This window comes from Sellimonas intestinalis, assembly GCF_001280875.1.
Lineage (GTDB): Bacteria > Bacillota > Clostridia > Lachnospirales > Lachnospiraceae > Sellimonas > Sellimonas intestinalis.
In genome coordinates this window covers 1-57671 of the sequence record NZ_LGAJ01000001.1, presented here as the reverse complement: position 1 = coordinate 57671, position 57671 = coordinate 1, and the positions used below count along the sequence as shown (strand labels likewise).

54 protein-coding genes and 7 tRNA genes (1 of these 61 running past the window's edge) are annotated in these 57671 nt (G+C 46.7%); 4 read left to right on the top strand and 57 right to left on the bottom strand.

What is annotated here, in order from left to right; all coding sequences use genetic code 11:
• The 17 genes from AOA56_RS00300 to AOA56_RS00220 form a co-directional block, all read right to left on the bottom strand.
• Window positions 1-554 carry the 5' portion of a DUF969 domain-containing protein gene (locus AOA56_RS00300; RefSeq protein ID WP_024734019.1) on the bottom strand. It extends 151 nt beyond the left edge of the window, so only the first 554 of its 705 coding nucleotides appear in the window; it begins with the start codon at window positions 552-554; the stop codon falls past the left edge of the window.
• Window positions 555-684: 130 nt separating this feature from the next.
• The gene (locus AOA56_RS00295; protein WP_242843426.1) at window positions 685-3936 is read right to left on the bottom strand and encodes a M14 family metallopeptidase; all 3252 of its coding nucleotides are present in this window, start codon (window positions 3934-3936) and stop codon (window positions 685-687) included.
• Window positions 3937-4101: 165 nt separating this feature from the next.
• Window positions 4102-5451: an MATE family efflux transporter gene (locus tag AOA56_RS00290; protein WP_152334164.1), complete on the bottom strand. Its 1350-nt coding sequence runs from the start codon at window positions 5449-5451 to the stop codon at window positions 4102-4104.
• A 144-nt stretch (window positions 5452-5595) separates the two neighbouring features.
• Window positions 5596-6015 carry an ATP synthase F1 subunit epsilon gene (gene atpC, locus AOA56_RS00285; protein ID WP_024734016.1) on the bottom strand — a complete coding sequence of 140 codons (420 nt, stop codon included), beginning with the start codon at window positions 6013-6015 and terminating at the stop codon, window positions 5596-5598.
• 12 nt (window positions 6016-6027) lie between these two features.
• The gene (atpD, locus tag AOA56_RS00280) at window positions 6028-7428 is read right to left on the bottom strand and encodes a F0F1 ATP synthase subunit beta (protein ID WP_024734015.1); all 1401 of its coding nucleotides are present in this window, start codon (window positions 7426-7428) and stop codon (window positions 6028-6030) included.
• 5 nt (window positions 7429-7433) lie between these two features.
• Window positions 7434-8318: an ATP synthase F1 subunit gamma gene (gene atpG / locus AOA56_RS00275; RefSeq protein ID WP_024734014.1), complete on the bottom strand. Its 885-nt coding sequence runs from the start codon at window positions 8316-8318 to the stop codon at window positions 7434-7436.
• A gap of 1 nt (window position 8319) precedes the next feature.
• Window positions 8320-9831, bottom strand: a complete 1512-nt coding sequence (gene atpA, locus AOA56_RS00270; RefSeq protein ID WP_024734013.1) for a F0F1 ATP synthase subunit alpha — start codon at window positions 9829-9831, stop codon at window positions 8320-8322.
• A 17-nt stretch (window positions 9832-9848) separates the two neighbouring features.
• On the bottom strand, window positions 9849-10349 hold the full coding sequence (gene atpH, locus AOA56_RS00265; protein WP_024734012.1) for an ATP synthase F1 subunit delta: 501 nt from the start codon (window positions 10347-10349) through the stop codon (window positions 9849-9851).
• Entirely contained in the window at window positions 10333-10833 is a 501-nt protein-coding gene (atpF, locus tag AOA56_RS00260) for a F0F1 ATP synthase subunit B (protein WP_024734011.1), read from the bottom strand. The genes atpH and atpF overlap by 17 nt, the downstream gene beginning before the upstream one ends.
• Window positions 10834-10854: 21 nt before the next feature.
• Window positions 10855-11079 carry an ATP synthase F0 subunit C gene (gene atpE / locus AOA56_RS00255; protein WP_024734010.1) on the bottom strand — a complete coding sequence of 75 codons (225 nt, stop codon included), beginning with the start codon at window positions 11077-11079 and terminating at the stop codon, window positions 10855-10857.
• Between the two features lie 41 nt (window positions 11080-11120).
• Window positions 11121-11783: a F0F1 ATP synthase subunit A gene (locus AOA56_RS00250; RefSeq protein WP_024734009.1), complete on the bottom strand. Its 663-nt coding sequence runs from the start codon at window positions 11781-11783 to the stop codon at window positions 11121-11123.
• 180 nt (window positions 11784-11963) lie between these two features.
• Window positions 11964-12749 carry an ABC transporter permease subunit gene (locus tag AOA56_RS00245; protein ID WP_024734008.1) on the bottom strand — a complete coding sequence of 262 codons (786 nt, stop codon included), beginning with the start codon at window positions 12747-12749 and terminating at the stop codon, window positions 11964-11966.
• A complete protein-coding gene (locus tag AOA56_RS00240) occupies window positions 12749-13624 on the bottom strand; it encodes an ABC transporter ATP-binding protein (protein ID WP_053768732.1) in 876 nt (291 codons plus the stop codon). The genes AOA56_RS00245 and AOA56_RS00240 overlap by 1 nt, the downstream gene beginning before the upstream one ends.
• 2 nt (window positions 13625-13626) lie before the next feature.
• A complete protein-coding gene (locus tag AOA56_RS00235; protein WP_024734007.1) occupies window positions 13627-14238 on the bottom strand; it encodes a TetR/AcrR family transcriptional regulator in 612 nt (203 codons plus the stop codon).
• A gap of 168 nt (window positions 14239-14406) precedes the next feature.
• Complete coding sequence (locus AOA56_RS00230; RefSeq protein WP_173700525.1) at window positions 14407-15756, bottom strand: glucose-6-phosphate isomerase; 1350 nt, start codon at window positions 15754-15756, stop codon at window positions 14407-14409.
• A 71-nt stretch (window positions 15757-15827) separates the two neighbouring features.
• On the bottom strand, window positions 15828-16712 hold the full coding sequence (locus AOA56_RS00225) for a hypothetical protein (protein WP_053768731.1): 885 nt from the start codon (window positions 16710-16712) through the stop codon (window positions 15828-15830).
• Between the two features lie 140 nt (window positions 16713-16852).
• Window positions 16853-17545 (bottom strand): 5'-methylthioadenosine/adenosylhomocysteine nucleosidase, encoded by a 693-nt coding sequence (locus AOA56_RS00220; protein WP_024734004.1) that lies wholly within the window; start codon window positions 17543-17545, stop codon window positions 16853-16855.
• 268 nt (window positions 17546-17813) lie between these two features.
• Between AOA56_RS00220 and AOA56_RS00215 the strand changes: the two genes are divergently transcribed.
• Window positions 17814-18059 (top strand): TIGR03905 family TSCPD domain-containing protein, encoded by a 246-nt coding sequence (locus AOA56_RS00215; RefSeq protein ID WP_024734003.1) that lies wholly within the window; start codon window positions 17814-17816, stop codon window positions 18057-18059.
• A gap of 110 nt (window positions 18060-18169) precedes the next feature.
• On the opposite strand, the gene AOA56_RS00210 is transcribed toward AOA56_RS00215, so the two are convergent.
• The 5 genes from AOA56_RS00210 to AOA56_RS00190 form a co-directional block, all read right to left on the bottom strand.
• Window positions 18170-19093, bottom strand: coding sequence for an alpha/beta fold hydrolase (locus AOA56_RS00210; RefSeq protein WP_053768730.1), 924 nt, complete (start codon window positions 19091-19093; stop codon window positions 18170-18172).
• Between the two features lie 8 nt (window positions 19094-19101).
• Window positions 19102-20472, bottom strand: coding sequence for a citrate/2-methylcitrate synthase (locus tag AOA56_RS00205; RefSeq protein ID WP_024734001.1), 1371 nt, complete (start codon window positions 20470-20472; stop codon window positions 19102-19104).
• Window positions 20473-20534: 62 nt separating this feature from the next.
• A complete protein-coding gene (locus tag AOA56_RS00200) occupies window positions 20535-21215 on the bottom strand; it encodes a TIGR00266 family protein (RefSeq protein WP_082349793.1) in 681 nt (226 codons plus the stop codon).
• Window positions 21216-21241: 26 nt separating this feature from the next.
• A complete protein-coding gene (rsmA, locus tag AOA56_RS00195) occupies window positions 21242-22120 on the bottom strand; it encodes a 16S rRNA (adenine(1518)-N(6)/adenine(1519)-N(6))-dimethyltransferase RsmA (RefSeq protein WP_024733999.1) in 879 nt (292 codons plus the stop codon).
• Between the two features lie 65 nt (window positions 22121-22185).
• Entirely contained in the window at window positions 22186-22947 is a 762-nt protein-coding gene (locus AOA56_RS00190) for a TatD family hydrolase (RefSeq protein WP_024733998.1), read from the bottom strand.
• A 252-nt stretch (window positions 22948-23199) separates the two neighbouring features.
• Here AOA56_RS00190 and AOA56_RS00185 point away from each other — a divergent pair, with 252 nt between their 5' ends.
• Window positions 23200-23493: a hypothetical protein gene (locus tag AOA56_RS00185; RefSeq protein ID WP_024733997.1), complete on the top strand. Its 294-nt coding sequence runs from the start codon at window positions 23200-23202 to the stop codon at window positions 23491-23493.
• Window positions 23494-23637: 144 nt separating this feature from the next.
• Here AOA56_RS00185 and AOA56_RS00180 read toward each other — a convergent pair whose 3' ends face one another.
• The 13 genes from AOA56_RS00180 to AOA56_RS00125 all read right to left on the bottom strand — a co-directional run bounded on the left by AOA56_RS00180 (window position 23638) and on the right by AOA56_RS00125 (window position 36719).
• Window positions 23638-24879: an aminopeptidase P N-terminal domain-containing protein gene (locus AOA56_RS00180; RefSeq protein WP_053768728.1), complete on the bottom strand. Its 1242-nt coding sequence runs from the start codon at window positions 24877-24879 to the stop codon at window positions 23638-23640.
• A gap of 79 nt (window positions 24880-24958) precedes the next feature.
• Entirely contained in the window at window positions 24959-26878 is a 1920-nt protein-coding gene (gene metG, locus AOA56_RS00175) for a methionine--tRNA ligase (RefSeq protein ID WP_053768727.1), read from the bottom strand.
• A 185-nt stretch (window positions 26879-27063) separates the two neighbouring features.
• On the bottom strand, window positions 27064-27195 hold the full coding sequence (locus tag AOA56_RS16450; RefSeq protein ID WP_270522919.1) for a hypothetical protein: 132 nt from the start codon (window positions 27193-27195) through the stop codon (window positions 27064-27066).
• A gap of 110 nt (window positions 27196-27305) precedes the next feature.
• Window positions 27306-28175, bottom strand: a complete 870-nt coding sequence (locus AOA56_RS00170; protein ID WP_024733994.1) for a DegV family protein — start codon at window positions 28173-28175, stop codon at window positions 27306-27308.
• 35 nt (window positions 28176-28210) lie between these two features.
• Window positions 28211-28828, bottom strand: a complete 618-nt coding sequence (locus AOA56_RS00165; protein WP_024733993.1) for a V-type ATP synthase subunit D — start codon at window positions 28826-28828, stop codon at window positions 28211-28213.
• Between the two features lie 14 nt (window positions 28829-28842).
• Entirely contained in the window at window positions 28843-30279 is a 1437-nt protein-coding gene (locus AOA56_RS00160) for a V-type ATP synthase subunit B (protein ID WP_024733992.1), read from the bottom strand.
• A gap of 21 nt (window positions 30280-30300) precedes the next feature.
• Window positions 30301-32067, bottom strand: a complete 1767-nt coding sequence (locus AOA56_RS00155) for a V-type ATP synthase subunit A (RefSeq protein ID WP_024733991.1) — start codon at window positions 32065-32067, stop codon at window positions 30301-30303.
• Window positions 32060-32647 (bottom strand): V-type ATP synthase subunit E, encoded by a 588-nt coding sequence (locus tag AOA56_RS00150; RefSeq protein WP_024733990.1) that lies wholly within the window; start codon window positions 32645-32647, stop codon window positions 32060-32062. The genes AOA56_RS00155 and AOA56_RS00150 overlap by 8 nt, the downstream gene beginning before the upstream one ends.
• Before the next feature lie 15 nt (window positions 32648-32662).
• The gene (locus tag AOA56_RS00145; RefSeq protein ID WP_024733989.1) at window positions 32663-32971 is read right to left on the bottom strand and encodes a V-type ATP synthase subunit F; all 309 of its coding nucleotides are present in this window, start codon (window positions 32969-32971) and stop codon (window positions 32663-32665) included.
• Window positions 32972-32974: 3 nt separating this feature from the next.
• On the bottom strand, window positions 32975-33406 hold the full coding sequence (locus tag AOA56_RS00140; protein WP_024733988.1) for an ATP synthase subunit C: 432 nt from the start codon (window positions 33404-33406) through the stop codon (window positions 32975-32977).
• A gap of 14 nt (window positions 33407-33420) precedes the next feature.
• A complete protein-coding gene (locus AOA56_RS00135) occupies window positions 33421-35361 on the bottom strand; it encodes a V-type ATP synthase subunit I (protein ID WP_053768726.1) in 1941 nt (646 codons plus the stop codon).
• A complete protein-coding gene (locus AOA56_RS00130) occupies window positions 35358-36404 on the bottom strand; it encodes a V0D/AC39 family V-type ATPase subunit (protein ID WP_024733987.1) in 1047 nt (348 codons plus the stop codon). Before AOA56_RS00130 ends, AOA56_RS00135 begins: the two co-directional genes overlap by 4 nt.
• A 3-nt stretch (window positions 36405-36407) precedes the next feature.
• Complete coding sequence (locus AOA56_RS00125; protein WP_024733986.1) at window positions 36408-36719, bottom strand: hypothetical protein; 312 nt, start codon at window positions 36717-36719, stop codon at window positions 36408-36410.
• Between the two features lie 229 nt (window positions 36720-36948).
• On the opposite strand from AOA56_RS00125, the gene AOA56_RS00120 reads away from it, so the two are divergent.
• Window positions 36949-38739 (top strand): DUF885 domain-containing protein, encoded by a 1791-nt coding sequence (locus AOA56_RS00120; RefSeq protein WP_024733985.1) that lies wholly within the window; start codon window positions 36949-36951, stop codon window positions 38737-38739.
• Window positions 38740-38885: 146 nt separating this feature from the next.
• Here AOA56_RS00120 and rd read toward each other — a convergent pair whose 3' ends face one another.
• The 3 genes from rd to AOA56_RS00105 all read right to left on the bottom strand — a co-directional run bounded on the left by rd (window position 38886) and on the right by AOA56_RS00105 (window position 41089).
• Window positions 38886-39044: a rubredoxin gene (gene rd, locus AOA56_RS00115; RefSeq protein ID WP_024733984.1), complete on the bottom strand. Its 159-nt coding sequence runs from the start codon at window positions 39042-39044 to the stop codon at window positions 38886-38888.
• Window positions 39045-39159: 115 nt separating this feature from the next.
• The gene (locus AOA56_RS00110; RefSeq protein ID WP_024733983.1) at window positions 39160-39684 is read right to left on the bottom strand and encodes a spore maturation protein; all 525 of its coding nucleotides are present in this window, start codon (window positions 39682-39684) and stop codon (window positions 39160-39162) included.
• A 61-nt stretch (window positions 39685-39745) separates the two neighbouring features.
• Window positions 39746-41089: an MATE family efflux transporter gene (locus tag AOA56_RS00105; RefSeq protein ID WP_053768725.1), complete on the bottom strand. Its 1344-nt coding sequence runs from the start codon at window positions 41087-41089 to the stop codon at window positions 39746-39748.
• Between the two features lie 138 nt (window positions 41090-41227).
• Here AOA56_RS00105 and AOA56_RS00100 point away from each other — a divergent pair, with 138 nt between their 5' ends.
• The gene (locus tag AOA56_RS00100) at window positions 41228-42097 is read left to right on the top strand and encodes an AraC family transcriptional regulator (RefSeq protein ID WP_242843425.1); all 870 of its coding nucleotides are present in this window, start codon (window positions 41228-41230) and stop codon (window positions 42095-42097) included.
• On the opposite strand, the gene AOA56_RS00095 is transcribed toward AOA56_RS00100, so the two are convergent.
• The 19 genes from AOA56_RS00095 to AOA56_RS00005 form a co-directional block, all read right to left on the bottom strand.
• Window positions 42061-44289 carry an alpha-galactosidase gene (locus AOA56_RS00095; protein ID WP_053768735.1) on the bottom strand — a complete coding sequence of 743 codons (2229 nt, stop codon included), beginning with the start codon at window positions 44287-44289 and terminating at the stop codon, window positions 42061-42063. The genes AOA56_RS00100 and AOA56_RS00095 overlap by 37 nt on opposite strands.
• A gap of 161 nt (window positions 44290-44450) precedes the next feature.
• Window positions 44451-45038: a nucleoside recognition domain-containing protein gene (locus AOA56_RS00090; protein ID WP_053768723.1), complete on the bottom strand. Its 588-nt coding sequence runs from the start codon at window positions 45036-45038 to the stop codon at window positions 44451-44453.
• A 52-nt stretch (window positions 45039-45090) separates the two neighbouring features.
• Entirely contained in the window at window positions 45091-46263 is a 1173-nt protein-coding gene (locus AOA56_RS00085) for an AI-2E family transporter (RefSeq protein ID WP_053768722.1), read from the bottom strand.
• Between the two features lie 12 nt (window positions 46264-46275).
• A complete protein-coding gene (locus AOA56_RS00080; RefSeq protein WP_048621198.1) occupies window positions 46276-48882 on the bottom strand; it encodes a calcium-translocating P-type ATPase, PMCA-type in 2607 nt (868 codons plus the stop codon).
• A 350-nt stretch (window positions 48883-49232) separates the two neighbouring features.
• Window positions 49233-50345, bottom strand: coding sequence for an ABC transporter ATP-binding protein (locus tag AOA56_RS00075; RefSeq protein WP_024733965.1), 1113 nt, complete (start codon window positions 50343-50345; stop codon window positions 49233-49235).
• A gap of 131 nt (window positions 50346-50476) precedes the next feature.
• The gene (gene rsmI, locus AOA56_RS00070; RefSeq protein ID WP_053768721.1) at window positions 50477-51334 is read right to left on the bottom strand and encodes a 16S rRNA (cytidine(1402)-2'-O)-methyltransferase; all 858 of its coding nucleotides are present in this window, start codon (window positions 51332-51334) and stop codon (window positions 50477-50479) included.
• Window positions 51335-51344: 10 nt separating this feature from the next.
• Window positions 51345-52097 carry a tRNA1(Val) (adenine(37)-N6)-methyltransferase gene (locus AOA56_RS00065; protein WP_053768720.1) on the bottom strand — a complete coding sequence of 251 codons (753 nt, stop codon included), beginning with the start codon at window positions 52095-52097 and terminating at the stop codon, window positions 51345-51347.
• Window positions 52090-53001, bottom strand: a complete 912-nt coding sequence (locus AOA56_RS00060) for a PSP1 domain-containing protein (RefSeq protein ID WP_053768719.1) — start codon at window positions 52999-53001, stop codon at window positions 52090-52092. Before AOA56_RS00060 ends, AOA56_RS00065 begins: the two co-directional genes overlap by 8 nt.
• A gap of 3 nt (window positions 53002-53004) precedes the next feature.
• A complete protein-coding gene (gene holB, locus AOA56_RS00055) occupies window positions 53005-53994 on the bottom strand; it encodes a DNA polymerase III subunit delta' (RefSeq protein ID WP_053768718.1) in 990 nt (329 codons plus the stop codon).
• Between the two features lie 65 nt (window positions 53995-54059).
• Window positions 54060-54644, bottom strand: coding sequence for a nucleoside/nucleotide kinase family protein (locus AOA56_RS00050; protein ID WP_048621195.1), 585 nt, complete (start codon window positions 54642-54644; stop codon window positions 54060-54062).
• The gene (locus tag AOA56_RS00045; RefSeq protein WP_053768717.1) at window positions 54637-56049 is read right to left on the bottom strand and encodes an aminotransferase class I/II-fold pyridoxal phosphate-dependent enzyme; all 1413 of its coding nucleotides are present in this window, start codon (window positions 56047-56049) and stop codon (window positions 54637-54639) included. Before AOA56_RS00045 ends, AOA56_RS00050 begins: the two co-directional genes overlap by 8 nt.
• 184 nt (window positions 56050-56233) lie before the next feature.
• Entirely contained in the window at window positions 56234-56773 is a 540-nt protein-coding gene (locus tag AOA56_RS00040; RefSeq protein ID WP_024733959.1) for a hypothetical protein, read from the bottom strand.
• Between the two features lie 177 nt (window positions 56774-56950).
• Window positions 56951-57023, bottom strand: a tRNA-Lys gene (locus AOA56_RS00035).
• A gap of 14 nt (window positions 57024-57037) precedes the next feature.
• Window positions 57038-57110, bottom strand: a tRNA-Phe gene (locus AOA56_RS00030).
• 32 nt (window positions 57111-57142) lie between these two features.
• Window positions 57143-57216: transfer RNA gene (locus AOA56_RS00025), tRNA-Met, on the bottom strand.
• A gap of 51 nt (window positions 57217-57267) precedes the next feature.
• Window positions 57268-57349 (bottom strand) — tRNA-Tyr (locus tag AOA56_RS00020).
• Between the two features lie 22 nt (window positions 57350-57371).
• Window positions 57372-57444: transfer RNA gene (locus tag AOA56_RS00015), tRNA-Thr, on the bottom strand.
• Window positions 57445-57485: 41 nt separating this feature from the next.
• A tRNA-Val gene (locus AOA56_RS00010) sits at window positions 57486-57558 on the bottom strand.
• Window positions 57559-57562: 4 nt separating this feature from the next.
• Window positions 57563-57636: transfer RNA gene (locus AOA56_RS00005), tRNA-Asp, on the bottom strand.
• Window positions 57637-57671 lie beyond the last annotated feature (35 nt).

Below are 57671 nucleotides of genomic sequence, written 5' to 3'. Positions count from 1 at the left end.
TCATATCCGAGAGATTTCAGAGTTGTCTGTACAAGGATGCCTCCGGCTCCGCCGACGAAAAGTACCTGGAAGAAGAACCAGGTAATATTTTCCATGCTGGAGGCCATACCTTTAATATCCTCCATATGTTTTTCGTCCGGCTCGTGCCCATGACTTTCGATGGCGCCTTCCGCCATTGGAAGAAGTACTGGACGGACAAAACCTGCCACTCCACCAAAACCTACGTTAAACGCACCAAAAAACCCTCTGAGGATACCATATGCACACACAAGTCGGCCGGCCGTAGCGCTCTTTACCTTTTTCATCAGATCCGCCGCCGCTTCACGCAGACCATTGGCCTCGAGAACGCCTGTTACAAGCAGGATCATTATGAAAATCGCCATGCTTCGATTTGCTACAAAGTTGGTTCCAAGTGCCTCCAGAAGACCGTCGATTCCGAGACCTCCTGCAAGCGCGGTCGTAACTGCCGCCAAAAAGATAATCAGAATGGAGTCCAGCTTCAGCGCAAATCCGAGCACAACAATCAGGACACCGATCAATTTTATATATTCCATAGATTTTCCTCCTTCTGTGAGTATTCACTCATAGTTTATATATCTTCCGCTTCTCTGGCTTTCCGGATTTGTCCTTCTCTTTTTTCTCTTCCTCCTTCTCTTTTTCTTTTGTTGTCCAGAACCGCGGAGTCTATACGATCATCGGGCGAAGTCTCCGGTATGACGCGGATACCTCTCCTTCTTTGCAGCTTATGCCGCTTTCTTTTAGGTGGGTCGCCTGCATCAGCATCTGCAGGGTCGCCTCATCATGTGCTACATGCGCCCTCGCGCACAAATTCAGATAATCACCCTGAGCCGTTTCATCCGCCACCTCGCTTGTATAAGATACTGTCGTGATCCAAGGGAATCGGATCGACGGATACTTGTGGGCCGGATCTGCCGTATACGGAATCCAATAGTTGATCATATTTTTATAATAATTTGCCGGAAAAAGCTTTGGCATCCAGGCGTGGGCGTATTTCTCAAACTGTGCGCTCCACTCCTTATTAAGCGCCGTCATCTCCGAATCTTCGGCAATTTTGTCCGCAATGACATCTTCCATCTTCTTGTTGACCGGATAATTATCCTTATATTCCTCATCAGTCACATACCAGAAATATCCGTACAGAAGCGATCTTGGCAGCCAGAATCCCTTGTAGGATGGGGATGTATAACCGGAGAACTGCTGCTCCCACTCATGGCTTGGCACTCCGTGATTGTCAACGATCATATCCGGCGCATACCGCTCATAGAGTCTGCTCAGTCCCATGGCCTCACCGTGAATCGTATCCTGGCGGAAATGCTCATGGAAGAACTCTTTTCCAAGGGCATTGAATCTTGCTACATGGAATTTCCAGTACGGGTGCTCTTTCTGAAGCCCGTAATGAATCGCCGCGCCGTCTACATTCTCCATCGGAACAAGGATCAGATTCAGCTTCTCCGGAAGCTCTTTGTACGTCTCCTCCGTGAGCAGTTTCTTCAGAAGAATGAACGATGCATTCGTGCTGGACACCTCGTTTGCATGGTGTCTCGCATTGATAATCTCGGACGGGCAGTTCGTCAGACGCTTCGTCATGGAGAGATAGCCCTCCCACTTTGGCTTCAGCCAGATCGCGTAAAGCTCTCTTCCTGTGTAAGATCTCGCGGTTCGGAAAACTTCAATTCCCGGAACGTGCTTTAATTCCTCAATAATAGTCAGATATTCCTCGTAACCGATCAGTTCCTTCTCAGAAAGTTCAATATCCGTAATCGCTCTCAGACAGGTCTTAGTCTCTGTGGCCCGGATCATTGCCCCTGTTACACTTCCGCTCTCACTGACAAAACGGATTTCTCCAATCTGCTGCCATCCCTCCAGAATTTCCAACACTCCCTGCTCTAAAAGTCCTGCATATGCTTTTAAATATTCCTCTGTGACACCCTTAGCGGAAATCTCCACACCAAGCTTTCCATTCTTCTCCCAAAGTCTGGTCACTTTAAAGGAAACGTCCTCCCGTTTCCTCATACTTTCTATCACGGTTCCGTCTTTGGTGATGCATGGCTTTTCTTTTAATTTCTCAAATACTGTCACTTTCAGTGCCGGTCCGCCTTCCCTCTGGTGGATGGACGGCAGGATCAGTCCCGGTGCGTCCAGCATAACTCCGATATTCTGTACACCATAGTTTTTGAAATAATCACTGCCGGTAAAGTACATATCCTCATGCAGCGCATCCAGAGAAGAAATCAAATCTTCTCGGCAGCCCACCCGGAAATCCGGTTCGCTGACTGTCACATCCAGTAGGAGCTCCTGGAAAAACGGCTGCTGTTCCGGTGTAATGATTCCTCCATTCTTTTCCTCAATATACCGCTTACAGTCCGGCAATACTTCAGCCTGATAAGTATCCCAGACTGCTTCCAGATCCGTCCGGATATTCTTGTGAAGAACTTCCTCCCCATTAATCCAAGCACGTATATAACCCGTCGCCGGATGAACTTTTCCCATTTGCGGATACTCATCCAGATATGGCCGCTCCGAACAACGTGCTTCGTATGTATTCTCATAGCAGATCGCTTGTCCTTGATAAACTCTGCACAGATATGTCAGCCGCTCCTCACCCTCATATGGAAGAAATACGACTGCGTCCCTTGGAATTCCAAGTTCTCCTATAAGCACATCCTCAATCGGATAAAGTTCCTGTAAATAACGAATCGGCAGATCATACCATTTATCCGGATTATCCGCCTGAAGATTGTGGTAGGACGGTGTCGCACCATTCTCGTCCAGCCATCTCGTCTCACCCTCCGGGAGAAATGGCTTGAAATAAATCTCAACCTTGTCCGGCTTCTGCTCTTTCACTGCCGGGATCACAATCTCATTCATCCATGAGAACCCCTGCTTATACGCACAGATCAGCTCTGTCTCCACTGTAGAAACTCCAAGACCCTTTGCCCTCTCTTCGATCTTCTCTGCCATGCAGCGGCGGATCTCCTGGTTCTCGCTGACGGCGCCTTCCACACGGAGAGTATCCCCCACCTTCAAAGTCGGGAAAACATGTTCTTCCAGGAGCGCTTCAAACGTCTCCACTTCCCACGGCAACTCGTATACTTTTTCATATGCTTTCCTGCCTGCTTTGTAATTTTCAAAAATGACGTTCTCAAAAAGTGCTTTTTGTTTATCGGAAAGCTCCGGAGATCCATAGACCGTATATGCTCCCTCTTCTTTCTGCTTCCACGCTTTCAACGCCGCAATCTGACCATTCGCATTTCGCAGCACCGCATCATCGCACATCTCCATCATGACGTCCCGGAACTGCCGAAACCCACCCATCCCCGGGAATTTCTCGCAAATCAGAGCCGAAAGCGTCTCAAGATCTGCTCCTCTTCCTTTCAGATGGACACGGACTGCTTCATCCGTCTCCTCCAGTGTCATCTCCGCACGGTCTCCGTCCTCTAGTATGATTGCGTTTCCACAGTAATCCGCATCCGCCAAAATACCTCCCTCATATCCGGTCGTCTCCATACCAAGACGAAATGCGATATTGCACGCTGCAATCATGGTAGATACGTCCGCATTTTCCGGAAGAATGATCTTCACGTCCAGCTTATCCGGAAGCAGATCAAAATCTTTATCCTTTAAGAACGGGCCTTTACAAAAGACCGTCTCCAGCCCCTTCTCTTTCCGAAAATCCAGATCAAACATCGGCTCCGGATGCCCTTTTACCGGCTCGTATCCTTCCGGCAGTTCTGAGCTGGAAATATGGTATAGGGCTTTTAACTCCTCCTCATTTTCCGGAACCGAGATCTCCCCCTTTGGTCCTGCAACCGGAAATACTGACGCTTCCGCCTGAAATCCCAGAAGCAAAGCGGCTTCCAGAGCCATCCTCTTCTCTTTGGTCGTCATATGTTCTCTTATTTTCAGTTTCCCCAAGATGACACCTCCCATGAACCTATCTTTAAAGTTACTTATGATTTTTCACCCACGGCATAAAATATAATCGAATTTTATCACAGTGAAATGTGAAAGTCAATTTCTTTGCCTGCTTTTCCTCGTTCCATCTGTTTCCATGCGGTTCCGGCTCCTTTTGACGCTTTTTCAGATCACCTGGTGTTCCAGCCATTTCCGGTTTTTCACTCTCACGCTAAATACAATCGCCCGAACAGTCCAGTCTGTAAACATACCGATCCAGACAGCAATTGGCCCCATCTTAAAAACTCTTACAAGAACCATCACCAAGGACACCCGGAAGATCCACATAGAGAGGATCGACACAACCATAGAGAACCTCACATCCCCGGCCGCTCTGAATCCATACGCCGGAATAAATGCCAACGTCCAGACAATCGGCTTGACAATCGTGATGCAGGTGAGCATGAAAATGCACATAGACGCACTTCCCTGTTCCATCCCTCCAAAATATGTGATTGGACGCACCAGGGCAAAAATGAAAAGACAAGACGCTATCACCACAACCTCCCCGATGATGGAAAGCTTCTTCACATAGTAGATTGCTTCGTCCTGTCTCCCGGCTCCCATACATTCCCCAACGACCGTCATCAGCCCGATCCCAACACCGATGGCCATGATCCCATTCAGGTTTTCCAATGTGTTTGTCATACCCTGAGCTGCAATCGCCGCCGTCCCCATCATAGAGACCGTGGACTGGATTGCCAGCTTTCCAAACTGGAACATACTGTTTTCAATGCCTGAGGGAATTCCGATTTTTAAGATTCGCCGAATCTGATCCCAATCCGGGCGGATAGAAAAGTAGCTTTTCAGATGTACCGTCCACTTTGGTTTCCGCAGCTCGTAGAGAACCGCTGCCATGGCAAAGGCTCTCGCCAGCATAGTCGCACACGCTGAGCCGCCCACTCCAAGATGAAATCCCCATACAAACAGGAGATTCAAAACGACATTCAGAACATTCGCAATGATAGATATCTGCATCGGGAGCCTGCTGTTCTCCTGGGCACGCAAAATGGACGCCCCGTCATCATACAGGGCAATAAACGGAAACGCTACTGCAGAAAACAGAAAGTAAATTTTGGCGTTGTCCATCACCTCTTTTTCCACCTTGCCGAAAATGGCCCTCAAAATCGGTTCATGGAATGCAATACAGATCACTGCCATCAAAAGAGACAGAAAAAAAGTGACAAACACAAGCTGACCCGCAGCTTTATTTGCCTTCTCCACGTCTTTGTTTCCAAGATACTGAGAACAGACGACCGTACCTCCAGCCGCCAAGGCCAGAAACGCTTCCACAACCAGGATATTGATTGCGTCCACCAGGGATACCGCCGAAATAGCCGCCGACCCGATATTGCTGACGATCAGCGTGTCCACCGTCCCCATAAACGAATTCAAAAGCTGATCCAAAGCCAGTGGAATCAGCAGCGCAGCCAACTGCCTGTTGGTAAACAAATGCTTTTTCTTTTGTTCTTTCATTGCGGTAAACTCCCTCTGTTTTTTCTCTATCAGTTTATCACAGGAAAGCATTTCCGACAAGATTGCTCAGTTGTGCTGTCACTCCCATTTCCAGAAAAAAGCATATCCCATGATACTCCTCTGGGATATGCCTTTTATAAGCTTTTATATTCTTTTTCTGGATGTTACTCTAAGCCTTGACATGGCTCTTGCGAGCGCCATCTGATTTGCGTTGTATTCTTCCAGACTCTTTTTCTGCCTGAGCTGCTCTTCCGCCCGCTCTTTTGCCTCCTCGGCACGACGGATATCGATCTCCTCCGGGCGCTCCACAGTCAGGGCAAACACCTTGATCCGGTTGTTAAATACTTCGGTGAATCCTGCGCTCACCGCAACGGTAATCTTTTCTCCGTTCGCGTCTACAAAATCCATTTCTCCTGGTACAATCGCCGCAATCATATCTTCGTGGTGCGGCAATACCTGCATCTGACCGTCTTCCACCGGGAATGTAATGCTTTCGCCTCTCCCGACATAGAACTGTCGATTACTTGCATAAATCTCCAGTCCAAATGTATGCTGCTGGTTCATATGCACACTCCTTTACTCCTCTGAGTCTGCTTCCTTTTTTGACTTCTCTATGACATCGTCAATCGTTCCGACATTAAAGAACGCATTTTCCGGGTACTCGTCCATCTCGCCATTTACAATCATCTTAAATCCACGGATCGTCTCTTTGAGCGGAACGTATTTTCCCGGAATTCCGGTAAAGTTTTCCGCCACGTGGAACGGCTGGGAGAGGAATCTCTGTATCTTTCTCGCCCGGAAAACGGTCTTCTTATCCTCTTCTGATAGCTCTTCCATACCAAGGATCGCAATAATGTCCTGGAGCTCTTTATATTTCTGCAGGATTTCCTGCACTTTTCTGGCTACTTCATAATGCTCTTCTCCGACTACGTCCGCTTCCAGAATACGTGAGCTGGATTCCAGCGGATCCACCGCCGGATAAATCCCCTGCTCTACAATCTTTCTGGAAAGGACAGTCTGCGCGTCCAGATGAGCGAATGTCGTTGCCGGAGCCGGGTCTGTCAGGTCGTCCGCAGGAACGTAAACCGCCTGAACAGAAGTGACGGAACCGTTCTTCGTCGAGGCAATCCGCTCCTGAAGAGCCCCCATCTCATTGGCAAGAGTCGGCTGGTATCCTACCGCCGACGGCATACGCCCGAGCAGAGCGGACACCTCAGAACCTGCCTGCACGAAACGGAAAATATTATCAATAAAGAGAAGTACGTTCTGATGCTCCCTGTCACGGAAGTACTCAGCCATAGTAAGTCCAGTCTCCGCCACACGCATACGAGATCCCGGTGGTTCGTTCATCTGTCCAAACACCAGAGCCGTCTTATTTAATACCCCGGACTCTTTCATCTCGGTCCAAAGGTCATTTCCCTCACGGGAACGCTCACCAACGCCAGTAAAGATCGAATATCCACCGTGTTCAGTAGCGATATTCTGGATTAACTCCTGGATGAGCACGGTCTTTCCGACTCCGGCTCCTCCGAATAATCCGATCTTTCCACCCTTGGCATAAGGAGCAAGCAGGTCGATAACCTTAATTCCTGTCTCCAGGATCTCCACTACCGGGCTCTGCTCTTCAAAAGACGGCGGATCTCTGTGAATCTCCCAATGCTCCTCCCCTTCCAGCGATTCTCCGTTGTCAATCGTATCGCCCAGGACATTAAAGAGGCGTCCGAGTGTCTTATCTCCGACTGGAACCTTGATTCCGGCTCCTGTAGCGGTCACTTCCATGTCACGACTAAGTCCCTCACTTGCGGAAAGCATGATGCAACGAACCGTATCATTTCCAACGTGCTGGGATACCTCCATCACGCATTTTTTCCCGTCATTATCCACGACCAGCGCATCTTTGATACTTGGAAGCTCACCGTTTTCAAACACAACATCTACAACAGGCCCCATGACCTGTATAATCTTACCTTTATTCATCGTTATCACTTCCTTTTTTGTGCCTTCGCGCCGGCGATTACCTCAGTGATCTCCTGCGTAATCGCGGCCTGTCTTGCACGGTTATACTGTATGGACAAATCCCGGAGCATCTCCTTTGCATTGTCCGTCGAAGACTGCATCGCAGTCATTCTGGCATTGTTCTCACTGGCATAGGATTCTACCAGACATCCGTATATATTTCCTGTAATGTAGTTCGGTATGACCTGATCCAGAACCTCTTTCGTTGATGGAATCATATGAATGATCTCCTGCTGCACGTCCACCGGAACCTGCGGTATGAAAGCCGCCTTTTTTAACGGGAGAAGCTGCACCCGCTTTGTTTCCATGGTCACGGCATTCTCCATCTCTGTATAGATGATGTCCACCTCGTCCAGATCGCCCTCCAGAAACTTCTCCACAACTTCTCTGGCTATCACCCTCGCTCTGTGCATGGTAGGCTTCTGAACCGTATAATGGAACTGCTCATCCATGTCCACATCCTTCTTCCGGAAATACTGCTGCCCCACAATACCGAGCACATACAGCTTGTGATGGCCTTCCTCCTGAACCATCTCCTCTGTCATCTTGATGACATTGTGGTTGTAGGCTCCGGCCAGTCCCTTATCCGCTGTCACGACAATACAGCCGATCTTTCTGTCCTGTATCTCGATGTGTGGCCTCGTGTCAAAAAAGACATGATCCACATCCGGCATATGACGCAGGATTCGGGAAACCGCATTCTGCATATTGTAAAAGTACGGCTCCGTATCCGCAAGAACCTGCTTGGCACGTTTCATCTTAGAAGAAGAAATCATATACATGGCATTGGTGATCTTCATCGTATCCTGGATACTTTTCATCCGCGCCTGAATTTCTTTTGCATTTGCCATACTAACACCTGCTCTTGTCTCTGAATTCTTCCGCTGCCTTTACAATGTTATCTTCCAGCTCTTCTGTCAGAACCTTCTCTTCAGAAAGCTTGCGGATAATTTCCGGGTACAGATTGCCGATGTATTCCAGAAGCTCTTTCTGGTATTCTTTCAACCCTTTTAACGGAATTCCAATCATCTTCTTATGGGTCGCCGCACAAAGTGTGATCACCTGTTCCGGCATGGAAAGAGGACTGCAAAGTGGCTGTTTTAAAAGCTCCATCAGGCAGGCCCCATATTCGAGTTGGGCTTTGGTGGAATCATCCAGGTCTGAGGAGAACTGGGTGAACACCTGCATCTCACGGTACTGTGCGAGATCGATACGCACACTTCCTGCCGCTTTCTTCATCGCCTTTGTCTGTGCCGCACCACCGACACGGGATACGGAAAGACCGACGTTGACCGCCGGACGCATACCGGAGAAGAACAAATCGCTCTCCAGAAAAATCTGTCCGTCCGTGATGGAAATCACGTTCGTCGGAATGTATGCCGACACGTCTCCCGCCTGGGTCTCAATGATCGGAAGCGCTGTGATCGATCCGCCGCCAGCCTCGTCACTTAAGCGGCTGGAACGCTCCAGAAGTCTGGAGTGAAGATAGAATACATCTCCCGGATACGCCTCACGTCCTGGTGGTCTCTCCAAAAGGAGGGACAGTGCCCGGTACGCTACGGCGTGCTTGGACAGATCGTCATATACGATCAATACATCCTTTCCTTTGTACATGAAATACTCCGCAAGGGCCGTACCCGCATATGGCGCAATATACTGAAGCGGCGCGCAGTCGCTGGCTGTTGCGGCAAACACGGTTGTATAATCCATAGCTCCATATTTTTCAAAAGTGGAAACCAGCTTCGCAATCGTAGACGCCTTCTGTCCGATTGCAACATAAATGCAGATCACATCCTTACCCTTCTGGTTGAGGATCGTGTCTGTGGCGATAGACGTCTTTCCTGTCTGACGGTCTCCGATAATCAGCTCACGCTGTCCGCGCCCGATCGGGAACATGGAATCGATAGAAAGGATTCCCGTCTCAAGCGGTACGGTAACAGATTTTCTGTCTACGATAGACGGAGCCGGATACTCGATCGGCCGGTATTCCTTAGCCTCGATCTCACCCTTGCCGTCGATCGGCGCGCCAAGGGCATTGACAACACGTCCGATATATCCCTCGCCTGCCGGAACACCTGCGCTCTTTCCGGTACGGAACACCCGTGTACCTTCCCCGATCTCACGGTCATCCCCGAACAGAATACATCCGATGCTGTTCTGACGGATATCCTGCACCATACCTTTCAGTCCGTTCTCAAAGGTCACGATCTCACCGTAAGCTGCATGGTCGATGCCGTAGATCGTAGCAATTCCGTCTCCGACGCTGACGACAGTTCCGACTTCCTTGTCCTTGCTGATCTCGTCATAATTCGCGATTTCTTCTTTTAATATGGAGATTATTTCGTCTGAATTGATTGTGCTCAATTAGTTCACCTCCGCTGTTAATGCTGTAAAACACGGGATAATGCCTGGAATCGCCCTTTATGGCTCCAGTCAAACTCCCGACCGCCCGCCCGGAGAATAAATCCTCCGATCAGGCTTTCGTCTTTTGTTAAGGAAAGCACTGCTTCCTTTACATGAAACTTCTGACACAGGAACTGTCTGATCTTTTCCTGCTGCTCCTTCGTCGGAGCCGTCACATAAAGCAAAGTAGCTTCCAGTGTCTTGCTCTGCTTTCTCTCTATTTCCCGGTATGCCTGAAAGATCTCTTCCAGCATATCCGCTTTCTGATTCCTGCACACAACCTTGATAAAATTTCTCGTCCCGTCAGGGAAGATTCTCCCAATGATCTGTTCCTTCACCCGGAACGGGATCGTCGGATTTGTAAGGCTTCTCCCTACTTCCGGGACTGTCTTTAAAATCTCTTCTGTCGTTTTCACGGATTCCGCATCCACATGCAGTTCAAACAAAGCCTGTGCATAATTTTTAGCTGTCTGTGTCATCAGAATCACCTGCTTCTTCTAAAAACCGGTCATAAAGTGCCAAATCTCTTTCGCTGCTTGTTTTCTCACCCATAATTTTAGAAGCGGCCGTTAAAGCAATCTCCGCGATCTGGGATTTCATCTCCCGCATCGTCTGCTCTCTCTCCACTTCCATGGTCTTTCTTGCCTTATCCACAATCTGGCCGGCCTGCTCATTTGCATTCTTTACGATTGCCTCCGCCTGGAGTGACGCTTCTTTTCTGGCCCGCTCCACGATCTGCCCGGACTCCTCCTTTGCCGAAGCGAGCGCCGCCTCATACTGGTCTTTGAGCTTTCCGGCGGATTCCTTCTGATCCCGGGCATCCTTCAACTGTCCACGGATCAGTTCCTCTCTCTGATCCATGATCTTCTGGATCGGCTTAAACAAAAAATGCTGCAACAGGAAATACAGAACAAGCAGATTTATGATGGTACCGATGATCGTTACCGGACTTAACGTCAGCATCTGCCTCTACCTGCCTTTCTGCTATCCTAATAAGATGATGATTAACAGACCGATTACGAAACCGTAGATCGCTGTTGCCTCGGCAAGCGCACAACCTAACAGAAGGGTACTTCTGATCTTTCCTTCCGCCTCCGGCTGTCTTGCGATAGACTCAGCCGCCTTTCCTGTTGCAAGACCGATACCAATACCTGCACCGATACCTGTGAACACTGCTACTGCCGCTCCGATTGCAATTAAAGATGTCATCGTTTTGTTTCCTCCTTATACTCTTTGTGTCAGTGCCCCGCCTACTCGATGGCTTCACCGATAAACAGGGATGTTAAAAATACAAATACATATGCCTGAATGAATCCGTCAAAAAAGTCAAAGTACAGATTAAATGGGATCGGAAGCAAAATCGGACAAATAATTTCGATCAGCTTCATTACCACATAAGATCCCAGTACATTCCCGAACAACCGCATACACAAAGACAGCGGTCGGATTCCAAGCTCCAGTATATTGATGGGAAGCATAATGGGAATAGGCTCGGCAAAGCTTTTCAGCCACCCCTTTGTCCCTTTCTGGTGAATCCCGGAATACTCGATCAGGATAATGCTCATAATCGCCAGTCCGATCGTCACACCGATATCCTTTGTCGGCGGTACAAACCCGAATACCCCCATGATGTTAGAAAGTCCAATAAAGAGGACGATCATCGTCATATAAGGTATGTAGCGTGCTCCACGCTCACCCAGCAGATTATGAAAGAAATTGCGGAAAAACAGGTATCCAGCCTCCAGCGCAAGCTGCTTTTTCCCCGGATTTTCTACTTTCAGGTTCCGCACTAAGATGATAGAAAGTAATACAAGAATCGCCATAACAATCCATGTCACAACGACGGATTCATAGATCGGAAGTCCTTTTCCGACCGGTATTGTGAACACGACTTTACAGTTCAGCTCTTCCATTAACTTCTCTGATAAATTACCCGTTTTGCTCCCTCCTTTTCTTTATTCATATCGTGCTTACTTTACTCCTCAATAATTGAAAAGTCAATATCCGATCCCACAATAATCTGTGACAAAACTTCCCTTTTTTGTATATTTTCACCATTAGGTTTATGAAAGTTTACGACATTTCCAGTCATATCAGCAAATATCCTTTCTGGTATACTTTCCGTAAGCGGCAATTAGGCCGATCACTGCATAGACCATCCCCAGCATAACCAGCTTTATGTCTAATTCCCCTGCCGGGATCACATTGGCCCCGTCCGCATAAGTATATGGAGTAATATAAGTTACAAACTCTGCCTTTTCCGTGATATTTCCAAATACACCCAGGAAATACAGTGCCGCTGCTATACCGATCCCTGCGCTGGTAGCGCCTTTTTTCAGGAAAGCAGAAATACCAAAGCAAATGCAGAGAATTTCAAACTGCATCACAATCTGCGCCCCGTGGAATAAGAAGAAATCATGCCAGTCCGGTTTCTCCCCGATGATGCAGAAAGATACCACTGACAACAGGATCACCATCCCATTAAGCAGGAGCATCTGGCTGATCATCGCCAGAAGCTTTTCTGTTACAACCTGGCTCCGGCTGACCGGATGCGTCAGCAGAAACTCTGCCGTGTGTTCCCGCTCTTCTTTCTCCAACATTCCGGTTCCAAGTACCGCGGCATAAAAGATGCCTCCTATCCCCAGCATACACCCGCCGTAAATTCCATAAAACCCCATCAGTTCCGCATAGTTGAGCCGGTCTGCCCCAAAAGCGGCTGTAAAAGTCCCCATGCTTTCAATGGCGGCCTGAATGGACGCTCCTTCTTTGGTCAGTTCCGGATATAACAGCAGACATAGCGCAATCATCCCGCCAATCACACACCCCCACGCCAGAAGTCCCATCCTTCCGCGCTTCATCTCATGCAGATAGATTCCCATCACCTTTTTCCTCCTTCATAGAAATGCAAAAATGTCTCTTCCAGATCCGGTTCGGTAATCGTCAGGTCCTCTACAGCAAGCCCTTGAAGCGCCCGAATCAGTTCCGACATGGTACCATTGTACAGAAAACTCACAGAACCCTCTCCCCGTATCACATCCTTTGCCTGAATCCCCGGCACTTCTTCGATGCCTTGAATCGTAACTCTCTTTGCGGAAGAATGGCAAATGGTCTTCACATCATCCTCCACTATCAGATGCCCGTCCCGGACAATGGCTGCCCGATGACAGTACCGCCGGATTTCACTCAAAATGTGGGAGGATAAGAACACTGCAGCCCCGCCCCCGCTTTTCTCCCGCACAAGACTGAAGAATTCTTTCTGCATTAGTGGATCGAGTCCGCTCGTAGGTTCATCCAAAATATAGAGATCCGCTTCATGCTGAAAGGCACATATGATCCCCACCTTTTTTCGGTTTCCAAGGGACAGCTCCTCTACTTTCTTTTTCATATCCAGCTTCAGCCGCTCACACAAACATCCTGCTTCTTCACGGCAGTCCTTCCCATACAGTCCGGCAGAAAACCGGATAACCTCACTGACTCTCATTCCACTGTAGAATGTTGTCTCCGACGGCATATAACCGATTCTTCTTAAAATGTCCGTTTTATGTTCCCGCACCGAAAGCCCGAATATTTCCACCTTTCCTGCCGTTGGAATCAAAAGCCCCATCATTGCTCGAATCGTCGTACTTTTTCCGGCTCCATTAGGCCCGATAAACCCGAAAATCTCTCCCTTTCTGACACTGAGGGAAAGGTCTTCAATTCCTCTGTGCTTTCCATAATACTTTGTGAGATTCTGAATATTTATAATGTTCTCCATTCTTATTCCCTCCGTAGATATACCTGTTTCCAAAAATCCAGAAGCTTCTGGAACCCCTCTTCCGCCTGTTTCAGATCTATATGACCCGACTGCATGATCGTATTGAGATACCCTTCACACGCCCAGTACATTTCCCTATACATCATATCGAAATCTAAATCCGGAAGAAATCGCTCCTTTTCAACGTTTCCGATGATCGGCATACAGTAATCATCCACCAACTTCTTCATCTTATCCTGGATCGCCATATGGATCTCTTCCTCCGGTTCCTGTACTGCCCGCAAAATAAATCCAGCCAAATGAGGATAGTCCCGGATTATCCTCAGTTTCCTTTTCATTCCTATCTCGAACTTTGCAAAGAAGTCCTGCTGACTGAGAAGCTCCTTTTCATTCAAAATTCGAGTTCCTGTCTCCACTGCTTTCCCCCAAAGAAACAGATAAAATTCCTTTTTATTCTTAAAATAATGGAACAGCAATGCTTTGCTGATTCCAGCCGCCTTTGCCACATCCGAAACCGGCGCTCTCCGGTAACTGGTGTCACTAAACACCAGAAATCCGGCATTTATAATCCGTTGCTGCTTTTCTTCAGGCAGGCAATAAAATTTCTCGTTCATAGTACTGATTCCCTCCGGTTTTTATATGACTCCATCTGAATCTATTTTCTTCCCGTTGACCATTTTTGTAAAGACCTGAATATGACAAATAAAAAACCAGTATAAAAGAGCCGCATTTTTATAAAACTACGGCTCTTTTTCTGATCTCTTTTTGATATTTACAATGTCTTATAATCTCTTCATCAGTTCTTCGCGTTCCTTTTCATATCCAGGTTTGCCCAGGAGCGCAAACATATTTTTCTTGTATGCCTCTACACCCGGCTGGTTGAATGGGTTGACCCCAAGAATATAGCCGCTGACACCACAGGCAAATTCAAAGAAATAGAATAGTTCTCCAAGGTAGAATTCATTCTGTTCCGGAATGTTCACCATCAAATTCGGCACATTCCCATCTGTGTGGGCAAGAACAGTTCCGTTCATGGCACTCTTGTTGACGAAGTCCACCGTCTGTCCTGCCAGGTAGTTCAGTCCATCGAGATCTACCGGCTCTTCGCCGATCATAACTTCCTCTCTGGATTTCTCTACATTGAGGACCGTCTCATACATAATCCTGCTTCCGTCCTGGATGAACTGTCCCATAGAATGAAGGTCTGTTGTTAAATCCACAGACGCCGGAAAAATACCCTTCTGATCTTTTCCTTCGCTTTCACCGTAGAGCTGTTTCCACCACTCGGATACATAGTGAAGGCTTGGCTCATAGTTTGCCAGTACTTCCACTGATTTTCCCTTCGCATGAAGAATATTTCTGACTGCCGCGTATTTCAGTGCGTCATTTTCCTCAAAGGAAAGCTCCAGCGCTGCTTTTCTGGCGGATGCCGCACCTTCCATCAGTTTCGTAATATCCGCTCCACTTGCAGCGATCGGAAGAAGTCCGACTGCTGTCAGAACGGAAAAACGTCCTCCTACATCATCAGGAACAACAAAAGATTCATATCCTTCCTCTGTCGCCAGATTTTTAAGCGCTCCTCTTTCCTTATCTGTGGTGGCGTAGATTCTCTTTGCCGCCTCTTCTTTCCCGTACTTCTTCTCCAGCATTTCTTTAAAGATGCGGAATGCGATGGCCGGCTCTGTCGTCGTACCGGACTTGGAAATAATATTTACAGAAAAGTCTCTCTCTCCGATCACATCAATCAGGTCGTGAAGATAGGTACTGCTGATACTATTTCCTACAAAGTAGATCTCTGGCGTCTTACGTGCCTCTTTGGAAATCATATTGTAGAAACTGTGTCTTAAGAACTCAATCGCAGCTCTGGCTCCGAGATAGGAACCTCCTATTCCGATTACAAGAAGTACGTCGGAATCTGCCTTGATCTTATCTGCCGCTTTCTGAATTCTCTCAAACTCATCTTTATCATAATCTTCCGGAAGGTCGATCCATCCAAGGAAATCATTTCCTGCTCCTGTGCGTGCCAACAACTTGTCCTTTGCTGCCAGTACGATATCTTTCATGGACTCCATCTCATGTTCCCTGATAAACAGATTTGCCTTTGAATAGTCAAATGTTACCTTTGCCATCACATTACCCATCCTTTCTATCATCATTATAGGTAGTTATTACAGGTATATTTTAGCAAAAGGCCTTTTAATTATCAAGTTAAAAACTCAGCAAGGATCTCACGGATCATCTGTTCATCTCTTCTTCTCTTCTCCCTGTGTTCTTCTTCGTCTTTTCCCTTCTCCTGTTCTTCTTTCATCAAAGTAACAAGTTCTGACTCAATCTTCTCGTGTTCCGGCTCTCTGGAATATGTGTCCTGCTCCCGGTCAAAAGCGAATGCTCCTGCCCTCACTTTAGCGCTTGCCGCCACCGCCGGAGCTGCTTCTTCTGCCATCTCCTGAGACTCTGCCTCCACCTGGAAGGCTGCTATCGTCTCTTTCTCATTCTCTGTCGGCCCTTCTTCCAAAACCGCCTTTTTCTCCGCTAACTGGATTTCTTCTTCCACTTCCGCCGTCTGACTCATTTTTTCATACCTGCGGGCATATGTATTTTCCAAGAACTCAATCATATAGTTTTTGGCTGCTTCTAACTGATAGCCCTCGTCCGTCACCATCCGAAGGGCAAACAAAAGCAGCGATCCTGCCAGACCGGCAGCCGCGTACTGTCCTACAGTTTCCAGCGGTGCCTCCCCCACATATGCGGCGGCTGCCCCTGCGGCTCCAAACACCAGGCAGCACCATGCGGCCGCCTTCTCCATCTGCCTCCAGCTATGAAGCTTTATCCACAGTACTTTGTATTCATACATATACTTATCCACAAACGCCCGGATATTTTGCACCTTATCGCTCACCATACAGGCATGTTCAAATTTTGCCCGGACAAGCTTCATCAAAGGATGCAGGCTTTTCCCCATTTTGCCCGCCTCTTTTACCAGACGCCTCAGTGTCAGGCTGACAGTGATCTTACTGATGACTCCCAGAACACACATCACCCCGACCGCGTAAAATAACACTCCGTGTTTCCATACTGCTTCCAACATAAAAAGAGCCTCCTCCGTTATTTTGTTTGTTTTTAAGTATAACTGATAATAACAGAAAAAGGCTCAATAACCGTTCTACATAATTTTTATAAATCCCTGCAAAAGCAGGCGTTTTTTGCCGACTCGAAAGTGTTCCTCTCCTAGATCTCCGAAACCAGCGCCTCGATCAGCCGGACACTATGCCGGATTGCCGCCGCTTCGAAAGCCGGATAGTCCACAACAGCACTGTTGTCGGCTTTATCCGAAATGGCACGAATGATGACGCACGAAATTTTGTTGAGATAGGCCGCATGAGCGATGGCCGCACCCTCCATTTCTGTACACTTTGCGTCAAAGACCCGAATAAGCTGCTCTTTCTTCTCCCCGGAAGATACAAACTGATCGCCACTTACGACCCTTCCGATCCAGGTATGGACATCTGGATTGGCTTTCTCGTTGACTTCCTTTGCTAATTTGACCAGACTTTCGTCTGCCGGGAAAGAGAATGTATCCATCTGAGGAATCTGACCGATCGGATCACCAAATATACTGGCGTCCATATCATGTTCCACCGCATCTGTGGAAATCACAATATCACCAATATCAATTTCCGCATCCAGCGAGCCTGCAATCCCCGTGTTGATAATCACATCCACATGAAATTGATCTACAAGGATCTGTGTACAGATCGCCGCATTGACCTTGCCGATGCCACTCCTTACAACAACAACCTCTCTGCCGGAAAGTTTCCCTCTACAAAAAGAAAGGGAGGCAACCTCGGTTGTTTCTTCTATTTCCATATTCTTTTTCAACTGTGCAACTTCATCTTCCATTGCCCCGATAATTCCTATCATGGTTTCGACCTCCTTTTTTGTTGCTATTTACAGCACCCCGCCCGCATGCGCACTCGTCGCACTCACAGTGCTCCAGTCCCGCTCCCCACGGAGCTAAGACTGCTTATGTGGGTGGGGTGACTGCTTCACAGTACGGAATCTTGAATCGGCTGTAAATAGTAACCCTTTTTCCCACAGTATAACAAATTTTTTCATTTATACCTAGCATCTTTTTTTCCTGTTTGCTATAATTCTGTCTCGGAAGGGAATCAGAAATGGAGGAATTATCATGAAATACAGACCAACAGGCGTTTGTTCCAAAGAGATCCAGTTTGATCTGGATGATCAAAACCGCATCCACAATGTCCGTTTTCTCGGCGGCTGCAACGGAAATCTCCAGGGTATCGCAAGCCTTGTAGAAGGGATGGAAGTCGAAGACGCCATCCACCGTCTTTCCGGAATTAAATGTGGCGCAAAAGCTACATCCTGCCCGGATCAGTTTGCAAAAGCACTTCAGGCAAGCCAGAATGAATAAAAGCTAAAAAAAGCGATCCGCTTTGAAGCCACAAGGAAAAGGGATAGTTCCGGAACACTATTGCAAGCATTGTTCCAGACCATCCCTTTTTTGCGTTCATCAGCTAAAGTTTATTCACGCTTTGCCATCCAGTCTGCGATCTTCTCAAAGACTCTCTTCCGATCTTTCTCATTTAAAATCTCATGCCGATCCCCGGAATACAGTTGGATCTCCACATCCTTCATTCCAGCTTTTCGGTACTGCTCATAGACTCTCCATACTCCGGCTCCAAAGTCTCCTACCGGGTCTTTGTCTCCCGACACAAAGAGTACCGCAAGATCCTTGGGAATATTCGCGACTCCCTTTTTCGTCAGTGTCTTCATTCCGCGAAACATCTGTCTGTACGCAGTCACAGTAAACAAAAATCCACAGAGCGGGTCTTCCTCGTAATGTACAACATTTTCGGGATTTGCTGACAGCCACTCTCTTCCGGTCTTCCCGGGCTCAAACGACTTATTATAGCCTCCAAACGCCATGTTATCTACAAGACGGCTCCGGTAATGGCCACCCCGCAAATTACCGATCGCACTACAAAGTAATCCTCCTGCCACAAGCAGCGGATACGGCTTATACCCGGTTCCCATCACAATGGCACCAGTAAGCTCTTTCCCATAGTTCTGGATATACTGTCTGAGCAAAAAAGACCCCATACTGTGTCCCAGCATAAAATACGGACAGTCTGGATACCGCTTTTTTGTCGCCAAGAACAACTTACGTATATCCCCAATCACACATTCATTGCCTCGTTTGTCCGGAAAGTATCCATAATCCTCCTCTGATAGAACAGATTGCCCATGCCCCAGGTGATCATGCCCGGTAACATAATATCCCTTCTCAGCAAGCCACCTTGCAAATTCATCATATCGATTCACATATTCTGTCATCCCGTGACAAAGCTGTATCACAGCCCGTATCTCTCTATTTTCCGGTATCCATGCTACTGCATGGATTTTTGTTTTATGGTCACAGGAAAGATAGAATCCCTCTCGTTTCATGCTGCCTCCTACCTGTCTTCCAGCTTGACATATTCTTTATGTCCTGCCAGAGCCTTGTACGCCGGACGGATGATCTTGTCCACGTTCTTCAGCTCTTCCAGACGGTGTGCACTCCAACCGACCACACGCGCCGCCGCAAAGATCGGCGTGTAAAGAGCCGGGGGCAGTCCCAGCATACTGTATACCAGGCCGCTGTAGAAGTCGACATTGGCATTGACTCCTTTGTATATCTTTCTTTTCTCTCCAATAACCTGCGGGCCTAAACGCTCCACAAGCTCATAAAGCGCATATTCTTTTTCGTAACCTTTTTCTTTAGCAAGCTTCTCTACAAAGACTTTAAAGATCTCTGCTCTCGGATCGGAGATGGAATATACCGCATGTCCCATTCCGTAAATCAGCCCTTTCTTATCGAATGCCTGCTTATCAAGAAGCCGGGACAGATAATCTTTTACTTCATCTTCATCTGCCCAGTCGTTTAACTGAGCTTTCATATCCTCAAACATCTTTACAACTTTGATATTGGCTCCGCCATGCTTCGGTCCCTTTAAAGACGCCATGGCAGCCGCCATCGTGGAGTATGTGTCGGTACCGGAGGAGGTGACAACGTGAGTCGTAAAGGTGGAATTGTTACCGCCGCCGTGATCCATATGAAGTACCAGCGCCATGTCGAGAATCTTTGCCTCGAGCTCTGTATATTTCCGGTCTTCTCTTAACATCATCAGAATATTCTCTGCTGTGGACAGCTCCGGCTTCGGTGCGTATATAAAAAGATCCTCTCCCATCTTGTAATTGTATGCATGATATCCGTACACCATCAGCATCGGAAACTGACTGATGAGATTCAGGCATTGCCGCAGAACATTCGGAATACTCGTATCGTCCGCTTTCTCATCATAGGAGTACAGTTGAAGAATGCTTCTTGAAATACTGTTCATCATGTCCGGACTGGATGCTTTCATAATTACATCCCGCACGAAATTCGGCGGCAATGTTCTACGCTCCACCAAAAGATCGTGGAACTCTTCCAACTGTTTTTTTGTCGGGAGTTCACCAAATAAAAGCAAATACGCAATCTCTTCAAATCCAAAATGATGTGCGGACAAAAAGCCATTGACCAGGTCTTTGATATTATAGCCCCGGTAATAAAGGCTTCCCGGACAGGGAACTTCCTTGCCGTCAATGATTTCTTTCGCATGAACATCAGAAACATTGGTCAGACCGGCAAGCACACCTTTTCCGTTCAAATCACGCAATCCTCTCTTTACTTCGTATTTTGTAAAGAGCTCTTTGTCGATTGCATTGTTCTCTTCACAAATCTCCGAGAGCTTCTGAATCTGTGGTGTAATCTTAAATAATGCTTCATCAACTGTTTTGGCCATAAGCTGTTCCTCCTTTATGTCTTGGTTCTCGTCAATCGTCTGTTTTCACAAGCGAGACTACTTTATTTTGACGATGGGAAATACGGTCTCAGTACGCCTGCCACATTGCTGAGCGGCATCGTCTGAAGCCACACATGTCCCGGGCCTGTAATCACGGTGTTAAAAAGGCCCTCCCCTCCAAATACCATATTCTTGATACCCGGCACACTCCGGATCTCAATACCGCATGAGGCAGACATAGCTGCCAGATATCCAGTATCAACGACAATCTGCTGATCTGCCCGCAGCTCATACTCCACCACATGACCATCAAACTCAGCAAAGACGGTTCCCTGCCCAGATGCTTTCTGCATAATGAATCCCTCGCCTCCGAACAACCCGGAAGCGATTTTCTTCTGAAAATGGATGCTCAGCTCCACACTCGCCTCAGAGGCAAGAAACGCGCTCTTCTGAAGCACATATTCCTGTCCTGGCCCTACTTCAAATACCTTTATAGAGCCCGGGAAACTGGACGCAAAGGCAATCATCCCATTTCCCCGTTCCGCAGTATAAATGTTCTGAAAAATCGAATCTCCGGAAAACATTCTGCCAAATGCTTTCCCAAGTCCACCACGTGCACCGGACTCCATCTTCATATTCGGCGACATCCAGCTCATCGCACCCTTCTCCGTCACCATCTGCTCTCCATCTTCCAGGTGACAGATTACTACCGGCAACGTCTCTCCTTTAATCTCATACCGCATCTTCCTGCCTCCTTTTCCCTGAATATTTATGACAACTTCATCTGATATATCGTGTTACTGAGCTTTGCGAACTCCTCAAGCGTCAGTGCTTCCCCTCTTACGCCGGCGCCTTTCCCGAGGCCTTCTACCGCCTTGGTGATCTGTTCTTTTGTAAGAGTCATTTCCGGGGAATGATTCAGCCCGTTTACAAGTGTCTTCCTTCTCTGGTTGAATGAAGCCCGGATCATCTGGAACATCAGCTTTTCATCCTCTACCTGCACCGGTGGCACCTTATGCCTTGTCAGACGGATCACTGCCGATCCCACATTTGGCCTTGGCATAAAACAGTTCGGAGGCACATTCGCCACTATGTATGGATCGGCATAGTATTGAACCGCAAGGGACAGCGCTCCGTAATCCTTGCTCCCCGGTCCAGCCTGCATCCGCTCCGCCACCTCTTTTTGAACCATTACAGTCACTAAAGCCAACGGCACATCATGCTCGAAAAGGCTCATAATGATCGGAGTAGTAATGTAATAAGGCAGATTTGCAACGACTTTAATCGGCCTGCCACCATTTCGCTCGGCTGCCAGCTCTGCAATATCTACCTTCAGGATATCATCCTGTATGACTTCTGCATTGGGAAATCCAGAAAGGGTGTCCTGTAGAATGGGAATCAGTGCTTTGTCAATCTCTACTGCTACCACTTCTCTTGCCGCCTGTGCAAGATACTGTGTCATTGTCCCGATCCCCGGCCCGATCTCCAGCACGAAATCGTCTTTTGTAATCTCGGCTGCCCGGATAATCTTGTCCAGAACGTGGGTGTCAATCAAAAAATTCTGTCCGAACTTCTTCTGGAAATTGAAATGATATTTCTGTAATACCGCAATCGTATTCTGCGGATTTCCTAAAAAAGGATCTGTCATAAATCTTCCTCACTTTACCGCTTTATTTAGTATAACACACTTTGCTTCTTTAAATGGTTAAAATATTATGAAAAGTATATTAATTTTGCATTGTTTTCAGTCTGCTTTATTACTGTTTCCTTAGATATCCCTTTGAGCTGTGCGATCTGCTCCGCTACATAATGAATATTCCTGGAATCATTTCTCCTGCCCCGGTTCGGCTCCGGGGCAAGATATGGACAGTCCGTCTCCAGTACGATCCGCTCCAACGGAATTTCTGTTGCGATCTCCTTTAGCTTCCTGCCATTTTTAAATGTTACCACACCGCCGATGCCGATATAAAATCCCATCTTCACATATTCCAATGCCATCTCCTTAGAGTAAGAAAAACAATGAATAATGCCTCTCGTTCCTTTGCCGTAGGTTTTCATAATCTCCATTGTATCTTCCGCCGCGTCCCGGCTGTGAATATTGACCGGCAGGTTTTTTCCGGCCGCCAGCTCAAGCTGCCGGATAAACCAATGTTTCTGAATCTCTCTTGGTTCCGTATCCCAGTGATAGTCCAGTCCGATTTCCCCGACAGCCCTGACTTTCCCATGACTGCACATCCGGTCAAGTTCTCCAAAAGTCTCCTCATTCAGTTCCCCTACATGATCCGGATGGACACCCACTGACGCATAGACGAAAGGATACTGCTCTGCCAGACGAATGGCCTCCCGGCTGGACTCCATGGACGCTCCGATCTCCACAATAGTTCCTACGCCTTCATCTTCCATCCCCCATAAAAGCTCATCCCGGTCTTTGTCAAACTGCTCGTCGCTATAGTGTGCATGTGTATCAAAAATCATTTTTTCACTCCTCACTTTTGTAACTATCCAGCCATCCAGCTCAGATTCGCGGCTGACGCAGCTAAATCTTCGCTTATGGCTAAACGCCATATGTCCGGAGAGATCCAAAATCGGCTGCAAGCAAGCTTGCGCCGGATATTCGATCTCTCCGGCCGCATGGCTGAATAGTTATTTAATTTTCCGCAAGATGGTTGTATTATAATTTAAAACATACTATAATTCAAATAGAATATCAATAGGAGGGACTTTTCAATGCAGGTATATGACAAGGTAAATAAGACCGAACTTACCGCTGATACGGACGAGCTTATCAAACTCATGGCTCCGGGTGGACGACAGGTCGATTTATATCTGAAAGAGAAAAAAAGCGATGAAGACGGATATATGACGTGGGACGTAGAGCACTGGTCCAGCGTAGACGGAAGACGTTTTATACGGTGCTATTCTCTAGAAGGACGCGTATTAAGCGAATCCACAGGACATAACATCTACGACCTGAGAAATGAATTTAAACCAGAAGAAGCAGAAAAAGTAGAACTCAGCTAACACAATGGCGCACCTCAAAGGGATCTCCCCTTGCGGTGCGCCGTATGCTTTTCGGTCTTATTTTTTTCTATTTCTCTTCCGGTGATAAAAGCAACAGAAGCATACACCAGAATCTCCAGTGTATGCTCCTTTACCGTTCCTTTTTTAATTCATCACCGCTTCAATGTCTTCCACTGTTCTTGGGATATCTTTGGATAAATTGCGGCATCCGTCCTCTGTAATCAGGCAGTTGTCTTCCAGTCGGAATCCGATTCCCCACTCCTCATGGTAAATTCCGATATCCACGCAGAATGTCATTCCCGGACGGAGAAGCTCGTCCCTGGCCGACACGACGTCATGGGTGTCAAATCCTACATGGTGTGCGCCGCCATGCCACATATACGTTCCGATATCGTCAAAGCTCTTGCATACTCCCGCTTCTTTGAGCTGCTCAAAACAATAGCGGCGGATCTCCGCATCTACTTCCATCATCGGTACTCCCGGTTTCAGCGTTGAAAACATATGCTCCGAAGTCTTGTACTGGCACTCAAAGAGCAGCTTCTGTCTCGAGGAGTATTTTCCGTTGCATGGCCACCCTCTGGATACGTCCGTCAGCTCATTGTCCCAGCGTACTCCAACGTCATTCAGTACGATATCCCCATCCATAGCCTGTCCCCGGTAACCATAATAGTGGATGCAGAAATTATTCTTTCCGGCACTGATAATGGAAGGAAATCCCGCTTCCAGTACTCCGTGCTGCGCCAGAGCGTAGTCGTACTCTGCCTTATACTGGTATTCGTACATTCCCGGCTTTGAATGTGTCATCATCGCCAGAATTCCGGCCTTTGTGATCTCCTGCGCTTTTTCCATCGCCCGAATCTCGCAAGGCTTCTTGATAAGACGCAGCTTCTTCAAAATCGGGAGCGAATTTTCAATCAGAAGATTTGGATATTCCTGTTTCAAGAATGTCTCCATGCTGTCTGCTCCGCTGACTACGACCTGTCCGTCCATCCGATCGATATCCAGGTAGACTTTTTCAATTCTCCCGGATGCCAGCACTTTTTTGAGCTCTTCCTCAAACGTGTCACGGTAAGCAAAGTTGGAAATCATAGATGCGGCTTCAATCTCCTCCGGCTTCATTCTCGCTCCGGTCCATCTCTCTTCGATCAGATTCGGAGGCAGAATAAACAGGGTCTCCCGACACCCGGACGCGTCCTTTTCCAACATCAGGATTGTGTCTTTTTGCTCCATTCCAGTCAGATAGACAAAATTGCGGTTCGCAAAATAAGCATAATCCTCGTCCGCTGTTTTACGGACAGGAACGCCGCTGAAAAAGAGGGCCAGACTTCCCGGCGCAAGCTTCTCCATAAACGCGTCCCTGTTTCCCTTGTAAAATTGTGGTTCCATTGATCGTTTCCCTCCTTATGCATTTGTACTTTAGTCTAATAACATTCTACCACAAACGATCAAAAGAATCATCCTTTTCCTAGCAGATTTCCGCTCCTGCCGGAACATCTTTTTCCGGCTTCATGAGTACAATATTTCCGTTCTTATCTTCGGCGCAGAGGATCATTCCCTCAGAGAGCACTCCTGCAAGCTTTGCTGGCTTCAAATTCACAAGAACCATTACTTTTTTACCTACCATCTCTTCCGGTGAATACCATTTTTTAATACCAGAAACAATCTGGCGTACCTGGCTTCCGATCTTCACCTGAGAGCAGAGAAGCTTTTTGGACTTTGGGACCTCCTCACACTTGATGATTTCTCCTACCTGAAACTGCATCTTCATAAAATCGTCATAAGCAATCTCCGGTTTTGCCTCAATATCGATCACCGGGCCTTCTTCCTCCGGCTCCTCTTCCGGCTGCGCCGGGTGAAGTTTTTCTACCTCTTCCATCACTTCTTTTAAGTCTCTTCTGGCAAAGAGGATCTCCGGCTTATCCGTTACATGACCGCCGCCAAGCTGTGCGAGAATCTTCCCGGACGTCTCCGGCATATATGGAGTAAGCAGTCTTGCCCCCTCGGAAATGCTGGAAATCAGGTTGAAAAGCACCGTCTCCAGACGGCCTTTTTTATCTTCTTCTTTTGCCAGCGCCCACGGCATTGTCTCATCAATATATTTATTGCAGCGCTTGAACAGATTAAATATTTCTGTAATGGCGTCCGCCACTCTGAGATCTTCCATCTTTGCGTCTACTTTCCCGGATGTTTCCTTTGTTACACGCTTCAGATCGCTGTCAACCTCCTCTGCTATGCCTTTGTCTGTCACTGTACCACCAAAATATTTATTTGTCATGGAAACAGTCCGGTTGACCAAATTTCCAAGTGTATTGGCAAGATCTGAATTCATTCTCTCTACCATCAACTCCCAGGTGATGACGCCGTCGTTGTCAAACGGCATCTCATGCAGAACGAAATAACGCACAGCGTCCACACCAAACAGATGAACCAGCTCATCAGCATAGATGACGTTTCCCTTGGATTTGCTCATCTTACCGTCCCCCTGCAAGAGCCACGGATGCCCGAAGACTTGTTTTGGAAGCGGCAGATCCAGTGCCATCAGGAAAATCGGCCAGTAAATCGTATGAAAACGAATAATATCTTTTCCAATCAGATGAAGATCTGCCGGCCAGTTTTTATGAAACAGTTCCGTGCTGTTCCCGTCAACATCGTATCCGATTCCGGTAATATAATTTGTCAGTGCGTCCAGCCATACATAGACGACATGTTTCGGATCAAAGTCAACCGGAATTCCCCACTTGAAAGAAGTTCTGGAAACACAGAGATCCTGAAGCCCCGGAAGAAGAAAATTGTTCATCATCTCATTTTTTCTGGCAACCGGCTGAATAAACTCCGGGTGCTCATTGATATACTGGATCAGGCGGTCTGCGTATTTGCTCATCTTGAAGAAATACGCCTCTTCCTTGGCCGGCGTACACGGGCGACCGCAGTCCGGGCATTTACCATCCACAAGTTGGGACTCTGTAAAGAATGATTCGCATGGAGTACAGTACATTCCCTCGTAATATCCTTTATAAATGTCCCCTTTGTCGTACAGCTTTTTAAAAATCTTCTGTACCTGCTTTTCATGGTAATCATCTGTCGTCCGGATAAAATGGTCGTAAGACGTATTCATTAAATCCGCAATCTCTTTTACCTGGGCAGCTACCTTATCCACATATTCCTTCGGTGTGATCCCTGCCTCCTCAGCTTTCAACTCGATTTTCTGACCATGTTCATCGGTTCCCGTCTGGAAATAGACGTCATATCCTTTGCTTCTTTTGTATCTTGCGATCGCATCCGCAAGCACGAACTCATATGTGTTACCGATATGCGGCTTGCCTGATGTGTAGGCAATCGCAGTGGTAATATAATACTTTTGCTTTTCATTACAGTTACTGCACATACATTTTCTCTCCTTTTCCTGATTCCTTTCCGGAACTCTTTTTCACGAAATAAAAATGCCCTCCAGGGAAATCCCCGGAAGGCGAATTCGCGTTACCACTTCCATTCATCTGTCCCTCACAGAACAGATCTCAGCGAGTGTCCTCTGACACCCCCCGCTGTAACGGGCGGACCCATCACGGATTATCACCACTTCGTGTTCATCCATGCCGCTCCGAAGCCATCTTCCATGCCCCATCTTCTATCCCTCTCAGCATCCGGCCCGATCAGGCCATCCGGGAATTCTCTGTAAGATTCCAGAACATGTACTCTCTTCATCTCTGCGTTTTCTCATATAGTTGAAATGGTAGCATAGAAAAAATGGAAAGTCAAGAACCCTCCGGCGTGAAATCATGGCTGTACCCGGACGCAGCTTCATAGCTCTGGCTCTACTCCCGCTTTTTTCCATAGTATACAAGTCCTACCACACCCGGTCCTGCATGCGTGCCGATACTTGGGCTGACATCATTAATGACGATCCTCTCAAACCCAAGATCGTTTACCATACGTTTGACTGCCAGTGCATCGTCCATACAGTCGCCATGCAGGATACAGACAAGGCGATCCTTTCCATATTCGCCAAGTTCCAGACTCTTTTCCATATTTGTCACCAAAGTCTTGAGCGCCTTCTTTCGTCCACGGACGGTTCCATCGGATTTGAGCTCCCCGGACGCTGTCACCCGCAGCAGCGGCTTGATATTAATCATACTTCCGACAATCGCCGTTGTCTTTGATACACGGCCTCCCCTCTGGAGATGGTGAAGATCATCTACGGTAAACCAGACATTGACATGATCTCGCTCCTCCTTCAGTACTTCGCAGACCTCGTCCATGCACTTCCCTGCCTCTCTGAGTTCAGCCGCCCGATAAACGGATACTCCCTCTCCAAGTGAAGCGTTCAGTGAATCAAAGATGGTAATCTTCCGCTCCGGATATTCCTCCAGCAGCTCTTTCGCCGTCATACGCACATTGTTACAACTTCCGCTTAACGCACTGGAAAAGGCAATATGGAGGATATCCTTCCCTTTCTTTAAAATCGTTTCAAATTTTTCCCGGATCACTGCCGGATTATTGGCCATGGATTTCGGCAGATCACCCTTTCGCATAGTCTCATAAAATTCTTTTGGCGTCATGTTTTTTTCGTCCCCGTAGACGACGTCACCAAATGCGTAATATTGTGGGATCACCGGGATTCCATATTGATTCAGTACTTCTGACGGCACATCCGAATTGGAATCTGTCGTAATGATATAGTCCATTGTTTTACTCCTCATATTTTACTTTTCTCTCTTTTTTAACCTTGTTTTCTTCGTTTAATTACCTTCAGCCTCGTAAACTCTTCCCTGTCCTTTTCCTCCAGCGCATTACTGATATCGGTTACCAGGCCGGTATACATCGGAATTGTAATATTCTGCAGTGCATTTGCCCGTTTTTGTGTTTTCTTGATATTCGAAGCCAGCCGATATGCTGCGTTTTCCACCATGGATAGCTTGACCGTCAGATCTTTTACCTTTCGAAATGCTTCCGCCGCCCGGTCAGCCGACTCCTTCGTCGTGCTGAACGCATAGGTCGGAACCGGAGTCTTAGGCGTGTATTTCACATGTGGAATCTCCGTTCCCATGATACTTCTTGTCTGAATGACGATGGAATCCTCAATGGGAACCGTATACGCAATCTGGGAGATCGTATTGATTCCATTCTCTATATTCGCCTTTTGCAGACACTGATAGGCATAAGTGAAAGTACTATCGATTTCCTCCTGGATCGTCCGGGCCTGATCGATCAGCTCCATCAGCTCCCGGATCAGGATATTCCGTTTCTTGTCCATCAGTTCATACCCCTGCTTCGCAAGCGCAAGAGAATTTTTCGCAAGCATCAGGTTTCCTTTTGTCGGAAATGTCCGTGGATCCAATCATCTCACCTCTTTTACAGTTCTTTATTGGCTACCGATCCGGGAGTGGCACTCGTCGTGACGCCATCTTCCCGCTTTGTCTGATGGTAATATTTATCGAGAATCTTTGTATTCACACGGTCGAGTTCTTCTCTTGGCAGCCTTCCAAGAAGCTCCCATCCAAGATCCAGCGTCTCTTCGATCGTGCGGTTTTCTTCCGCGCCCTGCCCGATATACTTTTCTTCAAACTCTTTTCCAAAAGCCAGGTACTCCTTATCAATCGGGGAAAGCTCATCCTCTCCGATGACAGACGCCAGATTTCTTGCGTCTCCCACCTTTGCATAGGCGGAGAAAAGCTGGTTTGCCAGATCCTGATGATCTTCCCTTGTATAGCCCTCTCCAATGCCATCCTTCATCAAACGGGAAAGAGACGGCAGAACGCTGATCGGTGGGTAGATGGACTGTCCGTTTAAGTTCCGGTCAAGCACGATCTGTCCCTCTGTGATATATCCGGTCAGATCCGGAATCGGATGGGTGATATCATCATTTGGCATGGTCAGAATCGGAATCTGTGTCACCGATCCGCCTGTCCCCTCTACGATGCCTGCACGCTCATAAATAGCGGCAAGCTCACTGTAAAGATAGCCCGGAAATCCTTTCCGGCTTGGAATCTCTCCTTTGGAAGAGGACACTTCACGCATGGCCTCCGCAAAAGACGTCATGTCTGTCAAAATAACAAGAATATGCATATTTTGCTCAAAAGCCAGGTACTCGGCTACGGTGAGTGCTACCTTGGGGGTAATCAGACGCTCCACTACCGGATCGTTTGCCAGGTTCAGAAACATGGCTACATGATCAGCCACCCCGCTCTCTTCAAACGTCCTGCGGAAGAAGTCAGCAACGTCATGCTTGACACCCATAGCCGCAAACACGATGGCAAACTCTTCTCCCGAATCTTCCCCAAGGGACGCCTGTTTGACGATCTGGGCCGCAAGCTGGTCGTGAGGAAGCCCGTTTCCAGAGAAAATCGGGAGCTTCTGTCCCCGGATCAGCGTTGTCAGTCCGTCGATGGCGGAGATCCCGGTACGGATATAGTTTCTCGGATACTCTCTTCTCACCGGATTCAGCGGCAGACCATTGACGTCTTGCTTTTTTCTCGGCACGATCGGCCCCAGATCATCAATGGGCTGTCCGATGCCATTAAAGGTTCTCCCAAGCATCTCCCTGGAAAGTCCGATTTCCATGGGATGTCCGGTAAGTCTCGTATGAGTATTGACAAGCGACATGCCCTCGGATCCTTCAAAGACCTGAATCACAGCCTTATCCTCGTAAAGCTCAATGATCCTCCCGATCCGCTTCTGGTTTCCCCCTACGATAAACTCTACAATTTCATCATAAAACGCATCCTGCACCCCTTCCAGAACGATGAGGGGACCATTGATGCTGCTCAGTCCGAGATATTCGATTGGCATAATGTTCGATTCCCTCCTTTACTATGCGTTCTTTTCTAATACATTCTGGTAGAACGTATCAATATCCCGGTGGTACTGTGCAAACAACTCCAACTGGTCGTTTGGCACATCGTATTTGATGGCAATGACACGTTCAAAAATATTTTCCGATTTCAGCACAGACATTGGGTGCCCCATAGTTACAAGGGCACGTGCCTGTTTATACAGATATAAAATTGTCTCCATCATGAAAAACTGCTTCTCCATGGATACGCAGGTATCGTCCTTGTGGAAGGCGTTCTGTTGTAAAAATCCAAGACGGATCACTCTGGCGATCTCCAGGATCAACTTCTGATCGTCCGGCAAAACATCGCTTCCGATCAGCTTAACAATCTCCAGCAGGCTGCTCTCCTGGTTCAGAATCGCCATGAGCCGGTTCCGGTAATCCACAAACTTCGGAGACACATTGTCCTGGTACCAGTGGGAAAGATCCTGCAGATATTCGCTGTAACTGGACAGCCAGTGGATCGCAGGGAAATGTTTTGAGTAAGCAAGGCTCTTATCCAGACCCCAGAAGCAGCGCACAAACCGCTTCGTATTCTGGGTGACAGGCTCCGAAAAATCTCCGCCCTGAGGGGAAACCGCCCCGATGATGCTGACGGAGCCTTTTGTACCATTTAAGTTCTGCATCATACCTGCCCGCTCATAAAAAGCAGATAAACGGGAAGCTAAGTAGGCCGGAAAGCCCTCTTCTGCAGGCATCTCCTCAAGACGTCCGGAAAGCTCCCTAAGGGCTTCTGCCCACCTGGAAGTCGAATCCGCCATGATCGCCACATCATACCCCATATCCCGGTAGTATTCTGCCAGGGTCAGTCCGGTATAGATGCTGGCCTCTCTGGCTGCCACCGGCATATTGGATGTATTAGCGATCAATGTCGTCCGGTCCATCAAAGGATTGCCGGTCCGGGGGTCTGTCAGTTCTCCGAACTCTTCCAATACCTGCGTCATCTCATTTCCCCGCTCACCACAGCCGATATAGATAATGATGTCTGCATCAGACCATTTGGCGATCTGATGCTGAGTCATTGTCTTTCCTGTTCCAAATCCTCCGGGAATTGCAGCCGTCCCACCTTTTGCAATCGGGAACATCGTATCAATAATTCTCTGTCCTGTCACAAGAGGAACGGAAGCTGAAAATCTCTGGTTTACCGGGCGGGGAGTCCTAATCGGCCACCTTTGTGCCATCTGAATTTCTACTGTCTCCCCGGTCCCGGTATCCAGCGTAATCAGCGATTCCTCGATCGTATACGCCCCGTCAGGTTTTACCGCAACGACTTTCCCATGTAAGTGCGGCGGAATCATACATTTATGAACAATAGCCCTTGTCTCAGGTACTTCTGCAAAAATATCGCCACCGTTGACATAATCCCCCTCCCTCACGGTAAAATGGGTGTTCCAACGTTTCTCACGATCCAGAGAATCTACCGAAACGCCCTTTGTAATAAATGCGCCTCCTGTCTCGGAGATTTTCTCCAGCGGCCTCTCAATTCCATCAAAGATATTGTTGAGGATTCCCGGCGCAAGCGTCACAGACACGGCATTTCCAGTGGCTGTCACCACCTCACCTGGCCGCAGGCCAGACGTCTCCTCATAGACCTGAACCGTTGTCCGGTCCTTCTCAAGGGCAATCACCTCGCCCACCAGTTGATCCTTACCTACATAGACCATCTCTGACATCCCGAATCCGGTATTACCATTTAAATAAATGACGGGTCCGTTGATTCCATAAATTTTTCCTGTCTTAAGCAACCCCATCACCTCCCCGGAACACGAATTCATCATACTCTGCTCTCAAAGCCGTTTTAAAGGAGTGATCAATCAGAATATTCCGTGTCCGGATGACCGCCCGGATTCCTCCAATAAAGTCCTCCTCACTGATAGTCAGCATAGCGCCGGACCGTAATTCCAATTCCTCTTTGAGTTCTACATCCGACGGATTCATATAAATCGTCAGCCCCTCTCCTCCCGCAAACTCCAATGATTTCCGGATACAGCAAAGCAGAAAGTCCCGGTACTCCTCCGTCTTCATAAAGCTTTCCACCATTTCCATAACTTCCCGGAACACCTTGTCTTTCAGTTCTTTCTGCACCCGTCCTTCCTGCCGTTTCAGGTCGAGCTGTGCCTTTGCCATTGCCTGATTTTTCTGCTGCTTTGCATTGACGGTCTCTGCCTTCACACGAGTCTCCATCTGACGCACAGCCTCCTGCTTATGATCTTCGAATACTTTTTCAAGGGCTCTGCGGTAGCTTTCTATGATATCATTTCCCTCCGCTCTTGCCGCTTCCATAGAGGAAGAACGGATCTCTGCGATTTTTTCTTCTAAGGTCAAAAGGACTCCCTCCTTTTATAGTTTCAGTCCGATTGCATCGGTAATATACGATGTGATAAAGTCCTTGCTCCGTCCGGTTCCGTGTCTGTCGGGAATCTCCACAAGCAGAGGCATCTTACGCTCTAAACGAAATTCATCGATAAGATCCGGAAACTCTTTCCCAAACTTCTCTGTCAGAAGCACGATCCCAACGCTTTCATCTTTCAAAACATTCTGCAGTGCGGCGTAGAGCTCCTCCCGTTCGTGGACAATCACCCCGTCCACACCTGCAAGTCTCATTCCCGTATATGTGTCGACATTATCACTGATCAGATACATCTTCATCTCTTATAACTGTCCCAGGATCATAAAGGAGATAATCAGCCCATACAGGCACACTCCTTCTGCAAGTCCTACAAAAATAAGCGACTTACCAAGGACGCTGGAATCCTCACTGATGGCTCCAAGCGCCGCGCTCGCCGCACTTGCCACGGCAATACCACCGCCGATACAGGATAAACCGGTAACCAGAGCGGCCGCGATATAGCCAAGTCCTGTTGCTGTTGAAGCGGATGCCGCCGCATCCGCTGCCTGCACATTCGGTCCTGCGAACATCATAATTGACGCCACAAGGCAGGCCCCAAAAAAGAAAAATACATTTGCCGCGAGAGCACATTTATAGCGTCCTCTGTTCTTTTCCCCGATCAGATAATATCCAAATGGGATAATAATACTGAATACCAGTGCCACGATTAAGATCAATCTTACTGTTAAAGTCATAATTTGCTCCTCCTTTATTTTTCCATTCTCCTGTTTTTGTTATATGGTTCAAATTTTCTTCCGCTTCCTTTATAAAACCGGCTGAACATCTCATAATATTCCAGACGAAGTACCTGAATCCCCACGACAAGCCCTTCCATCAGACAGACAAACAGGTTTCCAAGCACAACAACAACCCAGTTGGTATTTCCGCTTTCCACTCCGGCCAGCATCAGTACTACTTCCATCATAGCCGCATGGCTGACGGCAAAGGCACCGATACGCACGAAAGAAAGCGTATTGGAGAAATAGCTTAACAGCATTTCAAACAGTTCGAAGAAACCCTCCACGAAGAACATGACTTTCCCTTCTTTCATCTTCTCTTTCTTCTTTTTGAGCCTGTTAGTCAAAGGTTCCTTAAACAAAATCAGCAGAAGCGGTACTCCAAACATCACTGCAAGGACGATACCTGCAGGTGTCGGGCGGCCACTCATAAACAGGATGACCACTGCCGCTACCGAACCATAGAACACAAGTCCCGCGACACCGTTAGGATCAAACCATGTGGACTGTGTATCGTGTTCCCGGAACGCGTTGATAATGTGAAGCACCATGGCTATTACAATCAGCCCCATTCCAAAGGCAATCGATACGATAAAGACTGTATTGAGTTTTCCGACAAACGGAAGTGTCGTCATATGGTCAATCGGCCGAAGCCACAGTGGCTGAATCACGTCTTCAAATCCAAACACACTTCCGAACATGAAACCGAAAATCGTGGAAAACACCCCCGCCGTAGCAATAATTCCGGCCAAAGGAGACTTCTTGAAATGGTAAACCAGCGCTCCTACAATCACCAGCAAAAGCCCCTGCCCCACATCCCCGAACATGACACCAAAAATGAACGAGTATGTGAGTCCTACGAACAAGGTCGGGTCCATTTCATTGTGAGCCGGCAGACCGTACATTCCGACAAACATCTCAAACGGCTTAAACAGCTTGGGATTTTCCAACTTTGTAGGCGGCTCTCCGAAATAACTGTCGTGGTCGTCTTCCACCACAACAAAGACTTTATCGTCCTGTTCAGCCTCTGCCATGAACTTTTTCACATCGTCCTCCGCCATCCATCCGCAAAGAATATAGTAATCCTCCTTCTTGTCCTCTACCCTGGCCGCCATCTTGCGTACGTCAAAGTTGTGTGCCAGTTCTTCCAGCCTCTGCTTTGCCCATATAAGCTGCGGCGCTTTCTTTTTAAACATTTCCGCAGCCTCTTTATCGATCTCTTCTATCTTCTTTTGAATATCGTACATCTCTTTCAAAAGCTTCTGGCTTGCCTCCTCCGGGGATCCCTCATATTGTGCAGGGATCTCTACCCGCTCAAAATGCAGGGAACGAAACACTGCGTCCGTTTTCTGAAGATGATCTGGCGCGGCAAAATATGCGCCATAGACAAACTGTTCATCCTGCACACCCTTTACAAAGACGGCGTCCAGTTCTCCCAAAAGATATTTCTCCAGTTTCTGATACTGCTCCTGCGGCATCTTACCAAACCGGTACGAAATGTATTTATAATGCAGCACCTGGCTTAAATCCCCGCCCATCGGGCGAAACGGTTCAATGATTTTTTGCTTGGAGGCAATCTCCTCTTTCTTCTTTTTCCATTCTTCCTGCTTTGCCTGCAGCTTCAGGTATTCTTCATTCATAGTTCGGATCAGTTCGAAGATATCGTTAAGCCCCAAGCTCGTATCCGGCTCCGTCTCCTCCGGATTTTCCAGGAACCCCACAAACTGTACTGCTTTTACCAAGGCGTCCTTGTATGGATTCATCTCCACAAAGGGCCTTAAATTATCCACTGTCTTCAGCTCTGAGAGAGCTGATTCCAACTGGATCTCATACCGCGACAGGTACAGATCCATCACACGGTCAATATCGCTGCGAGGTCCTGAGATATTGACAAATTGCATTTTTACAATCATAGTTTCTGCCCTCCTGTATACCCCCTGATTTCCTCAGGAGGTATGCCATAACGTACACATTCGATTACGGTTGTCAGCTTCTTGATCTCCTCCTCTTTTAGAAACAGATAGGTGTTGATTGAAGCAATAGAATACGGATCCTTCCTTCGGTCAGACCGGTACAAATAATACAGATAATCCGTATACAGCTTCTCCACCGTAAGATTTTGGCTGAAGTCAAAGTGTTTTGCGTACGACGTCTTTTCGACGGCCTTCTGGAACGCATCCAGATCCGACGCCTCCACCATCTCCTTGATAAGCACGGTGCTGATCTTGTACTGGATGGGGATGAGCAGCGCATAAATATCCGCCGGAGACAAGTTAAAATACTTCTTCGCCCTGTAAATCCACTGAATATTCAACATATTGATCTGCGCCCCATAATCCCTTGTGAAAAGTTCCAGTTCTTTTGGTTTTAATATTTTCTTTCGTTGTTTCCACATGGAAACAAAATAGTAGAGATTCAGAGCCAGGTCGTAGTCAAATAATGTCGCCTTGCCCGAATCCCGCAGCTTCTTCAAGGTATTGTAATATTCCGTCCCTTTCAGGTTTTCGATCAGCTCGTCCGTCGTCCTGGAATGAATGAGCTTCTCGATGGAAATCTGCGAATACCGGTCAAAAAACGCCCGCTTGTGGTTCAGGTCAAACGGCTCCTGATAATGGTTAATGACAATCCTCAGACAGTAATTAATCAGCTCCACCTCATAACGTTTCAGGTACAATTTCAAAAACTTTCTCTGTTCCAGTGTGGCAAACAGATAGATCCGGGTATAGTCCTGGTATAGGGATACAATCAAAAGCTTCTCTATATTTCCCCGGTGTACCAGAGTCGGTTCCAACGTCTCCAGAATCTCCCGGTACACCGTGTTCTGGATCAGATAAGTAACGGCTTCCGGCACACTTTTCATGGCCTTGATCTCATCAAACTGTGTTTCCGTAAGGAGCTTTGCCTCCATTCCCCGGATCTTCGTGACAATCCCGCTGTAGGCAAGTAAATTTCCCATAGACTACACCTCTGTGATCCGCTTTAAAATATTTTCTGCATATACTGTATGATTTTTAGTATACTCCTCCTGAAGGGATGCGATCAGTTCCCTGCTGGACTCCTCCTGTCCGGTCAGCAGGTGCTTCTTATCGCTCTCAAGCCCCTCCCGGATCCGTTCAATCCTGACCATTGTCTCTTCCTCCAGCTTCTGATCGAATTTCTTTCTACGCTCGTCGTACTCTCTGTCAATCTCCGCTTTTTCCTCCTCTGCATGAGCTACAATCGCCGATGCAGTCTGTTCAATTTCCGTCAATTTGTCTATTACAGAGTCCATAAAAAGCCCCCTTTTTGTATAAATTGAAATTATCTTTTATCATACAACTTTTGTGACAAAATGCAATGCTTATTTTAAAAGTTTAGTAACTATTCAGTCATGTTGACGGGAGTGTCAAAAATTCAGCGCAACATTGCTTGCAGATGGTTTTCGGTGTTCCCCGACATATGGCTGAATAGTTAGTAAAACTCCTTCATATAATGTGACAAATTCTATCTGGAGTTCTATTATGAAATTATCATTCCCAGATTGTGCTTTTTTTCGATCAAAAAAGGCGAGGATTACTCTGATTGTGGCAGTACTTCTGACAACGGTCCTAATACTCTACTCCTTTCTTCCGCCTTCCCCGGATCCGGACGCGTTCTTTTCCCGGTCGCTTACCACGAACAATATAGACGAACAGTTTGAAACTTTTACAAAAACTCTGTTCTGTCGCGAGGTATCCGGGGATTCCATCAGTCTGCACTTTACACTGGAACACCCGGAATCTTACGGAATTTTAGACGCTCCCGTGACTTTTGGGACATTTGTATCCACCCCGGAACTTCCTGCTGTCTCCCTGGAAAATACGCTGGCAGCATTAAAACGCTTTGCCCCCGAAAAGCTTTCCGCCGACAATCGGCTGACCTGGAAGATTTTGGAATCCTATCTTCAGACTGCCCTTGACTGCGCCGGATATCTTTTATATGAAGAGCCACTAAGCCCTCTCACCGGAATCCAGTCCCAGCTTCCCGTGCTTTTATCCGAGTTTTCCTTCAAAACAGCGGAGGATGTCGATACATACCTTTCTCTTCTGTCCACCATGCAGGAGTATTATCAATCTCTTCTCGACTTTGAACGGACCAAATCGGACGAGGGACTCTTTATGTCGGACGAGAGAGCGGACGCTGTCATTCAGGAATGTGCAGATTTCATCTCCATGGGGGACGATCATTATCTACTCTCCTCCTTTGAGGAACGCCTCGATGAAATGGGCACGCTCTCGGAAAGCGAACATGCGCTCTACACCGCAAAAAATAAAGATCTGCTCACAACCCAGGTTTTCCCGGCCTACCAGCTTCTGATCGATGGACTTGGCTCCTTAAAAGGCACCGGAACCTCTGACCAGGGACTTTGTACCCTGCCGGATGGTAAACAATGTTACGAGGCCTTGTTGAAAAAATCCATTGGTACAGACCGCTCCGTGGACGAACTAGAGCAGCTTGCGACCTCCCAGATCATCTCAGACATGAAAGAGATGAAAAACGCATTGCCTGCCTCCCAGATGGCAGAAGACGTCGTTCTCCAGGAATCCTCACCGGAATCAATTCTTCTGGAACTAAAGCAGAAAATGGCAGACTCCTTTCCCGACATTCCTGACGTCACCTTTACCGTCAAACAGGTTCCTAAGTCCACTCAGGAATATTTAAGCCCTGCCTTTTATCTGATTCCGCCCCTCGATAACAGTACGGAAAACACAATTTACATTAATCCCAGACATTCCATGGAGGGCTTAAACCTTTTCACCACCCTGGCGCATGAAGGCTATCCCGGCCATCTCTACCAGACGACCTACTTTCTCGCACAGGACCCGGATCCTGTACGCACCATCCTGGATTTCGGAGGTTATGTGGAAGGCTGGGCTACTTATACCGAGATGCTGTCTTACTATCTCGCTCCGGTGTCGAAAGAGGTAGCCACGATCCAGCAGAAAAACGCCTCCATCATCCTGGGTCTCTATGCTCTGGCGGATATTGGTATCCATGAAAAAGGCTGGACCAAAGAAGATACCCTCTCCTTTTTCTCCCAGTATGGAATCGGAGATGAGAAGAGTATCTCAGAGATCTACCAGCTCATCCTGGGTGATCCCGGCAATTATGCAAAATATTACTTCGGTTATCTGGAATTTCTTGAATTGAAAAAGGCAGCTATTGCCAAATGGGGAGAAGATTTCTCCCAAAAACGTTTTCACAAATTCGTACTGGATATCGGCCCTGCGCCATTTGATTTGTTAAGGGATGAGCTGAAACAGACCTCATAATCCCAATGGAATCGCCGGAAGAATCAAACTGCGAATTTGGGAATTGTAAACGGCCTCCAAGTCTCTTGTCAGTCCAGGACTTTGGCTCATCGACACTTCAAAAAAGAGATGCCGCACATCCACTGTACGGCATCTCCCATTCTCTATTACTCTGCCACAAACACTTCTTTTCCCATACCACAGATTGGGCAAACCCAGTCTTCCGGAAGATCTTCAAATGCTGTTCCCGGTGCGATTCCGTTGTCCGGATCACCCACCTCCGGGTCATATACATATCCGCATGGTTCACAAACATATTTCTGCATTTTATATTCTCCTTTCTTCCTGTACAAATAGTAAGAATTACTATTTTTATTTGTGAATAGTATAATCGATATTTTCCGGAAAATCTATCCCTAAATCTATTTTTTAATAAATAATTTACATTTTTCCGGCAAGCCACACACTAGCTGCAAGTCCGGCCACTGTAGCAAGCAACGCCCCTGCCAGCGTGTATCTGGATTTCTTGACTTTTGCTGTCATAAAATAAACAGACATTGTGTAGAAAATTGTCTCTGTACATGCCATTGAGATGGATGCGATGCGCCCGATATAAGAATCTGTGCCAAACTCTTTGTAGAGATCTGTCAGAAGCCCGGTCGCTGCGGACGAAGAAAACATCTTTACGACAGAAAGCGGCACCAATTCTCCTGGAAATCCGATTCTCTGCGTCCACTGTCCGAGAAGCCCGGACAAGAACTCCAGAAAGCCGGAAGCCCGCAGCACCCCCACCGCCACCATGAGTCCGATCAGCGTCGGCATGATTTTCAGCACCGTATAAAATCCGTCCTTCGCCCCCTTGATAAAAGTCTCATAGACTTGTACCCGCTCCAGTATGCCGGTTACCAGAATCGAAAAAATCAAAAAAGGGACGATGTACTGAGAGAGGAATAATACAAAACCCATGTTCCGTTCTCCTTTGCATATCGTCCCTTTATTATACGCACTCCGGCTCTTTTTTTATGAATCAGGCCGACGGATTTTGATCCAGATTCCTCATAATTCTAAAGTACATCCATAACAGAAGGGCCCCCGCAAGCACCCAGGCCATCGGACTTGCGAGACATACACCGACATAACTTCTCTGCCAGGACGCAATCACCGCCACAACTCCTCTTCCGACCAGCTCGGCAATTCCGGCCGTCATCGGCAGAAATCCATATCCCATCCCCTGTATTCCGTTCCGGTACAGGTTGACAACTGTAAGTGGAATGAAGAAGACCGATACACAAATCAGATACATCCGTACCTCTCCAATCACTTTCGGCACATCAGCCGCCTCCACGAAAAGATAGGTCAGATAGTGGCCCACACTGACCATCAGTACCGCAGCCACAACCGAATACACTGAGCCAAGAATTGTCGCTGAACGAAATCCATGCCGGATTCTTTGAACATCACCCGCCCCCATATTCTGGGCACAGTAAGTTGCCATCGCCGTTCCAAGCGCCACATACGCCTGGGTCACAATCTGTTCGATCTTACTTGCCGCCGTAAAGGCCGCCACTGAAATGGATCCGAGCAGGTTCAAAGCAGACTGTACCATCATGGTTCCAATCGCTGTTATAGAATATTGCAGCGCCATGGGAAATCCAATCCGCATCTGGGTTTTTAACAGGCTGCCTTCCACCTTCCAGTCTCCCTTATGAAGATGAAGCTGTGGAACTGCTTTCCAGATGTAAAGCAAACATGCTGCTCCGGATATCCCTTGTGCAATCACAGTCGCATACGCCGCCCCTGCCGGTCCCATGTGGAAGCAGACAATAAATACCAGGTCCAGAACCACATTCAAAAGGGCGGCTAAAATCAGAAAATACAACGGAGTACGGCTGTTGCCAAGAGCACGCAGCACACTGGACAGCAAATTGTAGAGTACCTGGGCAAAAATCCCGGCGCAGATGATGACAATATATTCATAAGCATAGTCAAAAATATCTTCCGGCGTATTCATCAAACGCAGGAGATTCTTCATAAATATAACACTCGCGGCTGTCATCACTACCGATACAACCAGTGACAAAATAGCAGCGGACGCTACCGTCTTTCTCATGGCCTCCAGATCACCCGCACCATATTTCTGAGCTGTCAAAACAGTAAAACCCGCCGTCAGTCCAAGCAAAAATCCAATGATAAGAAAGTTGATTGTCCCCGTAGCTCCAACACCGGCCAGAGCCTTCGTACCGACAAATTTCCCGACAATCACCGCATCTACCATACTATAAAATTGTTGAAACACATTTCCAATAAAAACCGGTAACGTAAATCGAACTATCAGTTTTCCCGGGTTTCCTGTTGTCATATTGTTTTCCATGGCTGTTTCTCCCTTTTTTATTTCTCGTGCGCTCATATTTTTCTATTCTACTGGCTTGTCTGTCTTTATGCAATCCTTTTTTGTTTACAATCACATTTTCCCGTGATACACTCAAGAAAAACGTAGGAGGTGAAGGCTGTGGATGAATTGCGAACTTACACGGAATATAATACAAACCTATTTCAGGAAATCTATATGCTTTTCTGCGGAATACAAGACTGCCAACCCCTCTATTCCTATGGACCTGCCATCCGGGATTCTTACATATTTCACGTATGCACAAAAGGAAAGGGAACTTTTTATTCCGGTGAAAGAAGTTATGCTATCGAAACAGGGCAGGGCTTTTTGATTCGGCCCGACAGACTCACCTTCTATCAGGCCGATGAGACAGAGCCGTGGAGCTACGTCTGGGTCGCCATTGCCGGCTCCGATATCGAACGATATTTCCAGCTCATCGGAACAGCTCCGGATCACCCGGTCTTTACCTGCCCTGATCCGGAAAAAGCAAAAAAATATGTCCTGGATATGATTGCTCACCATAAGATGAGCTTACAGAATGAAATTTACATCCAGGGAGTTTTGCTTCAGTTTCTGGCTCTTCTTGTTGAGGGCTCCGATTACAAGACTAAGAGCCGGAAAAAGATTGCGGACGTCTATGTAAGTCAGGCCATCTCTTATATTTACAAAAATTATCAGAATCCGATATCCGTCCAAGAAATCGCAGACTTTCTCTCCCTAAACCGCAGTTACCTGACAGAACTTTTTTTGAAAACAGTGCATTTGTCTCCACAGCAATTTCTCGTCAAGTATCGAATGACAAAGGCCTGTGAACTGCTGCAGAATACCAGCCTCCCCATTGAACATATCGCATATTCCTGCGGGTATTGCAGCACATTCTCTTTTTCCAAAGCCTTTCGCAAGGTCAACGGTATCAGTCCCTCCGGCTACCGTCAGTTTAAGAAAGTGAACCCCTATTCGATCGATCTCAAAAGAAACAATTTGGATTGATAATCCCCGTTTCTTCCATTATATTCCTCCCGGTTCTCCCCGGAGGAAGCATCGGATACATCCAGTCCGTACCACAAAAGTTCGTCACCGTAAAGATCTCCTTCAATTCTGGAGACATGATATATTTTATCTGGATCCAGGCCCTGTAGACGGATCTTTCTGTACGGTCCATTAACTGTCTGCAATATCCGGTAATATCCTACCATCGCATTCCTTTGATCCTCTGACACGACCATCCATGCCATTTCATTCCCTTCAAACGGACTGACAAGTCGGTAAAAAGTACCGAATTGGATCAGACGCCGATATTTTTTCATAAATCCAATCTGCTCTTTCACCTCTTCTTTCTCTTCCTCTGTCAGTCTGTTCGGATCCAGTTCATACCCAAAAGTCCCGAAATACGCCACATTAGCCCGCATCTCCAGCGATGAATTCCTAAGAAGCTGATGATTTGGCACGGCAGACACATGAGATCCCATACTGCTTACCGGGTAGACCAGTGAAGTCCCATACTGGATCTTACAGCGCTCCACCGCATCCGTATCGTCCGATGTCCAACACTGTGGCGCATAATACAAAAGGCCCGGATCAAACCGTCCGCCCCCGCTTGCACAAGACTCAAACAAGATCTTCGGAAATGCCTTTGTCAGCATGTCATAAAGCCGGTATACACCTAAAATATACCGATGGAACACTTTCCCCTGATCTCCCGATCCGACGCCTGTAGAGTAGACCTCAGACATACTCCGATTCATATCCCATTTAACATAGGAAATCGGCGCTTCGCTTAAAACCTTGTACATTTGTCCAAATATGGCATTCACCACTTCATCCCGCGAGAAGTCAAGCACATACTGATTTCTTCCATGGGACAGTCTCCTCCCTTTATCTCCCAGGATCCAGTCCGGGTGTTCCCTGTAAAGATGGCTGTTCTTATTCACCATCTCCGGCTCGAACCACAGACCGAACTTCATTCCTTCTGCTTCCACTCTTTTCGCAATTCCGGTGATTCCATCCGGAAGTTTCTCCAGATTCGGATACCAGTCTCCAAGGGAACGAGTATCGTCATTTCTTTCGCCAAACCAACCGTCATCCAACACAAACAGCTCCACTCCAAGACTCTTTGCTGTTTTAACAATACTCAAAATTTTCTCTTCATCAAAATCAAAATATGTTGCTTCCCAATTATTGATCAGAATCGGCCGTTCCTTATCTCTCCAGTATCCTTTCGCAAGGCGGCTTCTGTAAAGAGTATGATATGCCTGACTCATTCCATTTAATCCCTGGTCCGAATACACCAACACCGCCTCCGGCGTCTGAAAACTCTCCCCTTTTTTCAACGTCCAGGAAAAGGTATCCGGGTGGATTCCCATCGTGATTCTTGTTGTATCATAAGTATCCACATCTGCCTGCGCCAGGAAATTCCCACTGTAAACGAGGCTGAACCCATACACTTCTCCATTTCCCTCTGTGGTCTCACGACGTTTTAAAGCTAAAAACGGATTATAATGATGACTACTGCATCCCCTCATACTATAGACAGACTGCGTACCGTGCTCAAGCTTCCTTATTTTCACAGCCCTCTCTCTTGACCATGCCCCGGTCAGTTCTATCATTTCAAATTCTTTGTCCGGAAAATCTACGCTTACACTCATCACCCGGTTCAAAACAATTTCCTCTTCTCCAGTCTGCATAATTTTAGCACTTCTCGCAATAGCCGGGACATTGACAAAAATCGTATAAAACAGTATCATTTCGGTTCCCGTAAGCTGATCTTTTAAATAAAGTTCCAGTGTATCCGCCTCGTCATCCTGTTCCACATAGGTTGCCGGAAGGCCCTCCAGTTCCGGCTTCCCTTTGTAAATGCGATGTCCCTGATAGATAAACTCAGATATCCTGCTGCCATTTTCCTGCTGCACTTCAATAGCCGGATATCTCATATCTCCTGCTCCGTAAACTGGATATTCCTGTTTGATATGCTCCATGGAAAAATCCAGATTATGTTCAAAAGCACAGACCGACATTGGTCTTGCCCGGAAATTCAACATATGCGCAAAGCTTTCTCTGTCTTTTAACCTTTTCCCAAAATACAGATGTCCGAGCTGCCCATTCTCCAACACGGTCAAAATGTAACTGATTTTTTCATTGTAAAGATGGAACTCTTTTGCCGTTTCACGAAAACAAATTGCCATCTGCTTTCCTCCTTCTCCTTTGATTTTCGGATCGTTATTTCGTTTTTCATTTACCTCTATTATAATCATTCTTCTCTTTTATTCCAGTTCAAGATGTTGGATAAATATGTCCAAATGTTGGCTTTTTGTATTGCTGAATTAACATAAAGACCCGGAGAACTTTACGCTCTCCGGGTCTTTTTTCGATCCATGATCTTACAGAATATAATCGCCGTTCCCGTGCTGATAGCTGTCGCCACAATCCCCGCCCCTACGATCGCAGTCGGATTTACACTTCCGTACTGGCTCCGAAAGGCGATGACATTCACCGGAATAAGCTGTAATGAAGAAATATTCAGGATGAGAAAGTTGCACATCGCATTACTCGCCACCGGGCTTCCATGGTTGAGTTTTCCAAGTTCCTCCATGGCTTTCAGTCCCGCGGGTGTCGCCGCCCAGCCAAGACCGAGGAAGTTGGCGATAATGTTTGTAGTAATATGTTCGCCCGCTTTATGCCCTTCCGGAACTTCCGGAAACAAAAATCTCACAAATGGTTTGAGCATCTTCGCCCCTTTCTCAATCATCCCGGCCTTCGACGCAATTTCCATCAATCCCATCCAGAATGCCATGACGCCGATCATCGTAATGCAAAGTGTCACCGCCTCCTTGGATGAGTCTAGGGCAGCGTCCGTAATCTCCGGTATTCTGCCCGTAAATGCAGCGAAGATGATCCCAATCAGAATCATCCCCGCCCATAAAGAATTCAACATCGCTTCGACTCCTACACTTTGTTTTCCACATTATATGTGAAAATCCCGCGGATTATTTCTCGCTTTGAAGAATATCTTTGATTTTTATATTGTTTTTCTTTAATTTCAGATATACGATTTCCCGAAACAATGCATATAAAACCGATACGATCGGAATGAAAATCAACATTCCGACAACTCCCATCAGACTGCCGCCAATGCTGACTGCGGCCAGCACCCAAATAGAAGGAAGTCCCACCGAGTTGCCTACCACATGCGGATAGATTAGGTTTCCTTCAATCTGCTGCAATACCAGAAACAATACGATAAACCATAGCGCCTGAATCGGATGAATCATAAAGATCAGAAACGTACCGACAGCGCACCCAATAAACGCCCCAAAAATCGGGATCAGAGCAGTAAAGGCAATCAGAATTCCGATCAGCCATGCATACGGCATCTTAAATATACTCATGGCAATTACAAACATTGTTCCAAGAATTACTGCCTCCATACATTGTCCTGTCAGAAAATTGGAAAATGTCCGGTATGTCAGAGAACAAACCTCGATAGCCGCCTCTGCCCTGCCCTTCTGTACAAAAGCAAACAGAACCTTTTTCGCCTGCACCCCAAGTTTCTCCTTCTGAAGTAGAATATAGCAGGCAAATACAAAAGCAATAAAAAACGTCGCAAACCCACTTACAATATTTACCGCGGCGGTCACACCGGACTCGACAATATTTCCTGCACCGTTGGACACCCAGTCTACCGCAACTTCAATGACCTTATCCCAATTAAACTCTAATTGATTGACGTAAGCCATCACTTCCTTATTATTGTGGAACCAGTCGTTTGCCCACTCCTGTACTTTAGGAATAAAGGTTTGAATACTGTATCCTAATTTGGCAATCGTACCTGTTAATTGTGGAAGAACACCAAAGAGGACGGCTGCCACAATTCCGATCACAAAAATAATGGTAAGGACAAGGCTGACCGGTCTTGCCGTTTTCCTGACTATTTTATATTTTTCTTTCCACTTTTCCTGGATCAGCCTGTTTTCGATGAAATGCATCGGCACATTGAATACAAACGCAATCGCCCCTCCGAGAATGAAAGGAAACACAACCCCGATCACAAATTTGACCGCCTGAAATACAATCGTATATTTCCAGAAACACAAAATAATCAGTGCAGTAAATACGATCAGATGCCTTATTTTTTTCATATTCTCGTTGTTTAATTCCATATAAAGTCCCCTTTATCTGAGTTTAAAACGGATTGCTTTTAAACACTGAATCACCGGAATATTTAATATCGCAAGTCCATAAACCGTGAAAAGCTGTGTTATATTGAGAGTTGTAACACTAAATATGCCATGCAATGCCGGAATTGTCAATACTCCTGTAATCAGAACAAATCCGATCAGGAAAGCTCCCTGGAGATAAATATTATTAAAGAACCCTTTCTTAAACAACACCGGCCTGTCTGCCTTACAGTTATATCCATGGAAAAGTCTGGATGTACAGAGTGTTCCAAACGCCATCGTACTTCCGAGCAGTGCTCCTTCGCTTGTATACCCAATCATAAAAGCAATCATAGTCATTACGCCAATAGAAAGTCCTTCTGTCACAATCTTAGCCAAAAAATCTCTGGTCAGAATGGATTCATCTTTCTGTCTTGGCTTTTCATCCATAACGTCTTTTCTATGCGGCTCCAGTCCAAGGGCAATCGCCGGAAGACTATCTGTCAACAGATTGATAAACAACAGGTGAACCGGAGCGAACGGAACCGGAAGACCAGCGATGGATGCGTACAGAACCGCAAGGATTGCTCCGAAGTTTCCGGATAACAGAAACTGAATCGAACTCTTGATATTTCTATATACATTTCTTCCGTTCTCCACTGCCTTGACAATCGTGGCAAAGTTATCATCCGTCAGAACCATGGATGCAGCATCCTTTGCTACCTCGGTTCCTGTAATACCCATGGCAACACCTACATCTGCCTGCTTCAGTGCCGGTGCATCGTTGACGCCGTCCCCGGTCATAGATACGATATTGCCTTTCTCCTGCCATGCTTTTACGATTCGAATCTTATGCTCCGGTGAAACACGGGCATACACAGAAATATGTTCTACAAAATCTTTCAGTTCAGCGTCAGACATGGTCTCAATATCCGCACCCTCACACGCCTCGGATTCATCTTTAAGGATTCCAATCCTCTTTGCAATGGCCGCTGCCGTAACCTTGTGGTCTCCTGTAATCATCACCGGCTTGATTCCGGCCCGGATACATTCTGCTACCGCAGCTTTGGACTCTTCTCTTGGCGGATCCATCATAGAGATTAGACCGAGGAATGTCAGGTCATCTTCATCATCTTCTACAATCTCTGTCTTTGTCTCCAATCTCTTATATGCAAATCCGAGAACTCTAAGTCCCTGTCTGGAGAAATCCTGATTGACACTGGCAATGTGCTTCCGGTCCTCATCTGTGATCGGCTCTTCCTCACCATTTCTGCGTACTTTGCACATTCTTCCAGAAAGAACATCCACAGCGCCTTTGACAAACATGATAACACCCTCACTCGTCTCATGTACGGTAGACATGAGCTTTCTGTCACTGTCAAATGGCACTTCCGAGATTCTTCCATATTTTTGCCGGATCTCTTCCACATCCATTCCACAGTTTCCTGCAAAGGTGACTAGAGCTGTCTCTGTCGGATCCCCAATCTCCTGCCCGTTTACATTCTTTGCATCGTTGCATAAAATACTTGCAAGCATCAGCCTTCTGACCTCGTCCTGCTCTGTGGAGACTTCCTCCTTTGACATTCTATGCCCTGCAATGTAATAATCTTCCACTGTCATCTTATTCTGTGTCAGCGTTCCTGTCTTATCAGAACAGATAACAGACACACTGCCCAGACCTTCTACAGCCTGGAGTTTTCGGATGATCGCATGTTCTCTTGCCATCTTCTGCGTACCAAAAGAAAGTACGATTGTTACAATAGAACTCAATGCCTCCGGAATTGCCGCAACCGCAAGCGCAACCGCAAACATAAATGCATCTCCGAAGGATTCTCCTCTCCACACGTTGATTCCCATGAGGATTGCACAGAGAATCAGAATAAGAATAGAAAGTTTCTGACCAAACTGATCCAAATTGACCTGGAGCGGTGTTCTCTTCTCAGACGTCGTCTTTAAGAGGGATGCAATCTTTCCAACTTCCGTCTCCATACCAATACCAGTAACAACAAATTTTCCTCTCCCGTATGTGACGAAGCTTCCGGAAAATACCATGTTCACCCGGTCGCCAAGCGGCACCTCCCCCTCAATCAAGTCTATGCTCTTCTCTACCGGAATGCTTTCTCCTGTCAGTGCGCTCTCATCTACTTTGAGACTTGCCTGTTCGATAATCCTTCCATCCGCCGGAACCTGATCTCCTGCTTCCAGAATGACAATATCACCGACTGTTACTTCCCTGGACGGGATCTGCATGACAGTTCCATCACGCTCTACTTTGGCCTCTGGTCCGGAGAGCTTCTTTAGACTGTTCAGAGATTTTTCCGCCTTCACAGTCTGCACCGTTCCAAGAATTGCATTGATTGTGATGACAATCAGGATTACCGCCGCGCTTTCTGCATCCCCGAGAAAACCTGAGATGATTGCCGAGATAATCAGAATGATAACAAGGAAATCCTTGTACTGCTCCAGAAAAATCATCCCGATGCTTTTCTTCTTCTCTTCCTGAAGCTCATTTGGTCCGTACTTCTTCTGATGTTCCCGCACCTGCTCACTGGAAAGCGACTCCAAAGAGCCGTTAATCTGCATCCTGGTCTCATCAGATCCCATCTGATAATACTGTTTCATTTTTTCCTCCTCCACTTTCTTATAGGGTTCACCATTTTTTCATTTGCGATTCATACAGAAAAGTAAAGTATAAAAAAAGAGACTTTTACTGCACCACGCTCATGCAATAAAAGTCTCACCGTTTCATACTCGATCCGGGCAGAATCACTGCCGTACTGACGAACCTGTAACGCTTAATATAAGCGCCAGTTACTCCCTTTTATCAGATATTAATATAACGATTTTTTCTTAAAATGTCAACCTTTATCTCTGTAAATTTTCCATAAACAAGTAGCATTGGTATAAAATGGCTGCCGTACATTCCCGCGCGGCAGCCATCATACTATCTACTATCCTATGTTTAAAACAGATTAGTTTGTGATTGTCATCTCCGTCTCTTTGTCAAATACGTGAATCTTTTCAGCATCAAATGCGAATTTCACTGTATCTCCGTTTCTTGCTGTTGTTCTTGGATCAACACGAGCTGTCATAGTAGCTCCTTCGTAATCAAAGTGTAAGTAAACTTCTGCACCAAGCATTTCATATACACGAATTGTAGCTTCGATCACTGTGTTCGGAGAAGATGCGATGAACATCGGCTCATCGTGCACGTCTTCCGGACGAATACCAAGTACAACCGTCTTTCCAGCATATCCACCATCGATAAGCTTCTTTGCTTTTGCAGGCGGAAGTTCGATCTTAGCCGGACCTACATTTAATAAAACTTTGTCTCCATTTACTTCACATTTTGCATCCAGGAAGTTCATCTGAGGAGATCCAATGAATCCAGCAACAAACAGGTTGCATGGCTCATCGTACAGTTTTCTTGGAGTATCTACCTGCTGAACAACACCAGCATTCATAACTACGATTCTTGTACCGAGTGTCATAGCCTCTGTCTGGTCATGTGTTACGTAGATGATTGTTGTACCAAGTCTCTGATGTAATTTGGAGATCTCAATACGCATCTGTCCTCTTAATTTCGCATCCAAGTTGGAAAGAGGCTCGTCCATAAGGAATACCTTCGGATTACGAACGATCGCACGTCCCATGGCAACACGCTGTCTCTGTCCACCAGAAAGAGCTTTCGGCTTACGGTCAAGCAGTTTCTCAAGATCAAGGATCTTTGCTGCTTCACGAACCATCTTGTCAATCTCCGGTTTCGGAACTTTTCTTAATTTCAGTCCGAATGCCATGTTGTCATAAACTGTCATATGTGGATACAGAGCGTAGTTCTGGAATACCATCGCAATATCTCTGTCTTTCGGCTCAACATCGTTTACTACTTTGTCGCCAATTTTCAGTTCTCCGGATGTAATCTCTTCCAGTCCGGCAACCATACGAAGGGTTGTAGATTTTCCGCATCCTGAAGGTCCTACGAAAATGATAAATTCTTTATCAGCAATTTCAAGGTTGAAATCTTTAACAGCCTCGAAACCGTTTGGATAAACTTTATTAATATGTTTCAATGATAAACTTGCCATCGGTGCTTCCTCCTAAATTTTAACCGTTTTTATTCGATGTAATTAGTATAAAAAAAAATGGTCAAAAACGCTAGTGCATGATTGCACAAACATTTTTGGGGATTCTGTACAAGGTGCCGAACTCTTTTGGGTCATATCTCACCTTTTTTCCCGATCATTTCCTGGTAGATATCCCGCTTACTTACCCCTCTGTCTTTTGCGGTCCGTTTCATAGCCTCCTTTTTATCCATTCCCTGGTTTAAATAAATCTGCAGATGCTCTTCCACAGAAAGTGGCATCCACCCTTTCTTTTGTTCCTCCTCCACTTCCTCCTGACTCTTTCCCTCCAGGACGAGTACACATTCTCCTTTTGGCGGCACTTCCTCATAATACCTGACGGCTCCTCCAAGACTATCGCTGTATACAGTCTCGTACTTCTTTGTAAGCTCCCGGCACACCGTGATTCTCCGGTGGCTGCCAAGAGTGTTCTCCAGTTCTCTTAATGTCTTTACCAGTCTGTGCGGCGCTTCATAGAAAATCATTGTCCTAGTCTCCGTACACACCTCATCCAGTATACGGCGGCGTTCCTTCTTATCTTGTGGCAAAAATGCCTCAAAAGCAAACCGTCTGGTCGACATTCCGGACAAAGTCAGCGCCGTAATGCAGGCACACGCCCCCGGAAGCGATGTGACAGCGATGCCTGCTTCCTTACACATGCGTACCAGCTCTTCTCCCGGATCTGATATCCCTGGAGTGCCGGCATCCGTTATGAGCGCAACATCCTTGCCCTCCTGCAATTTTTCCACCAATTTTCTCCCTTTTTCGATTTTATTGTATTCATGGTAACTTGTCATGGGTGTACGGATCTCAAAGTGATTCAACAATTTAATACTGTTTCTCGTATCTTCCGCCGCAATCAGATCCACTTCTTTTAAGATCCGGATCACACGGAACGTCATATCTTCCAGATTCCCTATCGGAGTCGCACACAAATATAATGTTCCTGCCATAGTTCCTCCTTTACTTTTCTCCTGCCCTTCCCATCCCATAGTTGGTGAGAAGCTCCCCGGTATAACTTCCATCCTTTTCATAGACAATCAGTGGAGGATCCACCTGCATCCGTGATCTGCCCTTATTACTCCCCTCGATCAGAACCATATTGGGCTCCTTATCCACATAAGGATGGACAAAGCGGATTCTCTTCGGCTCAATCCCATAACTTGTCATCTTTGTAAAAATCTCCGCCAGACGAAACGGTCTATGTACCATATAGAATCTCCCATGGAATGTCAGAAGTCTTGCGCTCTCTCGCAAAATATCATCCAAAGTACAGAGTACCTCATGTCTGGCGATCGTCTTGGCACTGTTGACATTCTGAATCCCATGCTGCCCGATCATATAGGGTGGATTTGTTGTGATGACGTCAAAAGAAGCAGCCGGAAAGTAGTCTGCCGCTTCTTTAATATCGCCTGTCTTTATCGTAATTTTGTCTTCCAGATGGTTGTGAACGACACTTCTTCTGGCCATATCCGCGCTTTCCTCCTGGATTTCCAAACCTGTAAATTCCTCTCCGTCCGTCTTGACTGTCATCAAAATGGGAATGATCCCTGTCCCGGTGCCGATGTCCAGAGCACGCTCGCCCCTTTTGACCTTTGCGTAGCTGGCTAAAAGCACAGCATCCATTCCAAAACAGAACTTTCCCGGATGCTGAATAATCTCATACCCATGAGTCTGCAGATCATCCAGGCGCTCCCCATCTTTTAACTTACACATTGTCCAATTTCGACGCTCCTTCATTTTTCTCAAGTGCTACAAGCTCTTTCATTTCCTCTTTGGAAAGGCGCATATCATTTTTCTTTCTGTGTGACTTGAATTTCAGCTCAGAAGCCTTATACTCGCGTATCTCTTTCTCGTCGTTTTCCAGTGTCACAACTACCTTGACTAGCTGCCTCAATACACTTAAACTCTGCACTTCTCCCCGCAGTCCTTCTGGTGTTGTCACCGTATCGCCTGTGGACGGCAGCCTGCTGTTAAGCTTCTCATATGTCTCCTGCTCATTTGTCAGACAACACATCAGTCTTCCACACACACCGGAAATCTTGGTCGGATTTAGAGACAGATTCTGCTCTTTCGCCATTTTGATGGAAACTGGCGCAAACTCCGAAAGATAGGTGTGGCAACAGAGCTCCCTTCCGCAGATACCGATGCCCCCCCGCAGTTTCGTTTCATCACGAACTCCGATCTGCCTGAGCTCAATCCTTGTCCTGAACACCGCTGCCAGATCTTTTACAAGCTCCCGAAAGTCAATTCTTCCGTCTGCCGTAAAATAAAACAGTACTTTATTATTGTCAAATGTATATTCCGCATCAATCAATTTCATCTCCAGCTTATGTTTGCGAATCTTCTCCAGGCAGATTTGGAACGCTTCTTTCTCTTTTTCACGGTTACGTTCTTCGATCTTTCTGTCCTCGTTATTCGCAAGGCGGATCACTGACTTTAACGGCTGCGTGATCTGGTCTTCCTCCACTTCTTTCGGACCCATCACTACATGTCCAAACTCAATCCCCCGCGCCGTTTCGACAATCACCTGCTGTCCCTTCTTTATATGAAATTTACCAGGAGCAAAGTAATAAATCTTTCCGGCCGGTCGGAACCGGACTCCTATAATTCTTGTCATATTCTAGTTCTCCTTTATCGTCAATAGCAAAAGCTCCATCACCAGCTCAAAGTTGACATTTGCTTTCAGCCTTGTCTTCGCCTTTTCCAGTGCCTTAAGGATTGTCTCGATCCCCTCATAAGAGCTTGTATTGGCACTTTCTTTGATATATTTCATCTGATCCGAGAAAATCACGCCATTGATATCCTTCGTTGCCTTATAAAGCAAAACGTCCCGGTACCATACACTGATCAGGTCCAGAATATCATCCACTTCCACTTTATAAGAGGAAAGACTCTTGAGCGCCTTTAAAAGCTCCGGAAGCTCCATGTCCTTGATATACTTCATTATCTGGAGCGTCTCTTCCTTGATCTCATTAAAATGCTCCGATGTAGCCAGCATAATTGCCCTTCCCATATTACCCTGGGCAAAGGCGGTGCAGACATCCGCTTTGTAATCCGGTATCTGCATCTGCTCCATCAGATACTTCTTTATGAGCGCATCTTTTACATTTTTGATCTTTAGCATTACACATCTGGACAAAATCGTAGGCAAAAGACTTTCTGCATTTTCCGTAAGAAGAAAAATCACCGCATACTCCGGCGGTTCCTCAATCGTCTTGAGCAATGCATTCTGTGCCTGTACCGTCATCATGTCCGCATCCGGTACAATGTAGATCTTATATTTTCCATTGTACGGCCGGATCATAATATCATTATTGATCTGCACACGCACCTCTTCTACGCTGATTGTATTCGGCTTCTCATGCACCACCCGGATGATATCCGGATGATTGCCAGAAAGCGCCTGACGGCAGGAATGACATTCATTACAAGGCTCCGCCCCTCCGCGTTCGCACTGAAGCGTCATCGCAAATAATTGTGCAAACATCTTTTTCCCGGATCCGCGCTCCCCATTTAAAATATAGGCGTGAGAAATCTGTTTCTGAGTAACGGCTTTCTGAATATAGGATACTAAATCCTTACGTCCAACAACATCTTTAAATCCCGTCATTATTTTCACCTTCTTTATTCTATGTCAATCCCCGATTCTGGTAAATCTAATCCAATATAATTATATCACAAATAATTCTGAATATATAGCATTATTTCTTGAATGCACTCTTCCAGCACCACATTTTGAAAACGTCTGTCTATCCCACATCGTTTTAGATTCACTTCGCTGAAATCTATTGTATCTGCCAGAAATCTTCTGCACATTTCCGCATACTTTGGTTCCTCCTGAAGCCGCTCCCTCATAAGTGCCCGAGACAGCCGCTCTCCATCCTCTACCTCCACATAAATAGGTACAATCCGTTTCTGTCCAAAATATCCACACAGCTTTTCATAAGACTCCAGCGTACCGATCATCAGGTAATCCTCTTCGTTTAAGCGGATTCTTCCGTCATCCGCCGTAAAATATTTCCAGATTCCGTGTACAGTATCATACTCCCGAAGCTCAATCACTCTGCCCGCCCTCTGAAAATTCTCAAGCGTTTCCTCCCCCACAAAAAAGTACTCTTCTCCATCCCTTTCCTGCTCCCGCATGGGTCTCGTCGTATAAATCGTAACTGTATGAAGAAATGTCATCCTTTTCTTCAGTTCTTTAAATATGGTATCTTTTCCCGATGAACTTTTCCCCATCAAATAGAAAATCTTACCCATTTATCCACACTCCTATTCTGTTTTCCTCAATCGTCCCTTCAATAGAGAAGCCCATATCACGATATTGACAAAGAATCCGAGCCGCCTCCATTGAGATCCGCTCACCCGGAACAAGTATCGGGCTCCCCGGAGGATAAAGATATGCATATTCCAGAGCAACCAGGCCCGCACAGTCCTCAAAACTTACACTTTTCTTCTGTTCTTCAGGAATGTCCCCCATCTCGCATGGAAGATAATTTTGCTCCACTGGCGGAAGCTGCGTCTGAATCTTTTTACTATCCTGACAGGTTTCAATCTGTTTGTCAATCTCCAGAAGGGCTTTTTCCAATCTCTGAAATCCCTCCTTGGTATCTGCCACGGACGTCATCGCCAAGACGTAGCTTCCCGACGTCATTTCCATCTGCAAATGATAATCCGTAAGCAGTCTTCTGGAAAGTTCTCTACTTGACAGACTCGTCCCATCTGTGGCAATCACAATCTTCGATCTGTCATAACTTCGTATTTGCTTTGGCTCACATAGGTGCAAATGTTCCATCCTTTTAAGACTTTTTCTGAGCAGCCCCAGATTGTCCACATACTGCGTAAAAATTTCCTGCGCCCTTGTCTCCAGAAGATGAACACAAGCGTCAATGCCTGCCATCAAAACATAAGAAGGACTGCTTGACTGTAACATGTGAAGGTAGTGTCTCACCCGCTTCCGATCCGCCAGTGTTCCGTTCATATGAAGAAGGGCGGTCTGTGTCAGCGCCGGAAGTGTCTTGTGTACACTGTGTATAACAATATCTGCTCCTAGTCTATTCGCATTTTCCGGAAAATAGTCGTCAAATCCGAAATGTGCTCCATGAGCCTCGTCCACAATCAACGGAATCTCATGGTGGTGCACTATCTCAGCAATCGCCCGGATGTCCGAGACTACTCCGTCATAGGACGGAGAAACTATCATAACCGCCCGGATTCCCGGGTGTTCCGTGATCATCTCCTCTACATCCCCCACTCTGATCTGACCACTTAGCACCGAATCTCCGTCTTCTTTCCTTGGGTAAATGTAGACCAGCTTGAGTCCAAACATTTCAGCAGCATGGTAGACAGATTTATGACAGTTCCTGGCAATCAGAACTTCATCTCCTCTTCTAGTGCATCCCGCCAGAGCGCTCAGAATCCCTACAGTGCTTCCATTGATAAGAAATCTTGTCTCTTCCGTACCATAGACGGCTGCCGCCCTCTGCTGCGCTTCCATAAGTATTCCTTCGCAATGATGTAGATCATCAAATCCCTCAATTTCTGTAATATCTATATGAAATGGAAACTCCTCTTCCATAATCATTTTATTTCTCTTGTGTCCCGGCATATGAAAGCCGTAGTAATCTGATTGTGCATAACCGCTTAATTTTTCATATAGTGTCATACGAACCTCCTGCATTTACCGGAAAATGCCCAGACACATTCCGGAATTGTAAACGAGCACCAATATTATTGACAAATCGGACTTTAGCTCGTCACCATTGTTAAAAAATGCTGCCCCTTAGTAAGGGCAGCCATTCTTGTGTCTTATCTCTGTTTTATTCCTTGTCTTAGATTTCTCCCGCACTCTATTCTGAGAATACCTTTACATTGTAAATAGCATTCTGTATTTCCTCCGCCGTCTCTCTGTTTCCCGTATTTAAAACAGCAAAAATCTGGCATCCGTAATCTGCCCCGAATTTACCGGAAGCGATCAAGTAGCGGATCTCATTCTCAAGATCATAACGGATTGTCGCATAGTAAAGTCCCTCATTATCATAGGACTGAAATTCTTCGATCTGATAGGATGTGCCGCCAATAACATCTTCATAAAGCGCCGCACATTCCTGCTCTGATTTTGGAAAACTTTCTGAAGAAATCCCTTCCCCCAAATATTCCATCTTGATTTCTCCCACTTTTCCATCCAGAACAATCTCACTGGCACTCTGCTTCGTACACTCGAACCTATCTGACAAATCAATCTGTATTTCCTGATTCCCCAACTGGTAGACTTCCTCTGAAATCTCGCTCTGCCCTGTTTCCTCTGCAGAACACCCTGTTGACAGAACCGCAGTCAAAACGCAGAAACTCAGAAGTGCAACCCTCATCTTTCTGTAGATTCTCCTCATATCCTCTCTCCTTCTTTCCCTAATCTCAGTTTATCGTCAGAAAGTTGCCTTGTCAAATTTATTTGAGTTTTTTCGCCAAAATTTGTAACTAATCAGCCGTCTGTTCTGAAATCAATCAGAAAAATCTATGAAAAAGACCTCATATGAATCATACGACTCATATGAGGTCATAGAGCGTGAAGCATCGGGGATTCGAACCCCGGACAACTTGATTAAAAGTCAAGTGCTCTACCGACTGAGCTAATGCTCCATAATACCAATAAATGCCCAAAGCCGGAATCGAACCAGCGACACGAGGATTTTCAGTCCTCTGCTCTACCAACTGAGCTATCTGGGCTTATCCTCTAAAATAAAAAAGGACAAAAAAAATTGCGGGGGCAGGATTTGAACCTACGACCTTCGGGTTATGAGCCCGACGAGCTTCCAGACTGCTCCACCCCGCGTCATTATAAAGTTATAATATATTATAGCACATTTCTCAGAAAATATGCAAGTGGATGGAGGTGGATTCGAACCACCGAAAGCGTTGCTAACAGATTTACAGTCTGCCCCCTTTGGCCACTCGGGAATCCATCCATAATACCAATAAAACTGGTAGAGCCAACGATCGGACTCGAACCGATAACCTGCTGATTACAAATCAGCTGCTCTGCCAATTGAGCCACGTTGGCATATATTTGATTAAGCCACGCAGGCAAATGCCGATTGGCAATGGGACCTATAGGGCTCGAACCTATGACCCTCTGCTTGTAAGGCAGATGCTCTCCCAGCTGAGCTAAGATCCCAAAACGACCCGGATGGGACTCGAACCCACGACCTCCGCCGTGACAGGGCGGCGCTCTAACCAACTGAGCCACCGGGCCAAATTTCTAAGACTCTGTACCTTCAAAACCACATA

What these genes read in the sequence shown, in the direction of transcription:
- AOA56_RS00290 (WP_152334164.1), bottom strand. Translation starts at nt 5,451, where the DNA reads ATGAAAGAACAAAAGAAAAAGCATTTGTTTACCAACAGGCAGTTGGCT.
- atpC (WP_024734016.1), bottom strand. Translation starts at nt 6,015, where the DNA reads ATGAACCAGCAGCATACATTTGGACTGGAGATTTATGCAAGTAATCGA.
- atpD (WP_024734015.1), bottom strand. Translation starts at nt 7,428, where the DNA reads ATGAATAAAGGTAAGATTATACAGGTCATGGGGCCTGTTGTAGATGTT.
- atpG (WP_024734014.1), bottom strand. Translation starts at nt 8,318, where the DNA reads ATGGCAAATGCAAAAGAAATTCAGGCGCGGATGAAAAGTATCCAGGAT.
- atpH (WP_024734012.1), bottom strand. Translation starts at nt 10,349, where the DNA reads ATGACACAGACAGCTAAAAATTATGCACAGGCTTTGTTTGAACTGCAT.
- atpF (WP_024734011.1), bottom strand. Translation starts at nt 10,833, where the DNA reads ATGCTGACGTTAAGTCCGGTAACGATCATCGGTACCATCATAAATCTG.
- atpE (WP_024734010.1), bottom strand. Translation starts at nt 11,079, where the DNA reads ATGACATCTTTAATTGCAATCGGAGCGGCAGTAGCAGTGTTCACAGGT.
- AOA56_RS00250 (WP_024734009.1), bottom strand. Translation starts at nt 11,783, where the DNA reads ATGGAAGAGCTGAACTGTAAAGTCGTGTTCACAATACCGGTCGGAAAA.
- AOA56_RS00245 (WP_024734008.1), bottom strand. Translation starts at nt 12,749, where the DNA reads ATGGGAATCTATCTGCATGAGATGAAGCGCGGAAGGATGGGACTTCTG.
- AOA56_RS00240 (WP_053768732.1), bottom strand. Translation starts at nt 13,624, where the DNA reads ATGGAGAACATTATAAATATTCAGAATCTCACAAAGTATTATGGAAAG.
- AOA56_RS00235 (WP_024734007.1), bottom strand. Translation starts at nt 14,238, where the DNA reads ATGAACGAGAAATTTTATTGCCTGCCTGAAGAAAAGCAGCAACGGATT.
- AOA56_RS00225 (WP_053768731.1), bottom strand. Translation starts at nt 16,712, where the DNA reads ATGTTGGAAGCAGTATGGAAACACGGAGTGTTATTTTACGCGGTCGGG.
- AOA56_RS00220 (WP_024734004.1), bottom strand. Translation starts at nt 17,545, where the DNA reads ATGATAGGAATTATCGGGGCAATGGAAGATGAAGTTGCACAGTTGAAA.
- AOA56_RS00215 (WP_024734003.1), top strand. Translation starts at nt 17,814, where the DNA reads ATGAAATACAGACCAACAGGCGTTTGTTCCAAAGAGATCCAGTTTGAT.
- AOA56_RS00210 (WP_053768730.1), bottom strand. Translation starts at nt 19,093, where the DNA reads ATGAAACGAGAGGGATTCTATCTTTCCTGTGACCATAAAACAAAAATC.
- AOA56_RS00205 (WP_024734001.1), bottom strand. Translation starts at nt 20,472, where the DNA reads ATGGCCAAAACAGTTGATGAAGCATTATTTAAGATTACACCACAGATT.
- AOA56_RS00200 (WP_082349793.1), bottom strand. Translation starts at nt 21,215, where the DNA reads ATGCGGTATGAGATTAAAGGAGAGACGTTGCCGGTAGTAATCTGTCAC.
- rsmA (WP_024733999.1), bottom strand. Translation starts at nt 22,120, where the DNA reads ATGACAGATCCTTTTTTAGGAAATCCGCAGAATACGATTGCGGTATTA.
- AOA56_RS00190 (WP_024733998.1), bottom strand. Translation starts at nt 22,947, where the DNA reads ATGATTTTTGATACACATGCACACTATAGCGACGAGCAGTTTGACAAA.
- AOA56_RS00185 (WP_024733997.1), top strand. Translation starts at nt 23,200, where the DNA reads ATGCAGGTATATGACAAGGTAAATAAGACCGAACTTACCGCTGATACG.
- AOA56_RS00180 (WP_053768728.1), bottom strand. Translation starts at nt 24,879, where the DNA reads ATGGAACCACAATTTTACAAGGGAAACAGGGACGCGTTTATGGAGAAG.
- metG (WP_053768727.1), bottom strand. Translation starts at nt 26,878, where the DNA reads ATGTGCAGTAACTGTAATGAAAAGCAAAAGTATTATATTACCACTGCG.
- AOA56_RS16450 (WP_270522919.1), bottom strand. Translation starts at nt 27,195, where the DNA reads ATGAAGAGAGTACATGTTCTGGAATCTTACAGAGAATTCCCGGATGGC.
- AOA56_RS00170 (WP_024733994.1), bottom strand. Translation starts at nt 28,175, where the DNA reads ATGGACTATATCATTACGACAGATTCCAATTCGGATGTGCCGTCAGAA.
- AOA56_RS00160 (WP_024733992.1), bottom strand. Translation starts at nt 30,279, where the DNA reads ATGCCAATCGAATATCTCGGACTGAGCAGCATCAATGGTCCCCTCATC.
- AOA56_RS00145 (WP_024733989.1), bottom strand. Translation starts at nt 32,971, where the DNA reads ATGAAGATGTATCTGATCAGTGATAATGTCGACACATATACGGGAATG.
- AOA56_RS00140 (WP_024733988.1), bottom strand. Translation starts at nt 33,406, where the DNA reads ATGACTTTAACAGTAAGATTGATCTTAATCGTGGCACTGGTATTCAGT.
- AOA56_RS00135 (WP_053768726.1), bottom strand. Translation starts at nt 35,361, where the DNA reads ATGATTGTAAAAATGCAATTTGTCAATATCTCAGGACCTCGCAGCGAT.
- AOA56_RS00130 (WP_024733987.1), bottom strand. Translation starts at nt 36,404, where the DNA reads ATGGGAAATTTACTTGCCTACAGCGGGATTGTCACGAAGATCCGGGGA.
- AOA56_RS00125 (WP_024733986.1), bottom strand. Translation starts at nt 36,719, where the DNA reads ATGGACTCTGTAATAGACAAATTGACGGAAATTGAACAGACTGCATCG.
- AOA56_RS00120 (WP_024733985.1), top strand. Translation starts at nt 36,949, where the DNA reads ATGAAATTATCATTCCCAGATTGTGCTTTTTTTCGATCAAAAAAGGCG.
- rd (WP_024733984.1), bottom strand. Translation starts at nt 39,044, where the DNA reads ATGCAGAAATATGTTTGTGAACCATGCGGATATGTATATGACCCGGAG.
- AOA56_RS00110 (WP_024733983.1), bottom strand. Translation starts at nt 39,684, where the DNA reads ATGGGTTTTGTATTATTCCTCTCTCAGTACATCGTCCCTTTTTTGATT.
- AOA56_RS00105 (WP_053768725.1), bottom strand. Translation starts at nt 41,089, where the DNA reads ATGGAAAACAATATGACAACAGGAAACCCGGGAAAACTGATAGTTCGA.
- AOA56_RS00095 (WP_053768735.1), bottom strand. Translation starts at nt 44,289, where the DNA reads ATGGCAATTTGTTTTCGTGAAACGGCAAAAGAGTTCCATCTTTACAAT.
- AOA56_RS00090 (WP_053768723.1), bottom strand. Translation starts at nt 45,038, where the DNA reads ATGTTGAATTCTTTATGGGCGGGGATGATTCTGATTGGGATCATCTTC.
- AOA56_RS00085 (WP_053768722.1), bottom strand. Translation starts at nt 46,263, where the DNA reads ATGGAATTAAACAACGAGAATATGAAAAAAATAAGGCATCTGATCGTA.
- AOA56_RS00080 (WP_048621198.1), bottom strand. Translation starts at nt 48,882, where the DNA reads ATGAAACAGTATTATCAGATGGGATCTGATGAGACCAGGATGCAGATT.
- AOA56_RS00075 (WP_024733965.1), bottom strand. Translation starts at nt 50,345, where the DNA reads ATGGCAAGTTTATCATTGAAACATATTAATAAAGTTTATCCAAACGGT.
- rsmI (WP_053768721.1), bottom strand. Translation starts at nt 51,334, where the DNA reads ATGGCAGGAACATTATATTTGTGTGCGACTCCGATAGGGAATCTGGAA.
- AOA56_RS00065 (WP_053768720.1), bottom strand. Translation starts at nt 52,097, where the DNA reads ATGTGTAAGTTAAAAGATGGGGAGCGCCTGGATGATCTGCAGACTCAT.
- AOA56_RS00060 (WP_053768719.1), bottom strand. Translation starts at nt 53,001, where the DNA reads ATGACAAGAATTATAGGAGTCCGGTTCCGACCGGCCGGAAAGATTTAT.
- holB (WP_053768718.1), bottom strand. Translation starts at nt 53,994, where the DNA reads ATGACGGGATTTAAAGATGTTGTTGGACGTAAGGATTTAGTATCCTAT.
- AOA56_RS00050 (WP_048621195.1), bottom strand. Translation starts at nt 54,644, where the DNA reads ATGGGTAAGATTTTCTATTTGATGGGGAAAAGTTCATCGGGAAAAGAT.
- AOA56_RS00045 (WP_053768717.1), bottom strand. Translation starts at nt 56,049, where the DNA reads ATGACACTATATGAAAAATTAAGCGGTTATGCACAATCAGATTACTAC.
- AOA56_RS00040 (WP_024733959.1), bottom strand. Translation starts at nt 56,773, where the DNA reads ATGAGGAGAATCTACAGAAAGATGAGGGTTGCACTTCTGAGTTTCTGC.